Here is a 57671-nt window from a genome sequence, read left to right on the forward strand (position 1 = left end):
CTGCCGAATTATCTGGGTTGGCGCTGGATACTCGACGCCGGACGCATCCGCTCCCCAGAAACATTGTTGAAGGCAACCATGGGAGAGTTCCCACACCTTACGGTGACATAGCCTTTTTTTACGTCCACAGATTATTGCGCTGGCGCCGGCTTGCGGTGATGCTTGCTCAAATGCCTGTCGAGGCTGTTGGCAAACTGCTGCCGGTCGGACTGGCTGAAAGCGGCCGGGCCGCCCGTGTCCACACCGCCGCTGCGCAATTCTTCCATGAAGGCGCGCATCGTCAGTTGCTGGGCGATATTGTCCTTCGTGTAAAACTCGCCGCGCGGATTCAAGGCATAGCCGCCCTTGGTCAGCACGTCGGCAGCCAGCGGAATATCGCCCGTGATGACGAGGTCGCCGGGATTGAGCAGCCGCACGATTTCCTGGTCGGCCACGTCGGCGCCGGACGGCACTTGCACGGTGCGGATGAAGCGCGACGGCGGCACGCGCAAGCCCTGGTTGGCCACCAAAGTGAGCGGCAACTCCAGGCGGTCGGCCACGCGGTACAGGATTTCCTTGATGACCACGGGACAGGCATCGGCGTCGATCCAGATTTGCATACCGGGCATGGCCTGCTGAATACCATCCGCCATCACAGTTCCCACGCTTCGCCACCGGGACCCATGCGCGGCGCGCTGACGCCGAAGTGCAGATAGGCGGCCGGCGTGGCAACGCGGCCACGCGGCGTGCGCTGCAAGAAGCCTTGCTGGATCAGGTATGGCTCCAGCACATCTTCGATAGTATCGGCCGCCTCGCCGATGGCGGCGGCCAAATTCCCTATGCCGACGGGACCGCCGCCAAACTTGAACAGCACCGCTTCGAGCAATTTACGGTCCATCACGTCGAAGCCCACAGAATCGACGTCGAGCATGGCCAGCGCGCGGTCGGCCACCACCTTGGTGATCTCGCCATTGCTTTTGACTTCAGCGAAATCGCGCACGCGGCGCAGCAAGCGGTTGGCGATGCGCGGCGTGCCACGGGCGCGCTGGGCGATTTCATGCGCGCCTTCCGGGTCGATGGGCGCTTTCAGCAAGGCGGCACTGCGCGTGACGATCTTCGTCAATTCGCTCGTGTTATAAAACTCCAGGCGCGCGACGATGCCGAAGCGGTCGCGCAGCGGGTTGGTCAGCATGCCGGCGCGCGTGGTGGCGCCAACCAATGTAAACGGTTGCAGATCGAGTTTCACGGAACGGGCGGCAGGGCCTTCGCCGATCATGATATCGATTTGATAATCCTCAAGCGCCGGATATAGAATTTCTTCCACGACAGGTGACAGCCGGTGGATTTCATCGATGAACAGGACGTCGTTCGCTTCCAGGTTCGTCAAAATCGCGGCCAGGTCGCCCGGGCGCTCCAGCACGGGGCCCGAGGTCTGGCGCAAATTGACGCCCATTTCGCGCGCGATGATGTGCGCCAGCGTGGTCTTGCCCAGGCCCGGCGGACCGAACAGCAAGGTATGATCGAGCGCTTCCTTGCGCTGGCGCGCAGCCGTGATGAAGATTTCCAGCTGGTCACGGATCTTTTCCTGCCCCACATACTCATCGAGCTGCTTCGGGCGCAAGGCCCGTTCGATCGCCTCTTCGTTATGCGAGATGGGCGCCGCATCGATGATGCGCTGCTCCGTGAAGATATCGGTCTGGATGCTCATGCCGTGTTCCCGTTAGCCTTTCGACAGCGCTTTGAGCGCCAGTTTGATGCCGTCCGAGACGCCACTGCTGGCCGGCACGTTTTTCACGGCCGCCATTGCCTCCTTGTCCGAGTAGCCCAGCGCCAGCAGGGCATTGAGGATATCGGACTGCGCATCGGGCGCAGCGTGTGCGCCAAGCGGGCCGAGATCCGCACCGATCTTGCCCTTCAATTCCAGCAGCAGACGTTCGGCCGTCTTCTTGCCGATGCCGGGCACTCTGACCAGGCGGCCTGAATCCTGCAAGGTGATCGCTTGCGCCAGATCGGCAATCGTCATGCCGGACAGGATGGACAAGGCCATGCGCGCGCCCACGCCCGTGATCTTGATCAACTGGCGGAACACGGCCCGCTCGGCCGCGTTACCGAAACCAAACAGCAGATGCGCATCTTCGCGGATGGCCTGGTGCGTGAACAGCACGACTTTTTCACCCACGTGTGGCAAGTTGTAAAACGTGCTCATCGGCACGTCGACTTCGTAGCCGACGCCTTGGCAATCGACCAGCAATTGTGGCGGATTCTTTTCAAGCAAAATACCGGAGAGACGACCTATCATCGCGTGTTCCTAATGTTGTATCGTTGTTTATATTGATATATGAGGGTCAAGCAGCTATCCCACCAACCGGCCGCGCTTCATGCGCAAGCCCTGCAATTGCGGTGCCAGCGCGCCGATCATGGCCAGCGCATCGATGCTGTTGGCGTGGCAAATGGCCACGCCCAGGGCATCGGCCGCATCCGTGCCGGGCAAGCCGGGCAAGGACAACAGCCGCGATACCATTTCCTGCACCTGCTCCTTGGCAGCCTTGCCGTGGCCCGTAACGGCCTGTTTCACTTGCAGCGCCGTATATTCGGCCACCGACAGGTCGGCATGCACGAGCGCGCAAATGGCCGCGCCGCGCGCCTGCCCCAGCAGCAGGGTCGATTGGGGGTTGACGTTGACAAACACTTTTTCGATGGCCGCGCAATCGGGCTGGTAAGTGCCGACGATTTCGCTCACGCCCTGCAGGATGATCTTCAGGCGCGGCGGCAATTCCCCTTCGGAGCTCGTCTTGACGGTCCCCGACGCGATATAGCGCAGCTTGTTGCCGTGTTTTTCAATGACCCCAAAGCCGGTGGTGCGCAGGCCAGGATCGATGCCAAGAATAATCATCGCCAGATTCTATAATGAATACGGCAGGCACCGGTGAATAACCGATGCCTGCCGTTCTATACATCGTCACCCCACAAGCAACATCCGGGGTCTGACTCCAGCATTTGCCGTTGGGTTTAATTAATGACGGAAGTGACGCGTGCCCGTGTAGAGCATGACCACGCCGCGCTCGTCCGCCGCATCGATCACTTCCTGGTCGCGCATGGAGCCGCCCGGGTGGATGACGCAGGTCGCGCCCGCATCGACGACGACGTCGAGGCCGTCGCGGAACGGGAAGAAGGCGTCCGACGCCACCACGGAACCCGTCAGCGACAGGCCCGCGTTTTGCGCCTTGATGGAAGCGATGCGGGCCGAATCGATACGGCTCATCTGGCCAGCGCCCACGCCCAGGGTCATGTTATTGCCGCAGAAGACGATGGCGTTCGACTTGACGAATTTCGCCACTTTCCAGGCAAACATCAGGTCGGACAATTGCTGCGGCGTTGGCTGCAGCTTGCTCACCACGCGCAAGTCGCCGATGCCAACGTTTTTCGCATCCGGCGATTGCACCAGCAGACCGCCACCGACGCGCTTGAAGTCCATGGCGTTGACGCCATTGCCCAGCGGGATTTCCAGCATGCGCACGTTTTGCTTGCTCGACAGAATCTGTTTCGCTTCAGCGGAGAACGATGGGGCGATCAGCACTTCCACGAACAGCTTGGCGATTTCGCCGGCCGTAGCGCCATCGAGTTCCGTGTTGAAGGCGATGATGCCGCCAAATGCGGAGGTCGGGTCCGTCTGCAGGGCACGCGCATACGCTTCGGCCGCATTCTTGCCCAGTGCTACGCCGCATGGGTTCGCGTGCTTTACGATCACGCAGGCGGCGCTTTGCTCGAAGCCGCCCAGGCTCTTCACACATTCCCAGGCTGCATCGGCATCGGCGATGTTGTTATACGACAATTCCTTGCCTTGCAGCTGGCGATAGTTGGCCAGCGCGCCATCGATGGTGACCAGGTCGCGGTAGAAGGCGGCGCTCTGGTGCGGATTCTCACCGTAGCGCATGTCTTGTACTTTTTCAAAGGCAACGTTCAGGATTTGCGGATAAGCGCCGCGCTCGGCGTGCACCTTCGTCGGGCCCAGGCTGGTCAGGTAATTGGTGATGGCGCCATCGTATTGCGCCGTGTGCGCAAAGACTTTTTTCGCCAGCATGAACTTGGTGTCATAGCTGACCGTGCCGGCCGTGCCATCGGCCGAACGCAGCTCCGCCAGCACGGCGTCGTAGTCGGTCGGATCGCAGATGACGACCACGTCCTTGTGGTTCTTGGCCGCCGAACGCAACATGGTCGGGCCACCGATATCGATGTTTTCGATCGCGTCTTCCAGCGTGCAATCGGCCTTGGCAACCGTGCCCTGGAACGGATACAGGTTGACCACCACCATGTCGATGGTCGGCATGTCGTGCTCGATCAGTTTCGCCATGTGCTCAGGGAAATCGCGGCGCGCCAGGATACCGCCATGCACTTTCGGGTGCAGGGTTTTCACACGGCCATCGAGCATCTCCGGGAAACCCGTGTAATCGGCAACTTCCGTGACAGGAACACCGTTGTCTGCCAGCAATTTGGCGGTACCGCCAGTGGACAGGAGGTTGACGCCCAGGGCAGACAGGGCACGGGCGAATTCGAGAACGCCGGTCTTGTCGGAAACGGAGAGGAGAGCTTGTTTGATCATGGCTGTGGCTAGGTGGTTAAGTGTTCTTGGCGAATGGCGCAGGCCCGGTGCCGGGCTGCGGCGGATTCAAATCTTGGCGTCACTTGCATGCCGGCATTACAGCAAACCGTGCTCCTGCAATTTCTTGCGCAGGGTATTGCGGTTGATGCCCAGCATCTGCGCGGCGTGCGACTGGTTGCCATCGGCGCGTGTCATCACGACTTCCAGGATGGGCTTTTCCACGGTCAGCACGACCATGTCATAGATATTCGATGCTTGCTGTTCGCCCAGGTCATTGAAGTAATCTTCTAGACTTTTCTGTACGACTTCCTGAATGCTTTCTTTGCTCATTTGTATGCTTCAACCGGCTGAACACCTGGCAATCCGCTGCCGCGCCGCTCGTGCGGTCCGCCTGCAGTCCTCTTGCCTTGGTGTTGTAATTAATATTGCATGACGCTCTGTATAGGCGCTCGCCCTTGTACTACTGGTAACTTATTTACCTGCTCGTTGCTATCTGCTCATGCTGCCGTGGCCGTAGGTTTGATCACATCGAGCAGGCCACTTTCACTCGATTCGGAGAGGCGGTATTGTAACCGCTCGCCAAATTTCCATTGCGACTCAAAAAATTGATCGACGGCCAGCAATTGCGCGTCCGTCGACTCCAGCAAGTTCATTTGCTGGCGGAACGCTTCGCCGCCTTCCAGGTCTTTCACATACCAGCCGATGTGCTTGCGCGCCGTGCGCACACCGAGAAATTCTCCGTAAAACGCGTAATGGGCGCGCAAATGCTCATCCATCAGGGTACGCACTTCATCCACGTAGGGTGCCGGCAACAAGGTGCCGGTGCGCAGGAAATGATCGATTTCGCGGCAAATCCACGGCCGTCCCTGCGCCGCGCGGCCGATCATGACGGCATCGGCGCCAGTTTGATCGAGCACAAAGCGGGCCTTCTGCGGACTGGTAATGTCGCCATTGGCCACCACGGGAATGCCCACCGATGCCTTCACGGCGGCAATCGTTTCATATTCGGCATCGCCCTTGTAGCCATCGGCGCGCGTGCGGCCGTGCAAGGTCAGCATCTGGATGCCAGCCTGCTCGGCGATGCGGGCGATTTTCAGGGCATTCTTGTTTTCGCGGTTCCAGCCCGTGCGAAATTTCAGGGTGACGGGCACGTCGACGGCATTGACGACGGCGTGCAAGATCTTTTCGACCAGGCTTTCGTTTTGCAGCAGGGCCGAACCGCACCAGCTGTTGCACACCTTCTTCACGGGGCAACCCATGTTGATGTCGATGATCTGCGCGCCCCGGTCCACGTTGAACTTGGCGCAATCGGCCAGGTCTTGCGGATCGGCACCGGCGATCTGCACGGCTTTCGGTTCCATTTCGCCCTCATGGTCCGTGCGGCGCGCACTTTTTTCCGTCGCCCACAGGCGCGGATTCGACGCCGCCATCTCCGACACGGCATAGCCTGCCCCCAGCTGCTTGCACAACTGGCGGAAAGGCCGATCCGTCACGCCCGCCATGGGAGCGACGAAAACGTTGTTGCGCAGAATGTGAGGGCCGATTTGCACTGAAGAACCTGGAATGGACGGAGGAACCTGCTATTTTAACCGATTCCCTGCCTATTTAATAAGCACTATTTTTTTGTTTCAGTGCGCCAGAGTGGGCGCCACGCTTGTGCAGCACAGCAAAATGGACCGCTGGCGGCCCGGTCCGGCGCTCGCCCCAACTGTTAGCTCAGCTCGTCCATTGCGGGCACGCTCAGGTGGTCGATGTCTCCCCAGTGCTTTAATTGCAGCTTGCCATCCGCATACAAGAAGCGGTTGACGCTGGCATTTTGGACCTGGAAGTCGCGCGGACTGTCGAGCGCCATGCCGACCGCCTCGCGGTAGGCGCATTCGAGCACACCGCCGTGGGCGACGATGGCGATCGTCTGGCCGTCATAGCGTTCGGCCCAGCGGGCGATGGCGCCGTTCGCGCGTGCGTAAAACTGGCGGAAGCTCTCCGCTACGCGCTCGCCGGAGGGCATCACCGCATCGATCTGCCGCGATTGCCACTGCGCATACTCGTGCGGATAGCGTGCGGCGATGTCCGCATACAGCAAGCCTTCGAACGCGCCATAGCAGCGCTCGCGCAGCAAGGGGTCCGTCTGCACGGGCAAGTCTTTCACGTCGGCCACGGCTTGCGCCGTTTGCTGCGCGCGTTGCAAGTCGCTGGCAAGGATGGCGGCCAGCGGCTCATCCGCCAGCGCCTGCCCCAGCGCGCAAGCTTGCGCCAGGCCCGCCTCGTTCAGGGCGATGTCGATATGGCCCTGCAGGCGGCGACCCGCGTTCCAGGCCGTTTCGCCATGGCGTATCAATAAAATCGTGGTGCTCATGCTTTATTTCTTCAGAGTAAGTGCCAGCTCGGGCTTGAGCGAGTAGGCAACGACGAGCTGGGCTTCGTCGAGGATGTGGCCGTAAAGAGCGGCATGGGCTTGCTGCCCCGTAAAACGCTCGTCTAGGGCCAGGCGCGGTACATCGAGCGCATACAGGCGGAAGATGTAGTGGTGGATGCGCTCGTCATTCCACGGCGGGCACGGGCCATCATAACCGTAATAATCGCCTGCCATGTCAGGATCGCCGGCGAACCAGCCTGTGTAGTCGTTGATGCCCTGGCGCGGCCCAGTACCAGTGCCGGCAGCCTTGCCGCGCGGCGTGATGCCGCTGGAAAATTCACCGGCGGCAATCGCCCGCATGGCGGGCGGCAAGTCGAGCAAGCTCCAGTGATAAAAGTCGCCGCGCGGCGCCGTCAGTGGCAAGGATTGGTCGTCGCGGTTGGCCAGGCTGGCGTCTTGCGGCGCATCGGGGTCGATGCAGAACAGGGCCAGCGACTCGGTGCCATTCGGCACCTCATCCCAGGCCAGATGGGGATTGCGGTTGCCGGCGAGGCGCACGCGGCTGGCCGGATCGATCTCGGCAAACGCATAGTCGGCCGGCATCAGGCCGCCACCACGAAACGTCTCGCTCCACAATTTCATCGCTTGCTCCCTTTTATCTTTTTAGTTATTGCTTTGCATTCACTTGCAGCCAGAACGTGACGGGCCCGTCATTCGTCAGCGACACTTGCATGTCGGCGCCGAACTGCCCCGTTTGCACGCTCGCATGGCGGTGGCGCGCCTGTTCCACGAAATGCGTGAACAGGCGCAAGCCATCCTGCGGCGCGGCTGCCGGGGTAAATGACGGGCGCGTGCCGGACTTGGTGTCGGCCGCCAGCGTGAACTGCGGTACCAGCAGCAAGCCGCCGGCCACGTCCGTCACACTGCGGTTCATCTTGCCCGCCTCGTCGGCAAACACGCGGTAGCCGAGCAATTTGGTCAGCAGGGCGTCCGCTTCCTTCTCCGTATCGCCCCGCTCCGCACACACCAGCACCATCAGGCCGGCGTCGATGGCGCCGATGGTGGCGCCGGCAACGTCGACTTTCGCCTGCGTGACTCTTTGCAACAGCGCGATCATGCCGTCAAGGTGACGCGCGCGAAACTGCGCTTGCCAACTTGCAATACGAATTCGCCGGCCGCCACTTGCAAGCCCTTGTCGCTGATGACGGTGCCGTCGATGCGCACGCCGCCCTGGTCGATCTTGCGCATGGCTTCCGAGGTCGATGGGCACAGACCTGCTTGCTTGAGCAATTGCGGGATGCCCAGCGGTGCGCCAGCCAGCGTCACTGCCGGGATATCGTCGGGAATGCCGCCCTTCGAGCGGTTAACGAAGTCAGCCAGTGCATCTTCGGCCGCCTGCTGCGAATGGAAACGGGCGACGATTTCTTGCGCCAGCGCAACCTTGGCATCGCGCGGATTGCGGCCTTCTTCGACTTCGCGCTTCAGTTGCGCCAGTTCGGCGATCGAGCGCCACGACAGCAGCTCGTAGTAGCGCCACATCATGACGTCGGAAATACTCATCAGCTTGGCGAACATGGTGTTACCCGGTTCCGTGATGCCGATGTAGTTATTCTTCGACTTGGACATTTTTTCCACGCCGTCCAAACCTTCCAGCAGCGGCATGGTCAAAATACATTGCTGCTCCTGTCCATACTGCTTTTGCAGTTCGCGGCCCACCAGCAGGTTGAACTTCTGGTCCGTGCCGCCCAGTTCCAGGTCCGACTTCAGGGCTACCGAGTCGTAGCCTTGCATCAGCGGGTACAGGAATTCGTGTACGGAAATAGGAATGCCGCCCTGGAAGCGCTTGGTGAAGTCGTCGCGCTCGATCATGCGCGCCACCGTGTAGTGGGAAGCGAGCTGGATGATGCCGCGCGCGCCCAGCGGATCGCACCACTCGGAGTTATAGCGGATTTCGGTCTTGCTGGCGTCCAGCACTAAAGATGCTTGCGCGAAATACGTCATCGCGTTAATCTCGATCTGTTCCTTGGTCAAAGGCGGGCGCGTGACGTTGCGGCCCGAAGGGTCGCCGATCATCGAAGTGAAGTCGCCAATGAGGAAAATGACTTGATGGCCCAGGTTTTGCAACTGGCGCATCTTGTTCAGCACGACAGTGTGGCCCAGATGCAAGTCGGGTGCAGTCGGGTCCAGGCCCAGTTTGATGCGCAGTGGAACACCGGTTTTCTCGGAGCGTGCTAATTTTTGCGCAAATTCGCTTTCGATCAAGAGTTCGTCGACGCCACGCTTGGTAATCGCGAGGGCTTCTTGTACTCTGTCCGACAGCACAAGCGCGGTCTGAGCGGCGTTAGCCTTTGTAGGCGATGCGGTGGTGTTGATTTCCATAAAATTTGACTGTAGATCTCAAAATGGTAGTAGGTTTGCGGAGTTTGCTATAATGCTCGATCCCATCAATCTTGCCGTATGAAAACGAACCAAAATAACAATAACAAAGAGCACTAGTTCACGAATCGTTCAAGGGCAAATTTTAACTGATTGCATGAACCCTATACATAAAATCACAAGCTCACGCTTGTACACACAGCTGACGACGACACGCAAGGCACGCATTATCGGCGCGTCTGCAGTGCTGCTCGCCGTGGCCGCCTTCGGCGCTGTCGCTGTGTCGCCCATGGCGCCCGACGCATCCGACTTGCCGGTCACGTCCATCGCCCAGAACCTGGAAATGCCTGATCTCACCTCGCAAATTTCCGCGATGGAACAGGTAGACCAGAATTTCACCCACGAAGAAAAAGTCCGCGCTGGCGATACCCTCGCCACCCTGCTGACCCGTCTCGGCGTGAATGATCCGGCGGCCGCCAATTTCATCAAGACCGACAAGATTGCGCGCGGCGTGATGTTGCTCAAATCGGGCAAGCGCGTGCAAGCGCAAACGTCCGAAAACGGCGACCTCAACTGGATGCGCGCCACTCTCGTCGATGGCACGGACAAATCGGTCAAGAACATCCTGATCACCCGCAAGGGCGACAAGTTCGTGGCCACGGAAGTGGCAGCCCAGCTGGAACGCCGCGTTGAAATGCACGCGCGCAAGATTACCTCCACCCTGTTCGCCGCCACCGATTCCAGCCTGGACGGCACCCGCCTGCCAGACTCGATTTCCGCGCAAATCGTGGAAATGTTCTCCACCAATATCGACTTCCGCTCCGACCTGAAACGCGGCGACTCGTTCAATGTTGTCTACGAAACATTCTGGCAAGATGGCGAATTTGTCCGGGCGGGCCGCATCCTGGCCGGTGAATTCACCAACCGCGGCACGACTTACCAGTCCGTTTGGTTCGAAGACCCAGCCAGCAAACAAGGCGGCGGTTACTACAGTTTCGACGGCAAGTCCCTCAAAAAAGCCTTCCTGAAATCTCCCCTCGAATTTTCCCGCATCTCGTCCGGCTTCTCCATGCGCGTTCACCCGATTTCCGGCAACTGGAAAGCGCACAAGGGCATCGATTTCGCCGCAGCAACAGGCACACCTATCCGCGCCTCGGGCGACGGCGTGGTCGATTCCGTTGGCAGCCAAAATGGCTACGGCAATGTTGTTGTCCTGAAACACTGGGCCAACTACAGCACCGCCTACGCCCACATGAGCCGCTTCGCTTCGGGCTTGAAAAAAGGTCAAAAAGTCAGCCAGGGCGATGTAATTGGCTATGTCGGCACCACCGGCTGGTCCACGGGCGCCCATTTGCACTATGAATTCCGCGTCGGCGGCGTGGCACAAGATCCAAGCAAACTGAACGTTCAAGCCCAGGCGCCGCTGACGGCCGCCGAGCTCAGCCGCTTCCGCATGGTATCGGCCGACATGATGCACCGCTTCACCCTGCTGCGTCCGAACGACACGGCACTGGCGTCGCGCTAAACGACACCGCGACACTGCCTTAGGGCAATACACAAAGGCACCGCCCATGCAGATGGCCGGTGCCTTTGTTTTATGTGCACAGGAAAATGCGGCACAATGCATCCTTCACTGACGCATTCAAGGAAACCCCCATGCTGTATATCGGTTTGATGTCGGGCACCAGCCTCGATGGCGTCGACGGCGCCTTGGTCGATTTTTCCGACGATGGCAGCGTGCGCAGCCTGGGCGACGCCTATATTGCCTTTCCCGCCAGCCTGCGCGCCGACCTGATGGCACTGCAAAGTGCTGGCCAGAATGAAATCGAACGCGAAGCACTGGCGGCCAATCAACTCGTGCGCCATTACGCCGACTGCGTCGCCATGCTCTTGAGCAACGCAGGCATCGGCCCGGACGCCATCGCCGCCATCGGCGCACATGGCCAGACCATCCGCCACCGCCCCGAACTGGGCTTTACGCGCCAGTTGAACAACCCGGCCCTGCTGGCCGAACTGACGGGCATCGATGTCATCGCCGACTTGCGCAGTCGCGACGTGGCGGCCGGCGGCCAGGGCGCGCCGCTGGTGCCGGCCTTCCATCAAGCCATTTTCAATCTGCCCGGCCACACGCGTGTGCTGGCCAATATCGGCGGCATCAGCAATATCAGCGTGCTGCATGCGGACGGCACGGTAACGGGTTACGACACGGGCCCCGGCAATGCGCTGATGGATGGCTGGGTCTTGCAGCACCAGGGCCAGCCATACGACGCCAACGGCGCCTGGGCCGCCACGGGCAAGGTCATCCCTGCCTTGCTGGCAGAATTACTCAATGAACCGTATTTTGACTTGCCGGCGCCGAAAAGCACGGGACGCGACCTATTCCATGCCGACTGGCTGCAAGGCAAGCTGGCCAGGCATCCCGCCGCCCGGCCGGCCGACGTACAGGCGACCCTGACCCAACTGACGGCCGTCAGCCTGGCGCAAGCCATCGCGCGCGACGGGGCGCAGGCGGAAAACGTGTATGTCTGTGGCGGCGGCGCGCAGAACGCCAGCCTGATGGCGGCGCTGGGGCGCGAATTGCCGGGCATGGCGGTGGCATCGACGGAAGTACTGGGCGTGGCGCCCAGCCAGGTCGAGGCGCTGGCGTTTGCCTGGCTGGCCTGGCGCTTCACGCAGCGCAAGCCGGGCAACTTGCCGGCCGTGACGGGCGCGGCGGGTTTACGAGTGCTGGGTGCGCTGTATCCGCGTTGAGCAGATGTAGAAACACAAATAGCGGATCATCGATCCGCTATTTTCTGACTTGCTCCGTTTAATACTTAAACGGAGAAGGACGAGCCGCAACCGCAGGTCGAGGTGGCTGTCGGATTCTTGATCACGAACTGCGCGCCTTCCAGGTCATCCTTGTAATCGATTTCCGCGCCGACCAGATACTGGTAGCTCATGGAATCGATCAACAGCTGGACGCCGTTCTTGACCATGGTGGTGTCATCTTCATTGACGATTTCGTCGAAGGTGAAGCCATACTGGAAGCCGGAACAGCCGCCACCCTGCACGAAAACGCGCAATTTCAGGTCGGGATTACCTTCTTCTTCGATCAGCTGCGCGACTTTTTCGGCGGCGCTATCGGTAAAGATAATGGGTGAAGGGATCACATCTTGCATTTCAGCGACGGCATTCATATCGGACACTCCTACTAGAAAACATTAACTCATTATAGACTGTTGCCGCAACTCGCGCTGCGGCCGCCGCTGATGCGGCTGGGCGGTGTTGTTCCTGCTCACATTTCCGACACGGCCAGGTGCAGCACGGGGTCGGCGCTGTCGTGTCGACTCAGCTTGCCTTGCACCAAGGCGCCGCTGTGCATTTCCAGTACCTTGTAATAGACCTCTCCTACAATGCGGGCTTTCGGCTGGATTTCAAGCATTTCGGACACATACACGGGGCCATTGATCTCGCCGCTGACGACCAGGCTCGTGCAGCGCACCTCGCCATCGATGCGACCTGCCTCGCCCAGCACCACATACGTAGGCTCGCCTGCTTCGCCCGTGACATTGCCGCGCACATGACCATCGATGCGCAAGCCGCCGCAAAACAGCAAGTCGCCCTCGATCCGCGTGGAGGCGCCGATCAGGGTGTCGATGGGGGTTTTTGCGCTGCGCTCGAACATGAACGTCATCCTGTCGGGATAGGTGGCAATCCAATTTATCACAGGTCCGGCAAAAAGGCGCCGGACCTGCGCAAGCACCGGTGCCTAAATTTACGGCATCACGGCGATGTGGTGCAATCCAGCTGTTTCTTTCAAGCCAAACATCAAGTTCATGCATTGCACGGCCTGGCCCGAGGCGCCCTTGACCAGATTGTCCTGCACCACCAGCACGATGACGGTATTGCCGCCTTCAGGGCGGTGCAGGGCCAGGCGCAGCATATTCGAGCCACGCGTGGAGCGCGTTTCCGGGTGCGAGCCGAATGGCATCACGTCGACGAATGGCTCATCCTTGTATTGCTCTTCGAACAAGGCTTGCAATGCTTCATTGCTGACATCCTTGTTCAGCTGCGCGTACAGAGTCGAGTGCATGCCGCGGATCATCGGCACCAGGTGCGGCGTGAAGGTCAACGCCACTTTCTCATCCGTGAAACGCTGCAACTGCGCCGTCGTTTCCGGCAAGTGGCGGTGACCGGCCACGCCGTAGGCTTTGAAGCTGTCGCTGCTTTCCGAGAACAGGATGCCGATTTCCGCCTTGCGGCCGGCGCCGGACACGCCCGACTTGCAGTCGGCGATCAAGCCGCCCGCGTTGACCAGGCCTGCCTTGAGCAGCGGGTAAAAGCCCAGTTGCATGGTGGTCGGGTAGCAACCGGGGTTGGCGATCAGGCTGGCTTTTTTAATATCTTCGCGGTTCAGTTCCGGCAAGCCGTACACGGCTTGCTCGATCAGCTCGGGCGCCGTGTGGGCAATCTTGTACCACTGCTCGAACTTGGCCTGGTCTTTCAGGCGGAAGTCGGCGGCCAGGTCGATGACTTTCACGCCGGCGGCCAGCAGCGCTGGCGCTTGCGCCATCGCAACGCCGTGTGGCGTGGCAAAGAAGACCACGTCGCACTGCTCCAGATTGGCCCTGTCCGGCGAGGAAAACGCCAGTTTTACGTGGCCACGCAGGGAAGGATACATGTCAGCAACGGGCAAGCCATCTTCCTTGCGCGAGGTAATCGCCGTCAACTCGACATCTGGATGGGTAGCGAGCAAGCGCAGCAATTCCACGCCCGTGTATCCAGTGCCGCCGACGATGCCAACTTTGATCATGTTCTTTCCTTGTGTATAGATTGCATAAGATTGCATAAAGATGAGGGGGAACGCTACCCCCGCGGGTTTTCCGCGTATTTTACAGCGCAACGGCGCATCCCGCTGAAATGCAAAAAAGCCGCAGGACCGAAGTCCAGCGGCTTTTCGACCAGCACCCCGGAAGGTGCTGTAGCGTAGAAATTAACGCTTCGAGAATTGCTTTGCGCGACGTGCTTTGCGCAGACCAACTTTTTTACGCTCGACTTCACGTGCATCGCGGGTCACGAAGCCGGCTTTCGCCAGTTCCGGTTTCAACGCTGCATCGTAGTCGATCAGAGCGCGGGTGATGCCGTGACGAACTGCACCAGCCTGGCCCGACTCACCGCCGCCATGGACGTTGACTTTGATGTCGAAACGCTCGACATTGCCGGTCAGTTCCAGAGGTTGACGGATGACCATCAGACCCGTTTCGCGCGAAAAGTATTCGTTTGCTGGTTTGCCGTTAACAACGATCAAGCCTGTGCCAACTTTGATAAAAACCCGAGCCACTGCACTTTTGCGACGGCCGGTTCCATAATTGTAATTACCGATCATGTCAGTTCCTTAGAGAACAAGTGCTTTAGGTTGCTGAGCAGCGTGCGGATGGGAACCTTCCGCGTACACTTTCAGCTTCTTGATCATTGCGTAGCCGAGTGGGCCTTTAGGCAGCATGCCCTTGACCGCTTTCTCAAGCGCGCGACCTGGAAAACGCTGTTGCATTTTCTGGAAGTTGGTTTCGTAGATGCCGCCTGGATAGCCAGAGTGACGGTAGTAAATTTTCTCAGTAGCTTTGGTACCGGTCACACGCAGTTTGCCTGCGTTGATGACGACGATAAAGTCGCCGGTATCGACGTGAGGAGTAAATTCTGGTTTGTGTTTGCCGCGCAGTCGGAGTGCCACTTCGCTGGCAACACGTCCGAGGACTTTGTCCGTCGCGTCAACCACGAACCAATCGCGCTGGACTTCATGTCCTTTAGCGGAAAATGTTTTCATGTTGACTTCCTAATAGATTACACGCTCAAATGGTGGTTCCGCCGATGCTGCTGTGCGGACTCTGCCTTATTTACTTTTCCTGAGCGAACGGAAAGCCGACAAGTATAAGCGGCTTTGCTCCGCCAAGTCAAGCCAGAACGCACATCTGTGCGACCCAGGCACCCAGAAAAGTGTAAAAAATACAACCAAATGCACCGATAAATTGCTTAATTAACTCTTTTTCTTTTTTAACACGAGAATTGGATGAGCTCGCGACCTTGGGTTTCCGGGAAAACTTGAAAAACATATCCTATTATTTTCACCGGAATCGGGTGCAGTAACACCATACGTACTCTGCATGCTAAAAAAAACAGTGCCGTCATTGCCAGTAGCAAAGCCACTATATCCATTCTGAATAAAGCGATCAATAATCGCTTCTTTACGATCAACAGCCAAATAACATAATTCTTGACATCTTATTGATAACTGCTCTGCACTAGGTCTTCGAATTGGATCGTAATTTAAACAAGAATCTACCAGAGTTTGCAATTCCTTCGCCAGCGGCGAAAATTGAGCTTTATTTGTCATGAATTTAGGCCAAGGCTTTCTATTCATGTTTTTAACATTTACTGCCGCTTCTAAATAGACCCCGAATGGGTACTCACCCGTAAGTAACCGAAACATCATTGCACCAAGCGACCAAATATCCACCGAAAAACCTGGGTTCTCCCCTGGACGCCGAAACATCATTTCTGGCGCCATAAATGGAAGCGCCCCTTTTATCGTCCCGGAATTTGAACGAGTTATATCGCCACTTTTAGCCGCCTCGTCAAAAAATTCTTCCGTTAAAGTTGCAATCCCAAAGTCAGTAATTTTCAAATCATGTACATTGACTCCCCTTGAAACCATAACGTTACTTGGCTTCAAATCACGATGAATCACCCCCGCCCTATGGGAACTTAAGAGTCCTTTTGCAAGGTGATGCAAAACCCTGGCCCCCAAATGAGGATCTAAAATCCCAAATAAATCAAGTTTTTGCTCTAAAGTTTCACCGTCAACAAACTCTTCAATAAGATAATCAACCCCACTTACACATAAATAATCTAGTGTTTTTGCCACATTATGATGATTGACCTTAGCAGCAATTTGCGCACTAGCCTTAAATCTCTTTGATTGCTGACCAATTTGTGGCGTTTTTAAAGCAACATCCATGTCCAAAAGCATATCTTCTGCACGATATACTTCCTGCATACCACCGCGCCCAATATGTTCGACAATTTTATATCTCCCAGCAATTATATTATTTATCATAATTATGGCATTACTTCAGGGTTAGAAACATCAAAAGTCACAAACTCTCGATCGCTTTGATTTGCACCAAAAGTTATTACGCAACAAGCTGGCAATTCGCATCCAACCAAAGCCATGTCATTATTAACAAGAACATGTCCAGCAATATGATTTATTGAAAATTTCAGCCCGTCGTACTCTATTCCTATAACTCCCCTACCTGCACTAGTTATTAGAGCACTAGTCGATACGGAATTAATCTCATGAATTTCCGAGTTTAGTACCAACAACGCTCGATGACGTGTTTTTAAAAGATGCCGCCTAAGCATAAACTCAATATCACCAATTAAAGGTCGCTCTATTGGACTATAACTTAAACATTTCTCCAAAATATCTACCACATCATTTGGCAAAAGCTCCAATTTCCCACTTAGCGAGTTGCGCTCTACTCTCTTTGGAGGCCTATCAAACATCCCCTGAGGAATCTCGGCGTCAACAAGAGCTAAAGCCAACAAGCCAAAAGCATACACATCGATTGATTTATCAAAACTAACTTCCGTTCTTTTCCATAGCTCTGGCGCCATAAAACCGGGAGTACCAACTGCACTTATTGTTTTAGCGTCAAGTCCTTCTTCACGAGCAAGTCCAAAGTCCAGAATTTTAACCACTCCGGATGAGTCTCTCCGAATATTACTCGGCTTAATGTCTCTGTGTATTATTCCTGCATTATGTATTTCAGAAAGACCACGAGATATCTGCCATAACACATTCAGATGCTCCAGTCCTGGACTAATCATACCAACGCGCAAATCCTCGCCATCTATATATTCTAAAATCAATGCCATTCTCTCAAAGGAATCGCCACCGACATTTACAATATCAAAAAGCTGAACTACATGTTTAGACCTCAATTTTATTAAGGCTTTACGCTCATCAATCAGTCGCCTATCCTCTTCACCATTCTTCAGAACCTTCAGCACCACTTTTCTATTTAAATTTCTGTCTAAACAAACATATATATCCCCCATGCCACCGCCAATTTTAATCCCGGTAGCCTCATATCTACTTGGAAGAATCATCGCCACCCTCCATTCTCTTCTCAATATTTTCCACAATACCAATCTCTATACTTAACTGATTACTGTCTGGCTTAGTTGTTTTTTTTCTCGGAGCTCTAGGCTTTCTAACCACAGTACTTTTTGGAAAATTTTTCTTAATCACATCAAAGGCTTTATTTTCATCAATTTTCATCGACTCATTATCATTAATTTTATAAAGTCCTTCATCAATAACTTCAGGAGGCCGGATCCACATAATATGTAATGCACTATAAGGATCCCATAACTCCACACCTACATCTGGAGATTTTAGAAAATCGGAGCCAAAGTCTTCTAAATCCACTACTGCCAATGATGCATTATCAGGAGCGCCACGCCATCTTGCGATAGTTCGCAACTGCATTGCGACTTCGGCCGTTGATGCTGCATGCATTAATACATCATTAATACATTCATCGCCAATGAAATGAATTCCGTCAGATGTCAATAGAATTCGATTGGTAAACTTAGGCGCTATATTTAAATGCGCCGAGAGTCCTTCTCCCATCCCAATATATTGCAACAACTCTGTCCCAGTCCCACCTACAGCTTCTTTTAATGAGTCATCCACAGTTAAGCGTGCTATTTTTTTTTCTGACCGTGACAATCTTGCATAAATTCTACTATCACCAACATTTAACGTAAAAACATCACCGCCTGTAAGTAAAATTGCAGATAAAGTAGCACCGCCTCTACCTTTTGCGAAATCATGGACATTTGAATTAGCCTCATTAGCAGCAAATTCCATCCGCAAACCCGGAGATAAATTCCGATGCCGAATTAGAGAATTAAAAAATGAAGATAAAGTAATTGCAGCGCATTGATTTCCATCTCTCATCCCTCCCATTCCATCGACCAATGCGACAACCAAAAATGCAGGCCCGCTATTAGAGCTAATAGAATTTACGCGCATCGCAGAAACGCGATCTTGATTCTCCTTCCGAACCAATCCTATATCACTAGAAATTGAAATAGGTATCCCAGCAGTTACATTAGTACCATTTGCTGGAACAGACCTAAGAAACCATTTAACCAATTTATCATTTAACATTTTTTGGCTATTCAATAGAAATGCAAGTATATAAAAACATCACTTAATTTTTTTCTTAAAATTTTAATTTAACAATACTAACAGTAATGAGCTTGTAAAGTACACTACCGCAACAAACCTTTTTGATAATTTTACACCCACAAAACTGCCATAAAATCGCATACAATAACTTTAATTTTTCTTATGATGGAGAATTTTTCATGGAATGCAAAGTCAGCTGGAATGGCCCGTCGGGCATGAGTTTTCGGGCAGAAACCGGTTCCGGCCACCTGGTGACCATGGATGGCGCGCCCGATGGCGGCGGCCACAACCTGGCGCCACGCCCGATGGAAATGGTCTTGCTGGGCACGGGCGGCTGCACCGCCTATGACGTGGTGCTGATCCTGAAACGGGGGCGCGAAGCCGTCAGTGGCTGCGAAGTGACCCTGAAAGCCGAGCGTGCCGACACCGATCCGAAAGTATTTACCAAGATCCACTTCCATTTCACCGTGCGGGGCAAGGCCCTGAAACCGACAGCCGTGGAACGGGCCGTTTCATTGTCACACGACAAATATTGCTCGGCATCGATCATGCTGGCGAAGACGGCGGACATCACGCACTCGTTCGAAATCATCGAGGAATAATCGGCGCAATTTGCTTGGATGCAGCAGAAAACTGGGGTCAGACCCGACGGGTCTGACCCCGGCTATTTTCTGCGCTTAAATATAGTAAGCCGTTTTTGTCATCACTTTCCCCATCAGCCCCATCAGCGCCTTCACTGGCGCCGGGGTGTCGATGGCGCCCAATCGCTGAGCGGCGGCGCCGTGTTCCACTTCATCGGTGGCCATCTGCTTGACGATGGCGCGCGACTTGGCGTCCTGCGGCGGCAATTCCTGCAAGTGGCTGGCCAGGTGCGCTTCCACCTGGCGCTCCGTTTCCACCACAAAACCCAGGCTGCGGCCATCGCCCATGCGCGCGGCAATGGTGCCGAGCGCAAAGGAACCCGCGTACCACAGGGGATTGAGCAGGCTCAAGCGCGAGCCCAGCTCCGTCAGGCGCTGCGCCGTCCAGGCCAGGTGGTCTTCCTCTTCCCGCCCCGCTTCATCGAACTGGGCGCGGATAGCCGGGCTGTGCGCATAGCGCGCCTGCGAGTTGTACAGAGCCTGGGCGCAGACTTCGCCCACGTGGTTGACGCGCATCAAGCCGGCGCTGTGGCGCTGCTCGGCCGGACTCAGCTCCGCATCGGGCGCGTGCGCAGCCGGCGAGGGGCGCGAAGCCGAGGCCACGCCCGCCATGACGCGCAGGGCCTTGTCGGCGCCAACAATCAAACGATCCAGGGGGTCAAAGTAACGGTTCGCGCTCATCGTGGCTATTCATGTAAGGGAAAACATGAATTATAGGACGATCAGGGCCAGCCGTCCCCACGCCGCACGCAGGGTGAACGGGGCTTTATTGACTTGTGCGCGCTTTTTCCTGCTCGATCCAGTCGACCACGGGACCGACGGCGTCCAGGCCAGACAGGCTTTTCGCCACGCCCAGGTTCAGTGAAACCAGGAAGGAAATGCTGTCGATGGGAATGTCCGGGCAATGCTCGGCAAACGCGGCGAGAAAGCGCTCCGATTGCAGCACGCGCAAGACTTTCTCGCCGCTCATGAATTGCAGTACGCTGGCGATGCTGTGCCCACCACCGAGCGAGTGGTAAATAAAACGGTTGTACCTGGCGTCGATCTGCTTGAAATCGAGGGCTTCTTCCGTCATCAGGCCCGCCAGATAGTACAAGCCCAGGCTGACGCGGAAGAAACCGATGGCTTCGGCACTGGTCATGCCGGCGCGCGCCACGGCCAGTACCTTGTCCTGCATTGACTGATCGATCGTTTGCATTGCGCTCTCCCGCGCCGTCCGCCGGCGCCCACCGGGCCAGCTTGCATGAAGATGCTGTTTTTTTCAATAGACCAAACGATATTTCCACCTTGCAAGTTACATTTTTTGCATGCTACTCTCGTTGTTCACCGTTGAATGGATGAAACACATGATTGAGGTCAAGCACCTGGCAAAACGTTTTCGCATGCCGCCCCACAAGGGCAAGGGCGTGCACGTCAGCGATCCGCGCGAACATGAGGGCTGGTTTCACGCCGTGCGCGACGTCAGTTTCAGCTGCGCCCCGGGCGAAGTGCTGGGCCTGCTGGGTCCGAATGGCGCCGGCAAGACCACCACCTTGCGCCTGCTGTCGACGGCCTTGCAAGCGGACGCGGGCAGCGCGCTGGTGAACGGCGTCGATGTGCTGCAGCAACCGCTGGTGGCGCGCCAGAGCATCGGTTTCCTGTCCGGTTCGACGGGGCTGTATGGCCGCCTGACGGCGCGCGAAAACGTCGAGTACTTTGGCCGCCTGCATGGCATGCCGGCCGACAAGCTGAAACGCCGCTGCGACGAGCTGTTTGCCCTGCTGCACATGGAGGAATACGGCGGCAAGCGGGCCGATCAGTTGTCGACGGGCATGAAACAGAAGTGCGCGATCGCCCGCACCGTCGTGCATGAGCCGCAAGTGGTGATCCTCGACGAGCCGACGACGGGCCTGGACGTGATGTCGGCCAAGATCCTGCTCGACTTCATCGCCAGCTACAAGGCGCTGCGCGTGCCGCTGATCTTTTCCACGCACCATCTGCACGAAGTGGAAAAGCTGTGCGATCGCGTCTGCATCATCAACCGCGGCACCACCGCCTTCCATGGCACGGTCAGCGAACTGCGCCACCTGGGCGGCAGTGCCGATCTGTACGACGCCTTTGTCAGCGTCATCAACCAGGGAGCCTGAGCCATGTGGACCATTTATCTGAAAGAGTTGCTGGAACTCACGCGCGACCGCAAGACGCTGATCTTTACCATCCTCATCCCCATCTTTGCCATGCCGCTGATCTTTGGCGGCTTCGCTTATGTTTCAAGCAATATGTTCAAGAGCGCCAAGACGGCAGAAATGCGCTACGCGCTGTTCGGCAAGGACCATTCGCCGGGCTTGAGCGCGCGTTTTACCCAGCAGCACAACTTGCGCGAAGTGCCACTGGCCAGCGAGGGCGACATCCGGCGCGCCATCGGCGACGACAGCATCAAGTTCGCCGTGGTCATTCCGCCCCATTTTGAAGAGACGCTGCAGCAACATCAGCAAGCCAAGGTCACCTTGCATTACAACAGCGCCAGCACGGTCGACGTGACCCAGCAGCGGGTGCGCGACATTGTCGAGACCTACAACGCCAGCCTGCGCGAAGGGGCGCTGTCGGCCCTGAACCTGAGTCCGGCCCAACTGGCCTTTGCCCTGCACCCCATCGTGCTCGACAAGCAGTCGACGGCCAACGAGCGCGAGCAGATGGGTGCCATCGTCGGCGGCATGCTGCCCTATTTGCTGCTGATGGTGTGCCTGACGGCGGCCATGTACCCGGCCATCGACCTGGGCGCCGGCGAAAAGGAGCGGGGCACGCTGGAAACCCTGCTGCTGGCGCCCGTGCCGCGTAGCGCCATCGTGCTGGCCAAATTCTTCGTGCTGTTTACCGTCGGCATGACGTCCGCCGTGCTGATGGTCGGCAGCATGGGCGCCCTGCTGGCCATCTTCGGCAGTTCGCTGGAAGGCAACATGGCCGTCATGGTGCGCAGCATCGGCTTGCCCGACCTGGCCATGGTGACCCTGATGCTGGTGCCGACGGCCGCCATCTTCGCCTCGCTGCTGCTGTCGATCTCGATCTACGCGAAAAGCTACAAGGAAGCGGCCGGCATGATCACGCCATTGATGCTGTTTGTCATCCTGCCCACGGTAGCGGCCATGCTGCCCGGTGTCGAACTGAACTGGATGTGGGCGATGGTGCCGCTGACCAACGTGTCGCTGGCCATGAAGGAACTGGTGAAAGGCACCATGGATTACCGCATGTTCGGCGTGATCCTGGCTTCGACCACGGTGATCGCAGGCGCCCTCTTGATGCTGTGCCGCTGGTGGTTTAACCGCGAATCGGTCCTCTTCCGCAACTAGACACGCCAGCAAGGGTAAAACGGGGTGCCATCCACCCCGCCCATCTGCACTCTGGACACACGAAAATGCCGTGTATCGCATGCAACTGCCCAGTACGTCTTAAATTCAATACAATGCCAGCATAGAGAAGCCCTGCACCATCGGGCTGCAACGCATGAGTTAGGAGTTGTATGGAATTGCAGATCCGTAAATTGTCGAAGACCTACGCGAATGGCGTGGTGGCGCTGGATAACGTGTCGCTGACGATACCGCCCGGGATGTTTGGCTTGCTGGGCCCGAATGGCGCTGGCAAGTCGACCCTGATGCGCACCCTGGCCACCTTGCAGGAATGCGATTCCGGCTCCATCTTCTTCGGCGACTATGACGTGCTCGACGACAAGGACGAGATCCGCCGCATGCTGGGCTACCTGCCGCAAGACTTCGGCCTGTACCCGAAAGTGACGGCCTACGAACTGCTCGACCACTTCGCCACATTGAAAGGGCTGTCGCAGCGGGCGCGCCGGCGCGAAGTCGTCGATGGCCTGTTGCAGCAAACCAATCTGTTCGACGTGCGCCACCAGCGCCTGGGCAGCTTTTCCGGCGGCATGCGCCAGCGCTTCGGCATCGCGCAAGCCCTGCTGGGCGACCCGAAACTGATCATCGTCGACGAGCCGACGGCCGGCCTCGACCCGCAGGAGCGCGTGCGCTTCCACAACTTGCTATCCGACATAGGCGAAGACAAGACGGTGATCCTGTCGACCCACATCGTCTCCGACGTGGCCGACCTGTGCGCCAACATGGCCATCATCAACAAGGGCCATTTGCTGCTGTGCGGCAAGACCCTGGAACTCATCGACGAAGTCAGCTGCAAGATCTGGGCGCGCTTTGTCGAAAAGAAGGAGCTGGCCAGCTTCCAGCAGCGCCACGCCGTCATTTCCACGCGCTTGCTGTCGGGCCGCACCCTGATCCACGTCTACAGCGACGATGATCCGGGCGACGGCTTCGAGGAAGCCATCGGCGACCTGGAAGACCTGTATTTCGCCACCATTGCCGGGCGCCACCGCGTCGCCCCGCAGTGCGACTGAGGCGGCGGCCATGTTTGCCATCGCCCGCTTTGAAGCGCGACAGCGGCTCAAGCTGCTATCCACCTGGGTGTATTTCGCCATGTTCCTGGCGCTGGCCATGCTGTGGATGGCCGCCGCCGGCGGCGTCTTCAAGGAAGCGAGCATCAGTTTTGGCGGCAAGTTCCTGATCAACGCACCGCGCTCGCTGGCGTTCACGTGCAGCCTGCTGGGCTGCTTCGGCGCCGTGGTGGTGGCCGCCATGATGGGCCGCTCGGTGCAGCAGGATTTCGAGTACGGCATGCAGCATTTCTTCTTCAGCGCGCCGATCAAGAAATATCAGTATGTATTCGGCCGCTTCCTCGGCGCCTGGCTGGTGCTGGCGGTGGTGTTTTCCAGCATCGTGATCGGTGCCTGGCTGGGTGCCTGGCTGCCCGGCATCGACCCGGAACGGCTGGGGCCGCAACGGGCGCTGGCCTACCTGATGCCGTACGTGTTTACCCTGCTGCCCAATCTGTTCATCTTCGGCGCCATCTTCTTCGTCATCGCCGCCCTCACGCGGCGCATGCTGCCCGTGTACATCAGCTCGGTGGTCATGCTGATCGGCTACCTGGTGGCGCCCTCGCTGGCGCGCGACCTCGACTACAAGACCCTGGCCGCCCTGATCGACCCCTTCGGCACCACGGCGCTGATACGCCTGACGGAATACTGGCCGAACGCGGAGCGCAACACGCGCCTGGTGACCCTGGAAGGCGTGTATTTGCTGAACCGCGCCATCTGGTCCGGCTTCGCCCTGGTGGCCTTGCTGCTCGGCTACTGGCGCTTCCAGTTCCACGCCACGACGGACGCGGGCGCCAGCAAGCGCCGCAGCGACGGTGACGTGCCGCTGCGCCTGTCGAACGCCTCACTGTCGACGCAGGAAGCGCCGGACTTCGCGCAGCGCAACCTGGCCGCCCTGCTCGTCAAGATGAGCTGGCTGAACCTGCGCGAAACCATCAAGAACATCTATTTTGTCGTCATCGTGCTGGCCGGCGTGCTGACCATGTATGGGGGCGCGCTCGACATGGGCTCGCTCTACGGCACGAATACCTATCCGACAACGGAAAAGGTGCTGCAAATGGTCAGCGCCTCGTTCGCCCTGTTCATGCTGATCATTACCACCTTCTACGCGGGCGAACTGGTATGGCGCGAGCGCGAGGCGGGCACGCACTTGATGCTCGATGCCCTGCCCGTGCCAAACTGGCTGCCCCTGCTGTCGAAACTGTTTGCGCTGATCGGCCTGCAGGCACTGCTGAGCCTGGTCATCATGCTGTGCGGCATGTCGATCCAGGTCTTCAAAGGCTATTACCGCCTCGACCCTGGCCTGTACGTGGAATCGCTGTTCCTGTCGCACCTGCCGTCTTACGCGCTGATCGCCGTGCTGGCCATCTTCCTGCAGGTGTTGATCAATCACAAATACCTGGCGTATTTCGCCATGATTCTGTACCACATCGCCAGCATCAGCTTTGCCTCGCTGGGCCTGGGCGACCCGCTGCTGCTGTACGGCAGCACGCCGGACTTCATGTATTCAGCCATGAACGGCGCCGGCCACTATGTGTTGCGCGAGCGCTGGTACTTGCTGTACTGGAGCGGCGCGGCCGTCATGCTGACGGTACTGTCGCTGCTGTTCTGGCCCCGCGGCGCGCAGGACAGCTGGCGCATCCGCCTGCGCCTGGCGCGTCACGGCCTGACGCACGGCGTGCTGGCCAGTTTTGCCGGCGGCGCCCTGATCTTCGTCGGTGCCGGCGCCGTGCTGTTCTACGTCTTCCACGTGGCCAACGATTACACGTCCGAATTCGCCCGCGATGCGGACCGCGCCAGTGTCGAGCGCCAGTACCGCAAGTTTGCCGTCACGCCGCAGCCGAGAATCACCGACGTGAAACTCGACGTGGCCATCTACCCGGCGCAGCGCACGCTGGCCGTCACGGGCCGCTATATGCTGCAAAACAAGACCAGCCTGCCGATCAGCCACATTTTTGTGCAGCAAGACCCCACGTCCACCATGCGCCTGCGTTTCGATGCGCGCGTGCATCCCGGCCTCGATGACGGCAAGCTGGGTTTTTACAGCTACCGCCTGGCCGCGCCGCTGGCGCCGGGCGCCAGTCTGGGCCTCGATTTCGACATTTCCTATGCACCGCGCGGCATCTTCGGCCTGGGCCAGGACACGCCCGTGGTCGCCAACGGCACCTTCTTCACGAATGCGGTGCTGCCGCACATCGGCTACCAGCCGCAGCTGGAATTGACGGACCCGCGCGACCGCAAGAAACACGGTTTGCCCGCGCGCGAACGGGCCTTGCCGCGCGACGATGCACGGGGGCTGGCCGACAATTACGTCAGCAATGACGCTGACCGCATCAACTTTGACGCCACCGTCAGCACCATCGACGGCCAGACGGCCATCGCGCCGGGCATGCTGGACAACGACTGGATCGCCAAGGGCCGCCATTACTTCCATTACACAATGGATCAGCCGATCCTGAATTTCTACGCGTTCCAGTCGGCACGCTACGCCGTCAGGCATGAGCGCTGGCAGGATGTGGCCATCGACGTGTATTACCATCCTGGCCATGAATACAACCTCGACCGTTTCGTGCATGGCAGCAAGGAAGCGCTTGAGTACTACACGAAAAACTTCGGCCCCTACCAGCACAAAGTCTTGCGCATTGTCGAATTTCCCCGCTACGCCACGTTTGCGCAATCGTTCCCGAACACGATTCCGTACTCGGAAGGCCTGGGCTTCATCGCCAAGGTGGACGACAAGAACCCGAAAGATATCGACTATCCGTTCTACATCACGGCGCATGAAGTGGCGCACCAGTGGTGGGCGCATCAATTGGTCGGCGGCAACACGCGCGGCGCCACCGTGCTCAGCGAAACCCTGGCCGAATATTCGGCCCTGATGGTGATGAAGAAAACCGTGGGGCCGGCCAAGATGCGCCGCTTCCTGCGCTATGACCTGAATCAATACCTGATGGGGCGCAGCGAAGAGCGCAAGAAGGAACTGCCGCTGGCCGAGAATGAAAACCAGGCGTACATCCATTACCACAAGGGCAGCCTGGCCATGTACTTGCTGCAAGACATCATCGGCGAAGACAAGGTCAACGGCGTGCTGCGCGAGCTGCTCAAGACCCATGGCCAGAAAGGCCCGCCATATGCCAGCGTGACGGCCCTGATAGCCGGCTTGCGCCAGGTCACGCCACCCGAGCAGGCTTACCTGATCGATGATCTGTTCGAGAAAATCGTACTGTTCGACAACCGCGCCCTGTCGGCCACGGCCACCAAACGCAGCGACGGCAAGTACGCCGTCACCCTCAAGGTGCAGGCGAGCAAATTGACAGCCGGCGAACAGGGAGAGGAACACGACGCCCCCCTGCACGACTGGATCGAGATCGGTGTCGACGATGCGAATGGCCATCCGCTGCTGCGCGAACGCCTGCGCATGACGGCGCGTGAAGCGAGCTACACCGTCATCGTCAACAGCCGGCCCGGCAAGGCGGGCATCGATCCCGACAACAAGCTGATCGACCGCAAGCCCGATGACAATATGGTCACCGTCGAACTCGAAGAACCGTGATGAAAAATGGCCGCCTGTTCAGGGCGGCCATTTTCGGTATTTTGGATGTCAGGCTGCGGCGCAGCGCGTCACCAGGCTCAGGCTGATGCCCATTTCCGTCAGGTGCTGCATGTCGGCCAGGGTCAGGTCCAGCGGCGCATCGACCGTGTCTTCGCCATTCAACGCCAGTTGCAGCTCGGCCACGATGCGCGGCATGGTGAACGTGACGCCGCGCGAACGGCATTCGGCCAGGTAGGTGCGTATGCGCGAAGGCAACACTTGCGCTTTGGACGCCTGCGCGATCAGCACGTCGAAGCCGGAATCGAGATGCACGCGGCCCGCACCCTTCGGCTCGCCCTTGCGCCATTGCCGTTCAGGATCGGTAGGCAAGACTTCCAGGATGGATTTGAGCGTGGGGTCGTCCCCATGCACCGACAGCTTCACCATATTCATAGTACAAGACTTTCTAGTCAGGGCGCCGCCAGGACGACGGCGCAATCATCAGACCGACAAGTCTACGCAGAGAAGACAAATATGTCCATACGGCAATATTTGATATCACTCTCCAATTTGTGCTATATCAACAACAAGCGGAACAGGACAGGTCCGCTTGCAACACATGATTACAGCGCCACGCCGCGTGCCTGCAGGGCCGCCCGCACGCCGGCGCCATAGGCCGGGTCGGCCTGGTCGAAGTGCGCCAGCTGACGCTGCAAGGTTTCCGCGCGCACCTGGCTCAAGGGACCGGCCAGGTTGTCGAACAGGTTCTGTTTCGCCTGGGCAGACATCAAACGGAACAGATTGCCGGCCTGCGTGTAATCGTCTTCCACGCCGCGCCCATCGTAGCGCGCCGCGCCACCATCGAGTGCCAGCGCCCCCTCGCCATGGCCCAGGCCTCGCGGCTGCGTGCCTGCCGCCGCCACGTTCGCGTAATTCTGCGCCGCGCCGCCATTGTTGCTCGCCATGCTGCCGTCGCGCTGCTGGTTATGGAAGGGGCAGCGGGCCGCATTCACGGGCAGGTGCTGGTGGTTCGTGCCGACGCGGTACAGCTGAGCGTCGTGGTAGGCGAACAGCCGGCCTTGCAGCATCTTGTCCGGCGAGTATCCCATGCCCGGCACGGCGTTGGCGGGCGAAAAGGCTGCCTGCTCGACTTCCGCGTGGTAATTGTCCGGGTTGCGGTTCAGCTCGAAAATACCTACGGGTAACAGCGGGAAGTCCGCATGCGGCCACACTTTCGTCAGGTCGAACGGGTTCCAGCCCGTGCGCTGCTCCCATGCATCGAGTTGCTCTTGCGTCGCCACCTGCAGCTTGACTTCCCACCGCGGGAAATCACCGCGTTCGATGGCGCCGAACAGGTCGCGCTGGGCGTAGTCGGGGTCGGCACCGGCCAGGCGGCCCGCTTCCGCGGCAGGCAGATTCCTGATGCCCTGGCGCGTCTTGAAGTGCCATTTCACGTACACGCGCTGGCCATCGGCATTGATCAGGCTATACGTGTGGCTGCCGAAGCCATCCATGTGCCGGTAGCCGTCCGGCGTGCCCCGGTCCGAGAACAGCATGGTGACCTGGTGCAGGCTTTCCGGTGCATGACTCCAGAAGTCGAACATCATTTCGGCCGATTTCAAATTGCTTTGCGGATCGCGCTTTTGCGTGTGGACAAAGTCGGGGAACTTGATCGGGTCCTTGATGAAGAACATGGGCGTGTTGTTGCCAACCAGGTCCCAGTTACCCTCTTCCGTATAAAAACGCACGGCGAAGCCGCGCGGGTCGCGTTCCGTATCGGCACTGCCGCGTTCGCCACCGACGGTGGAAAAGCGCGCGAAGGTGGCCGTCTGCTTGCCCACTTCGGCAAACAATTTGGCCTTGGTATAGCGCGAGATATCGTGCGTGACGGTAAAGGTGCCGTAGGCGCCCGAGCCTTTTGCATGCACCACGCGTTCGGGAATGCGCTCGCGGTTGAAATGCTGGAGTTTTTCGATCAGGTGGAAGTCTTGCAGCAGCAGCGGGCCGCGGGGGCCGGCGCTGATGGAATTCTGGTTGTCGGCGACGGGGATGCCCGAGGCGGTACTGAATGGCGGCTGTTGGCGCATGGCTGCTTTTCCTTCGTTGTTGACTAATGCAATCAGTGTAACGAGGCCAACAACAAAGGAAAAGCTAATTGATTTTATCAAAACGATAGATATTTACAATGGGCAACCGTGAGCGTCGCATACACCGCCCAGCTGCGCCTGCAACTTCGCCGGCTGGCCCAAAAAGTCCCCGATGTCGATCACGGACAGCTTGCCGCTGCCGTCGTCGAGCACGAATGTGGGAAAGCCCTGCCCGCCCACCTGTGCCAGCAAGGCGCGGCTGGCATCGATGTGCTGCTGCGTGGCGGCGCCCGCCTGCTGCGCATATTCGGCCTGGAATGGCGTCCCATCCATGCCCAGTTCTTGCGCCAGCGCCACCAGCACGGGCAGGTCGGCGATGCGCAAGCCGTCCACGTAATGGGCGCGCTGCACGCGCTGCAGCATGTCCAGGCCCTTGCCGGCCAATACTTCAGCCGCCAGGATGGCCGTGATCGGCGGTTCGGAATCCATCATGGCCGTGCTGTCGTTCAGCAAGCCGTTGACGTAGGCGGCGCCGAATGGCTGGCCAGACAATTGCTCGATGCGCCGGTCATGCGGCAACACATAGCCGCGCCACTCGGGCGTGATCTGGCGGCGATTGCTGCCCGTCATCATGCCGCCGCCGTGGAAGGCCACCGTCAGGCCGGGCACGGCACGCGCCGCCTCGACCAGCGGCGCGGCGCCATAGCACCAGCCGCACAGGGGATCGAAAATGTAATGCAGTGTGGGCATGACTCTATCCTTTATAAAACTGAAACAGATGACTTGCAAAAACCGTAGCGAGCGGCGCTAGTTCTGCCAGAGAAGCGCAACTGTGCTAGGCACGGGGCCGCCGAGGCAGTGAGCATCGCAGGCCGGAAATCGCGTCGCGCAGTAGGTTTTTACCATTTCATTTCGCCCTTGGCCACTTTGGCGCTAGTTTCCAGCGCGCCATCGAGACCCACGCTTGGGTAGTGCTGTTTCATGGCCTCGATCAGGGCGGCGGAATTGGCGGCCTTGGCCGTTTCAGCTTCAAACGTCACCAGGTAGTCGCGCGTAAAGCCGATGCTGTCGGGCGTCAGGCTGGAACCGACCTTGAAGTGGCCCGGCACGACGGTGACCGGTTTCAGCGCGGCGATGCCATCGAGCGTCTTGAGCCATTGCTGACGCGATTGCAGGCTTTGCGTATCGGCCGTCCACAGGTGCAAGTTGCCAAACAGCGCCACGCCGCCGACGACGGCCTTGATCGATGGAATCCACACATAGGTGCGCGCTGGCGTCGGGCCGGCGATGTCCAGCGACTGGCCTTCCAGGGCGATGTGCTTGCCTTTCAACGCTTCGGGAATGACGATGCTGTGCGGCGCGTTGTCTTTCAAAATCGGGCCCCAGTAGGCGACCTTGGCATCGGCCTTGCGGCGGATTTCCGCGACCGTCTCCGGCGTGGCGACGATTTTTGCCTGCGGGAAAGCGGCCTTGATCACATCGAGGCCAAAGTAAAAATCGGGATCGCTGTGGCTGATGTACACCGTCGTCAGTTTCTTGCCGCTGGCGCGGATCTTTTCCACCAGCTTTTGCGCTTCGGCGCGCGAAAACTGCGCATCGATCAGCACGGCATCATGCTTGCCCGCGACCAGCACGGATGCGACGGGGAAGATGGCTGCTTCACCCGGGTTGAAGACGTCCAGGGTCAGGGGGGCGCTGGCGGCGGCCGAGGCGGCGCCGGCGGCAAACAGGGTGGAAACAAGAACGCTGCTGATAGATTTGGAGAACATGATGTGCCTTCACAAGATAATGGGGATGCATGCATCTTACGTTGCTTGATTCGGCAGAAAAACCCGAAAAACCGCAATAGTTTGTTGCATATTTCGGCGAAATAAACGATGCAACAGACAAATGGCAGGCAAAGCCGGGCAGGACCGCTTGCGCGATACGCTGTATTTTTCCAGCGACAACGTGCGCAAAAACAACGTCACAGGCGTCGGCGAAGCGCCGTTGCAAAACGTGTCACAAAGTCATGAGGGTGTCACATTGGATTGTTATCTTGCTAGCTCTTTCAAACCTAGCCGGATGAACCACATGACACGCAGAAAAATTTCCGTCGCTGGCTGCAGCGTCGCCCTTACCCTGATGCTGGCCGCCTGCGGCAGCGACGCCAAAAAAGAAGACGTGGCGCCCGAAGCACCACCGAAAAACGTCATCTTTTTCCTTGGCGATGGCATGGGCCTGACCACCATGACGGCCGCGCGCATCTATTCGGTGGGCGAAGAGGGTGAGCTGACCATGGACACGCTGCCGGAAACGGCCTTCGTCAAGACCTTCTCGAACGATGCGCAAGTCACCGATAGCGCGCCATCGATGGCCGCCTACATGACGGGCGTCAAGATGAACAATGAAGTCATTTCCATGTCGGCCGACACGCTCGCCATCGATCCGGGCAAAGATGCCAACGGCAACAAGCTGGTCAACAAATGCGGCACCGGCAACGGCACACCCGCCACCACCTTGCTGGAACTGGCCAAGGCCAAGGGCTTCGCAGCCGGCGTCGTCAGCACGGCGCGCGTGACGCACGCCACGCCAGCTGCCACCTACTCGCACATCTGCCACCGCGACCTGGAAAACGATATCGCTGCGGCCCTCGTGCCAGGCGGCACGGGCTACAACAGCGCCTTGGGCACTACCGGTCTGGAAGTGGTCCTCGGCGGCGGCGCGCAATTCTTTACGCCATTCAAGAACGGCGGCAAGCGTTCCGACGACCGCGATCTGGTCGCCGAGCTGAAAGCGAAGAGCTACACCATCGCCAACAACGCCACCGACTTCAAGGCCGTCGATGCTGCCAAGACGGACCGCCTGTTCGGCGTGTTCACCTCCAGCCACATGAGCTACGACCTGGACCGTGATGCGGCCAAGGAACCTAGCCTGGCGGAAATGACCACCAAGGCCATGGACGTCCTGGCCAAGAACAAGAAGGGTTATTTCCTGATGGTCGAAGGCGGCCGCATCGACCATGCGCTGCACGAAACCACGGCCAAGAAGGCCCTGCAAGACACCGTCGCGTTTGACAACGCTATCAAGGCCGCCATCGAAAAAGCCAAGCTTACCGATCCGACCCTGGCCAATACCCTGATCGTCGTCACGGCCGACCATGACCACACCCTGGTGCTGAACGGCTACGCCAAGCGTACGGGCAAGACGGCTGCCGGCAACGCTGGCGTGCTGGGCGTGGTGAAGAACTACGTCACCGGCGCGGTCGAGAAAGACCTGGACGGCGCACCGTACTCGATCATCGGCTTCGGCAATGGCGAAAAACGCACGCAATCGAGCCGCGCCGCCATGGCCAGCCTCGATGAAACCGTCACCAGCGCCAATACTTACCACCAGGAAGCAGTGATCCGCACCGCGGTCGGCAATGAAACCCACGGCGGCACCGACGTCTTCCTGGGCGCCATCGGCAAGGGTTCGGAAACCTTCCTGGGCACCATCGACAACACCACAGTATTCGGCCTGGTCAAGACCGCCGGCGGTCTGTAATCCCCAAGAGACAAGAATTGGACAAGCACATGAAACCCGCATTGAAAACCGCCGCACTGAAATCTGCCCTGAAATTCTCCTTGCTGACCACGCTTGTGGCCGCCAGCGTCGCCAGCGCCTACGCCGCCGACGCCAAGAACGTCATCTTCTTCCTCGGCGACGGCATGGGCCCTTCCGTCGTGACGGCAGCGCGCATCTTCAAGTACAAGGAAGAGGGCAGCCTGAACATGGACAAGCTGGAACGCACGGCGCGCATCAAGACGTTCTCGAACGATGCGCAAACGACGGACAGCGCCCCATCGATGGCCGCCTACATGACCGGCGTCAAGATGAACAATGAAGTCATCTCGATGGCGCAGGACACCATCGCCAAGGAACCGGGCCGCGACGCCAACGGCAACCTGGGCGTGGACAACTGCCCGGCCGGCGGCAAGAGCGTGCCCACCATCCTGGAACTGGCGAAAGCCAAGGGCAAGGCTGTGGGCGCCATCACCACCACGGAATTGACGCATGCCACGCCGGCGACGACCTTCTCGCACATCTGCAACCGCAATGCGCAATACGCGATCGCTGCGCAAACGGCGCCGGGCGGGGTCGGCTACAACGCGGCCCTGGGTGACGGCGTCGACGTGCTGATGGGTGGCGGACGCAACCACTTCACGCCTTGGTCGGCCAGCAACAAGGGCGGCCGCGCCGACGGCCGCGACCTGCTGGCCGAATTTGCGGCCAAGGGCTACACCGTGGCCGCGACGAAAGCGGAAATGGCAGCCGCGCCAAGTGGCAAGAAGTTCATCGGCCTGTACAGCGCGAAGAGCCACCTCGACTATGAACTGGACCGCACGACCAAGCCATCGGCCGACGGTGCCAACCAGCCTAGCCTGTCGGAAATGACGCTGAAAGCCATCGACCTGCTATCGAAAAATAACGCTGGCTACTTCCTGATGGTCGAAGGCGGCCGCATCGACCACGCCTTGCACGGCATCAATGCCAAGCGTGCGCTGGTCGACACCATCGCCTTCGACGACGCCATCAAGGCGGCCATCGACAAGGTCAGGGAAACCGATCCGAAGCTGGAAAATACCCTGATCGTCGTCACGGCCGACCACGACCACACGCTGGCGTTCAACGGCTACGGCAAGCGCGGCAACCCTATCCTCGACATCAACCGCGGCTACAAAGATAACCAGCCAAGCAAGGATGAAGACGGCAATACCTACACCACCCTGGTGTTCGGCAACGGCCCGAACCGCCCTGACCTGCGCACCAACGTCGACAGCGCCACGGCCCTGGCCGACAACTACCAGCAAGAAACAGGCGTGCGTCTGGCCAGCGAAACCCACGGCGGCGGCGACGTCAAGCTGCTGGCCACGGGCGCCGGCGCCAAGGCCTTCAAGGGCACGATTGACAACACCAAGGTATTTGCCTTGCTGAAGGCGGCATTCGGCTTCTGATCCACATCAACACGGTAACCCCACCGGGGCGGATGGCAGTTTTGCCCTCCGCCCCCTTTGCACGATAAAGGCAACACCATGAAATCGACCCTGATCGCCGTCCTCCTGGCCGCCGGCTTTGCCGCCAGCGCGCAAGCCGCTCCTGCAACCCCTTCCGCTCCCGCCGACCTGGATCTGGGCATCACCTATTACAGCCGCGTGCTGACGCCGGAAGGCGTGACGCGCGAAAGCCGCTACGAAGAAAAAATGCTGCGCCGCCCCGGCCACGTATGGGTCGAGCGCGTGCTGGCGCCGTCGACCGACGCGCACGCGGGCCACAGCCATGGCGAGCACAAGAAGGTGACGTTGAAAACGTCGACTGCGGCCACGCAACATGAGCACAAGCATTTCAATCCCGTGCTGATACCGCGCCATGTGATGCTGGAAAAGAACACCGTACGCGTGGAATACATCGATGCGCACGACAAGATCGTCGTCTCCGTCCCCAAGGCCGAGTACGAAAACGTGAATTTCGACGGTTCCTGGGAAAACAGTTTTTATCTGCTGGACCCGAAACTGGTGGCCGCCATGCCGCTGTCGAAACAGGCATCGAACGTGACGGGCGCGCGCTGGCGCGAAGTGGAAAAAAATGGCGTGTTCCAGCGCATCCTGTGGGATGAGCAAAAACAGATTCCCCTGGTCATCGAAAGCGGCGACCGCGCGAACACCTTCTATCGCCGGGTCGACGTCAAGCTGCAGCCGAGCGTCAGCAAGACACAGCCGTGGGCCAATCTGCAGAACTACGCGCAGCGCGAGTATTCGGACTATCTCGACTAAGAACCAGGCTGGCACCAGGCAGCATCGGGACGTAAAAAAGCCAGGGAGCGATCCCTGGCTTTTGTCTGGCTGGCACCGGATTACTCCGCTGCCGCTGCCTTCTTCGCCGGCGCCTTCCTGGCCGCCGGCTTTTTCACAGCCGCAGCCTTCTTCGCCGGCGCTTTCTTCACGGCCGCTTTCTTGACCGCCGTTTTCTTCACTGGCGCCGCGCCCTCTTCGCCTTCCACCTCGGTCGCTGCCGCCTTTGGCTTGGCACCCGGCTTGGCCTTGCGTTCTTCAAACTCGAAGCTCACCTTGCCATCCTTGCCGCGCACGAGGAAAGCCTTGAACGGGCGACGCGTACGCTGGGAAACAAAGCCCGGCAGCAAGTCCGTCTTGCCATCGTTGAGCAGTTTCGCCATTTGTTCCGGCAAGATTTCCTGCTGCAAGATGATGCGGCCGCTGCGGAAGTCGCATGTCTTCGGCTTGGCCATGCTGTGTTCGCACACATAGGCCAGGCCCATTTCATACACGCCGGCGTTGCACTTGGGGCAAGATCCCACGGGCGTCTGGCCCGTGAAATCGACGCCTTCGCCATCTTCGCTTTCGTCGTTCTGGCCGAAATCGAATTCCAGCTTGGAATTCTTGATCTCTTCATCGCGCACGATGCGCAGGATGGCGGCGAACGGACGGCCCATCTTCGAGCGGAAACCTTGCAGCGGGCCGATGGTGCGGTCCTTCAGCAATTGTTCCACTTCGGCGATTTCGAACTGGCGCGAACCCGGCGTCTTGCTCATCGAGAATTCGCACTTGGTGCAGGCGAAACGACGGTAGTTTTCCTTCACTACGCCGCTGCAATTCGGGCAGGGCGTTACCAAAGTCGCGTAATCGCCGGGAATCGTGTCGTTGTCGTATTCCTTGGCGCGCTTGACGATGATTTGCGTCATCTGCGCGATTTCACGCATGAATTCCTCGCGCGAAATCTTGCCTTTTTCCATCTGCGACAGCTTGTATTCCCACTCGCCCGTCAACTCTGGCGCCGTCAATTCATTGACGCCCAGGCCTTTGAGCAACGTCATCAGCTGCGACGCCTTGGCCGTCGGGATCAGTTCGCGGCCTTCGCGGATCAGGTAGCGTTCCGTCAGCAAGCCCTCGATGGTGGCCGCGCGCGTCGCTGGCGTGCCAAGACCCTTGCCAGCCATCGCATCGCGCAGCTCGTCGTCGTCGATCAGCTTGCCGGCGCCTTCCATGGCCGACAGCAAGGTCGCCTCCGTGAAGCGCGCTGGCGGTTTGGTTACCAGGCCGTTGGCACTGACGCTTTCCGTCTGTACTTTCTCGCCCTTGGCCACAGGCACCAGGTTGCCGTTGCCATTGCTTTCCTTGTCGGCATCCGTCGACGCTTCCTTGCCGTAGATAGCCAGCCAGCCCGGATTGGTCATGACCTTGCCTTCAGTCTTGAACTGATGGCCCGACACTTCCGTGTAGCGCGTGGTGACCTGGAATTCCGCAGGCGGGAAGAACACGGCCATGAAGCGGCGCGTGACCAGGTCGTACAATTTTTGTTCCGGCTCGGACAGGTTCTTCGGCGCGATCGTCGTCGGGATGATCGCGAAGTGATCCGAGATCTTGGTGTTGTCGAAGATGCGCTTGTTCGGCTTGACCCAGCCCTTGTCGATGATCTGCTTGGCGAACTGGTGGTAGTTGCTGTTTTCCTTGACCGTTTCCAGCGCCTGCAGCACGGTCGGCATGTAGTCTTCCGGCAGGTGGCGCGAATCGGTACGCGGATACGTCAGCACCTTGTGCTTTTCATACAGCGCCTGGGCCAGGCCCAGGGTGTTCTTGGCCGAGAAGCCGAAACGCGAGTTCGCTTCGCGCTGCAAGCTGGTCAGGTCGAACAGGCCCGGCGCCATCGAGGTGGTCGGTTTCGATTCTTCCGTGACGATGCCTTGGCGGCCACGGCAGGCGGTGGCGATCGAATCGGCAGCCGTCTTGCTCCACAGGCGCTCGGCGCGCTTCTCTGGATCGTTCTCGTCCTTCTTGAACTTCGTGTCGAGCCAGCGGCCTTCATAGATGCCGGCCGCACAGACGAATTCGGCGCGCACTTCCCAGAAGTCGCGCGGCACGAATTTCTTGATCTTGTCTTCACGTTCAACGACGATCGACAGCGTTGGCGTCTGCACGCGGCCCACGGTGGTCAGGTAGAAGCCGCCTTCTTTCGAATTAAACGCCGTCATGGCGCGCGTGCCATTGATACCGATCAACCAATCAGCTTCCGAACGGCAGCGGGCCGCGTCCGCCAGCGGCAGCATTTCTTCGTCGCTGCGCAGATGCGAAAAACCGTCGCGGATGGCGCCCGGCGTCATCGACTGCAGCCACAGGCGCTTGACCGGTTGCTTGGCCTTGGCGTTTTGCGCGATCAGGCGGAAAATCAGCTCGCCTTCACGCCCCGCATCGCATGCGTTGATGAGGGTGGTGACGTCTTTACGTTTGATCAGCTTGTTTAATACTTTGAGGCGCGCTTCCGTCTTGGCGATCGGGTTCAGCGCGAAATACGGTGGAATCATCGGCAAGTGCGCGAAACTCCATTTACCGCGCTTCACGTCGAATTCTTCCGGTACGGCGATCTCCAGCAAGTGGCCAACCGCCGACGACAGGACGTATTCATCCGATTCAAAGTACTCATCGTGCTTGGTGAAGCCGCCAAGCGTCTTCGCGATATCGTTCGCGACAGAAGGCTTCTCGGCGATGATGAGGGTTTTTGTCATATTTTTTAGTCTCGAAAAATGCTCTAGGATAGTTTCAGCATGCGCATCATACAGTGCATTGCCAGGCGCCGACGCTTTTGTCTGCGCAAGGCCCTGTGACTTATGGTCTTGTCAAGCGGCCAATGATAAGCGCCTATTGAAGAATTCGGCAAGTTATCTGCAAGCAAGAATGCGCAGGCGCAAACACAATGGGCTAGCGGGCGCGGTGCCGCAGCATATGGCAAGGAAGATGGCGCAGCAGCAGCGCCAGGTGCGCCCAGGGGCGGTTATATATACTAGTGGAGCAGGCGCGGCGGTAGATCTTCGTCGTCGACAAATAAGTCGTCGAACATCAGTGCATCCGGTTCCTTGCCCTGGCTCCACAGCAGCATCAGCACGATGACTTTCAGCTTGCCCAGTGACACGGGCGCCTCGTCGAGGGCCAGCGCCCGTTCGATGACGATTTCGCGCTGCAGCGGCGAGAGCACTTTGGCGCTTTCCAGAAACTGGATGAAACCGACGGCGGGCGTACCCAGCACGTCGCTTTCCTGCTTGACATAGAAGCGCGTGCCCGTGGAACTGGCCGTCAAAGTTTGCTCGACACCGGCCATGGCGTTCAAGTCCGTCAGCCAGACCAGCGCTTCGGAAATCTCCACGTCGTCGAAACCGACGGCCGACAGTTTGCGCGCCAGGACTGCCGGCTCGGGGCAGGCGTCGGGGCGATAGTAAGTCTCGTAGAGGTACACCAGGATATCGAACATGGCTCTACTCTATCAGCTAAGTTCGCTGCGACACAAGGGTGTGCGCCGACAAAGCGCGCCCGTGCGGCAAGGCTGCCACACAAGTGACAAGCTGTCATTTGCAGCGTTGAAACAGTCCTCCCGGCAAGCGCTCGACCAGGCCCGCCAGCTCCAGCGCCAGCAACTCCCCCATCAGCACGCCCATGGCCAGGCCGCTGCGCGCAGCCAGGGTATCGGCATCGAGGGGATCGTGGCCCAGTGCGGCCAGCAGCGGCGTGTCCACGGGCGCCGCATCCTGCGCCGCCGGAATGTCCGCCGGCTTCCCCAGCCAGGACAATTCCTGCAACACGTCATCGGCCGACTCGACCAGCTTGGCGCCCTGCTTGATGAGCGCATGACACCCCTTGGCCAGGGTGGCATGGATAGAGCCAGGCAAGGCATACACATCGCGCCCCTGCTCGCCGGCCAGGCGCGCCGTGATCAGGGAACCCGATTGCGCCGCCGCCTCGATCACCAGCACGCCGCGCGCCAGGCCGCTGATCAGCCGATTGCGGCGCGGAAAGTTCCCCGGCATGGCCGGCAAGCCCAGCGCGTATTCACTGACGATGCAACCCCGCTCGGCAATTCTTTGCGCCAGATCAAAGTTGCGTCGCGGATACACCAGATCGGCACCCGTGCCGATCACGGCCACGGTGGCCCCCGTGCCGCGCAAGCCGCCCTCGTGCGCGTGCGTGTCGATGCCCAGCGCCAGCCCGGAAATAATGGTCAAGCCCGCCGTGCTGAGGGCGTGGGCAAAGGCGGCCGCATTCTGCATGCCCTGCGCGCTGGCATTGCGGCTGCCGATAATGGCCACGCCGGAACGCGACAGCAGTTCCACCCGCCCCCTCACATATAACAGCAGCGGCGGATCGGCGATTTCCAGCAGCAGGGGCGGGTAAGCGGCATCGGCCAGGGTCAGCACGGCATTGCCGGGCCGCTGCAACCACTGCAGGGTGAGTGCCAGCTGGCTGTTGGCCACCGGCTTGGGCGGTTGCACGATGGCGTGCGCCACGCTGGCCGGCACCACCTCGCGCAAGGCCTCGAACGGAGCAGCGAAGATTTGCGGCGGCAAGCCGAAGCGGGCCAGCAAGGCGCGCGCCGCCACCGGCCCCACGCCGGGCAGATGCTGCAGGCGCAGCCAGCCCGCCAATTCCGTGGCCGTGTCTGCCGTCGTTGCAAGTGCATGCATGACAACCTCACTGTGTACTGTGCCATCCCATGCTAGCGCCATGGCGCGCACGCGATACCGACGCGCGCAAGGATGCGTGCAATGGCGGTGCCAAACGGCCCGCCGTCAACAGGGCCATGGGCGTCTGTGATAAAATTTCTCTTTGCAGCAAACGAATAGCGCACTGGCAAACGCATCTGCCGCGTCGTTGCGCCTTACGCGCCCAACCGTAGCGTACTCAAATAAAATAGCCCTGCCATCGTCCGCATGGCCCAGGCATGAATAATCCGGCGCATCGGCGCCCACCTTAACCAGTCGAATCCGTATGTCCATATTAAATATCCTGCGTTACCCCGATCCTCGCCTGCACACGATCGCCAAGCCCGTCACCGAATTTGGCGAGCCCCTGCAAACCCTGATCGACGACATGGCCGAAACCATGTACGACGCCCCTGGCGTCGGCCTTGCCGCGTCACAAGTGGACGCGCATATCCAGATGATGGTGATCGACACCACCGAAGAGAAAAACCAGCTGCAAGTGTTCATCAACCCGGAAATCACCTGGGCCAGCGAAGAAAAGCAGGTCTACGACGAAGGCTGTTTGTCCGTGCCTGGCGTCTACGATGGCGTCGAGCGCCCGGCCCGCATCAAGGTGCGCTCCCTGGACCGTCACGGCAAGCAGTTCGAGCTGGAAGCCGATGGCTTGCTGGCCGTCTGTATCCAGCATGAGATGGATCATCTGCTGGGCAAGGTATTCGTCGAATACCTGTCGCCGCTCAAGCGCAACCGCATCAAGACCAAGATGGTCAAGGAAATCCGTGGTCTCGAGCGCGAAGCGAGCTTGCGCGCACAGAATCGCCGTTTCTAAGCCAGTATTTCAGTACTGCTGATAGACTAAGCAACAACAGTAGTCGCTACACCACGCCAGCCTGGCGCCTCCGGCGCGGGCCTGCGCACCTCACGTCAAGGAACCATATGAAAGTGATCTTCGCAGGCACGCCTGAATTCGCCGCCACGGCCCTGAAAGACTTGCACGAAGCGGGTTTTGAGATTCCGCTGGTACTGACCCAGCCCGACCGCCCTGCCGGACGCGGCATGCAACTGCATGCCTCGGCCGTCAAACAGTACGCGCAGCAGCATGGCATCGACGTGCTGCAGCCATTGTCCTTGCGCATGGACAGCAAGGACCCGCAGCGCGCCGCCGAGGCAAAGGCAACCCACGAGCGCCTGCTGGCCACCGATTACGACGTGATGGTGGTGGCGGCCTACGGCTTGATCTTGCCGCGTAGCACGCTCGACATCAAACCTTGCATCAATATCCATGGTTCATTGCTGCCGCGCTGGCGCGGTGCGGCGCCGATTCACCGCGCCATCGAGGCCGGTGACGATGAAACGGGCGTGACCATCATGCAAATGGAAGAAGGCCTCGATACGGGCCCCATGCTGGCCATCGAGCGCACGCCCATCGAAGCGGGCGATTCCACCGCCAGCCTGCACGACAAGCTGGCCACGCTGGGCGGCAAGATGATCGTCGAGACCCTGCGCAAGATGCAACAGCAGCCGCTCGAAGCCGTGCCGCAACCGGAAGCGGGCGTCACCTACGCGGCAAAGATCGCCAAGGAAGAAGCCGCGCTCGATTTCAGCCAGCCTGCGCTGGAACTGGGCCTGAAAATCCGCGCCTTCAATCCGTTCCCCGGTGCCTGCGGCCAGGTCGATGGCGTGACCATCAAGATCTGGTCCGCCGAGGTCATTGAAGCGGACAGCAAGGAAGCGCCAGGCCAGGTGCTGGCGGCCGACGCCCAGCACGGCATCGTCGTGGCCTGCGGCAATGGTTCCCTGCGCCTGACGGAGCTGCAAAAACCGGGCGGCAAGCGCCTGCCCGCTTCGGAGTTCATCAAGGGCTTCCCGCTGGAAGGCAAACGTTTCGTTTAATTCACGCCCCAACTAGCCCGGCGGCAAGCGCCCCATGGACCAGCTGACCGCCCTGCGCGCCCTGCGCCGCGTCGTGGAACTTGGCAGTTTCACGGCCGCTGGCGCCGCGCTGGGCATTTCCCACTCCATCGTTTCGCGCCAGATCCGCCAGCTGGAAAGCCAGCTGGGCGCCCAGTTGCTCAATCGCACGACGCGCCGCTTCGCCCTGACGGCTGCGGGCCAGGAATACTATCTGGCCAGCCGCGACATTCTCGACGCGCTCGATGCGGCCGACAGCGCCGTCGCCATGCACCAGGCACAGCCGTCTGGCAGCCTGCGCATCAATGCGCCGATGGCTTTCGGCACCCTGGAACTGGCCGCCTGGCTGCCCGGCTTCAGCCGCCAATACCCGCACATCCGCATCGACCTCGTCTGTAATGACCGCATCGTCGACCTGATCGACGATGGCTTTGACGTGGCGCTGCGACTGGCGCGCGACTTGCCCGATTCCACCCTGGTGGTGCGCCAGCTGGCCAGCAGCCGCACACTGGCCATCGCTTCGCCCGCCTACCTGGCCCGCCATGGCCATCCGGCCACGCCACAAGACCTGACGCAGCACAATTGCTTGATGTACACATCGGGCGACAAGCCGGCGGAGTGGTCGTTCACGGATAGTGACGGCGCCACGCACAAGGTGGCCGTGCGCGGCAGCCTGCAAGCCAATACCAGTGTCGCCCTGCGCGAGGCCGCCGTGGGCGGCATGGGGATTGCCGGCGCGCCCGCCTTCATCGTGCGCGACGCGCTGCACAGCGGCCAGCTGGTCGAGATATTACCCGGCTACACCTTGCGCCGACGCACCTTGTACGCACTATATCCCCACAGCCGCCAGCTGTCGCCGAAGGTCAGGGTCTTCGTCGACTTTGCCGTGCAACACTATCAAGATCACCACTGGGATTGATCACGACTGCTGCAGCACCTTGCGCACGGCGCGAAACTGCTGCGTCAAGCCGCCATAGCCCCAGGCCGCCTGACGCGCATCATGCACGTGGATGTAGCTGACGTCATGCAAGGCGCCGAGACACTCCTGCATGGCGGCGAACACGGCGGCGATATAGGCGGCTTTTTCCGCTGCCGTGTTCGTTTCATCGCTGATCAGGATATCGAGAAAAAAACTGGCCTTGCCCTGGGCTTGCAGCGAGGGCCCGCCGACAAACCAGTGCGCCGCATCGACATGGCTGATCGCCACCGACGTCAATTCGGGCGCCTTGTGCAGCAGCCGCGCCGTCAGGGCGCTCAGGGTGGCGGCGATGGCGGCCGACTGGCGCGCATCGGGCGCGGTGGACAAACGCAGGTTCAGGATGGGCATGGGACGCTCCGCAAGTGGATGAAGACCCATTCTAGGCAGGCGGGATGAAAAATGGCAGCCTCCGCCAGGCACAGGATCTGTGCAGTTTGTGCACCAATGCCTGCGTACATAAAAAAAGGGCTTGCCGCGGCAAGCCCTTTTTGCATCCGCCCCCCGTGCTTAGCGGCGCGCCACTTTCATCAGGCGTGCGCCCAGGGAAGACGACAGGCTGACCTCGAAGCGGCCACCGGCCGGCAAGGCGCTCACGTCAACGCTGGCATTTCCGCCAGTCAAGTCACTGGCGACGACTGTCTTGCGGCCATCTGCGGCTACGTGCAGCACGGCGGCGTATGGTTCCGCCTGGGCATTCCAGGTCAGCACCAGCTTGCCGCCGCTTTGCTTTACCTCAAAGCTGCCATCGTTGGCGGCCTTGCTGCGGCGCACCGGGCGCTCCAGCTTGGCCAAGGCCTTGCCATTTGCCAGCACCTGCACGTCGCTGATTTCTCCCGGGTTGGCGAAGCTGACGCGGAAGTGGCTCATGGCGCTGCCGCCATGGTCAGCCACGGTGACGGCATCAAAGGGCAAGTCGATAGTCGCTCCAGACGCCGTAAGGACCCGCAGGGTGTACGCCTGGCCGCTGCCGCTGGCCGCTGCGCCCACACGCGTGGACGAGGCAACGGCTGGGCGCAAGGCCACGCCGGTCGGCGTGATGCGACCGGAAATGGTCAGATAACCATTCTCGGCCACGGACATGCTGGCGGCCAGCACATTGCTGCCCGTCACCTGCGTGCCGCGTTTTTCCAGGAATTGCTGCACCCGCGCATAGCTGTAATCGGAGAACCAGGCGCCGCTGCAATAGCTCATCACATCCTTCATCGGCGTGCCGCCATAAGCAGCCTTGCTCAGCTGGCCAATGCTGCCCGCATAGTCACTGTTATACAGCGGTTGCGGGCCCAGATCGCCATTCGCATACGGGTAATCGGCAGCGGCGCCGGCCGGGCCGCCGCAGGCAACGTGCTGCAGCGAGTGATTGTGGCCCAGCTCATGCACGAGCGTGGTCAGCCATTCAGGCCATTTATTGCCGAATGGATCGACCGAGGCGATGCTATTGAACCTGGCGTCCAGGCCGATGGCCGAGGTGAAGTCGTTGCCGCTGCTGCGCTGGTTGATGTAGGCCAGGCCGGCGGCGCGCGTGGAAGACATTTTCGGCACGAAACCATAATAATAGGCGCCGCTGTCTTCCTGCACCCGCTTGCCGTCCAGCGTTGCCAGGGCGTTGTTCCACCAGCTGTCGGCTGTGCTGCTGCCAGGCATGCTCAGCGAAGCACGCGTGGTGATGCTGATGTTTTCCGTCGCATATGGATACACGCGCAGCAGCGCGGCACGGATCACCTCGGCGTCAGGCAATTGCGCCACGCCATCATCGGTACTCAAGGGCACGAGTACCAGGCGAATCTTGGCCAGGCTGGCCACCGCCGGTGCCGCTTCCTGGCTTACTTGCACGCCGTCATTGCCCACCGCCGTCACGCGCACGCGCACGCCGGGCAAGATCCAGCCTGCAGGCAGGACGGCACTGAAATTGCCATTGAAACTGTCATCGCTTTTCGTCGTCGGCAAGACCGATGGGCCGCTCATGCTGATGCTGCCCAGGTTGCTGCCATTGGCGGCGGTCGCGTTCAAGGTCACGGCGGGGCTGGCCTGGCCAGCTTGCGATGCCAGCACGGACACGCGTACGGCGGCCGGCTTGCCGTACGTCAGACGCAAGGCAGTATTGCTGGCGTTCAAATTCAGCACTTGCGCAAAATCAATGCTGCCCAGGGTAAAAGCCGACACCGTGCCCGCGTTCACGGCAATGCGCGCAGCGGCCGACAGCATTACATTGCCCGTTGCCGAGCCTGGTGCAGACAATACCAGTTGGCTGGCACTGGCGCTGACGATGGCGGCTGGCGTATTGCCCACCGCAGCCGCGCTGACCTGGTCAAGATTGCTGCCCTGCACCTTCACCGACAAGGTCGCGCCGTTGACGACCGATGTGATCGACGTCACTTCCACGCTGGGCAAGACCTTGTAAGTATCATTGCTGATGACTTCGTTATACCGACCGCGCACCGTCAGCGCTCCCGTAACCGCGCCCTGGGGCACCAGCACGGTCACGCTGCCGGCCGTCTGGCTTTGCGGCGTCGCTGTCTTGTCATTGCCAAACTGCACCGCCGTCACGGCACCCATGCCACTGCCCGCGATCGTCACGCTGGAACCTGCGCCGCCCGTCAATGGCGCGACACTGGCCACGCTCAATGGCAGGTACACATTGACGTTATAACTGCTGGCTGCCGTGCCGCTGGCGCCGACCAGGCTCAAGGCGCCCGATACGGGCACGCCCGGCATGCCCAGGGTCACACTGGTATCGCTGGCGGCGCTGGTGGCCAGCGTCACGCCGCCCACCTGGAAAGCCTTCACGCGGCTCAGATTCGTGCCCGTGACCACCAGAGTGCCCCCCACGGCGACATTCTCCGCCGAGACGGCCGCCACGGCAGGCGTCAGGTTGGGCGCACCCGAGCTGGTCGCCACGACAGTGTCGCCCCCGCCCCCGCCACCGCCGCCGCAGGCGGACAGGCCCAGCACCACAAACAATGCTGCAAGCAGATGGTTTTTCATGGCTGGCGCCCATGTTGGTGTAGCGCGATGCCGGAAAGGACAGGGGGAAAATGTGACATATTGGTGGCTTTTGGTGAGAATTTAATTTCCAAGAACCAATATTATGGGTCAGTTCAATTCCGCAAGACAACTATTGATGCTTTTGATTTAATTGATTTTTACAATAATTAAAATAGCTTTTTGCCAAATTTTATTTTGAGCATTACACCTCTCACTCTGCATCAACTGAAATCAGATTTATTTTCCTTTGCAGCTATTGCCATTCAATTCATAAAAAAATGACTGATCCGTGACAAATAATGTGGAAATTTTTCCACAAGCCAGACAAAGTATTTTCCAGGCAACTTTGGCGGAAAATTTAACGTTTTGAGTAAGATTTTCAGGAGTGTAATTTTTCGAAATGGGAGCGGAGGAAGCCGATGTGTTGCAAGTAGGCCTGCCGTGAGGAGGACGGCCGCTTTTGCTTAAAACCAAAGCAGCCTGATGCCGTATAATTTTAGACCCGGTGAAATCAGGCGATTGCCACCTTCTGCTTGGCCCTACCCGGCCGGCAATCTCCGTCCGCCGATCAGGCTGACCCGCAACCGCCTCGTCACTGTCTTGTCGCCGCGCCGCCGCCCGTTTGCCTATTGAAAGCATGAAATGAACGATACCGTGATCCCCGCCATGTCCCCGACCGAAGCCACCTTGCGCGCCATTCTGGCGCAGCGGATCATGATCCTCGACGGCGCGATGGGCACGATCATCCAGCAATACAAGCTCGACGAAGAGGCATACCGGGGCGGGCCAACTGGCCGCTTCATCGATTTCGCCGCGCCGGCCGATAGTGGCGCGCGTGAACTGTTCGTCAAGGGCAATAACGAGCTGCTGACCCTGACGCAGCCGCACATCATCCAGGAAATCCACGAGCGCTACCTGGCGGCGGGCGCCGACCTGATCGAAACGAATACCTTCGGCGCCACGACGATCGCGCAAGATGATTACCACATGGCCCATCTGGCCTATGAAATGAACGTCCAGGCGGCCAGGCTGGCGCGTGCCGCCTGCGACAAGTATTCCACCCCGGACAAGCCGCGCTTCGTCGCCGGCGCCCTGGGCCCCACGCCGAAGACGGCATCGATCTCGCCCGACGTCAACGACCCGGCCGCGCGCAACGTCAGTTTCGACCAGCTGGTGGCGGCCTATCTGCAGCAGACGCAGGGTCTGGTGGAAGGCGGGGCCGACGTGCTGCTGGTGGAAACCATTTTCGACACCTTGAACTGCAAGGCGGCCCTGTTCGCCATCGACTTGTTCTACGAGCAGAATCCGACCGTCGTGCGTCTGCCGCTGATGATTTCCGGCACCGTCACGGATGCGTCGGGACGCATCCTGTCGGGCCAGACCGTGCCCGCCTTCTGGAATTCCGTGCGCCACGCGAAACCGCTGACCATCGGCCTGAACTGCGCGCTGGGCGCCGCCCTGATGCGCCCGTACGCGGAAGAGCTGGCCAAGATCGCCGACACCTTCGTGTGCATCTACCCGAACGCGGGCTTGCCCAATCCCATGAGCGACACGGGCTTTGACGAGTTGCCAGCCGACACGTCCGCCCTGCTGCGCGAATTCGCCGACGCGGGCTTTTTGAACATGGCGGGCGGCTGCTGCGGCACCACGCCCGAGCACATCGCCGCCATCGGAGAGCTGCTGTCGAAAAACACGCCGCGCACCGTGCCTGCACCGTCGCATGACTTGCGCCTGGCCGGCCTCGAACCGTTCGTCGTCAACGAAGAATCGCTGTTCGTCAACGTGGGCGAGCGCACCAACGTCACGGGCTCGAAGGCGTTCGCGCGCATGATTCTTAACGAGCAATACGACGAAGCCCTGTCCGTGGCACGCCAGCAAGTGGAAAATGGCGCGCAAGTGATCGACATCAACATGGACGAGGCCATGCTCGATTCGCTGGCCGCCATGACGCGCTTTTTGAACCTGATCGCCTCGGAACCCGATATTTCGCGCGTGCCCATCATGGTCGACTCATCGAAATGGTCGGTCATCGAAGCGGGCCTGAAATGCGTGCAGGGCAAGGCCATTGTCAACTCGATTTCCATGAAGGAAGGCGAGGAAGAATTCCTGCGCCAGGCCAAGCTGTGCCGCCGCTATGGCGCGGCCGTGATCGTCATGGCTTTCGATGAAAAAGGCCAGGCCGACACCTTCGAGCGCAAGATCGAGATTTGCGCGCGCGCCTACCATTTATTGATCGATGCGCTGGACTTCCCGCCGGAAGACATCATTTTCGACCCGAACATCTTTGCCGTCGCCACCGGCATCGAAGAGCACAATAATTACGCCGTCGACTTCATCAACGCCACGCGCTGGATCAAGGAAAACTTGCCGTATGCGAAGATCTCGGGCGGCGTATCGAACGTCTCGTTCAGTTTCCGTGGCAACGATCCGGCCCGCGAAGCCATCCATACCGTGTTCCTGTACCACGCCATCAAGGCCGGCATGACCATGGGTATCGTCAACGCCGGCATGGTGGGCGTGTACGACAATCTGGACCCGGAATTGCGCGAGCGCGTGGAAGACGTGGTGCTGAACCGCCGCGAAGACTCGACCGAGCGCATGATCGAATTTGCCGGCACCCTGAAGGCGGGCGGCAAGGCCGAAGCGCAAACCCTGGCCTGGCGCGAAGGCACGGTGCAGGCGCGTCTGTCGCACGCGCTGGTGCATGGCATCACGCAATTCATCGTCGAAGACACGGAAGAGGCGCGCCAGGAGCTATTGCACAATGGCGGCCGTCCCATCCACGTGATCGAGGGGCCGCTCATGGCCGGCATGGACGTGGTCGGCGATCTGTTTGGCCAGGGCAAGATGTTCCTGCCGCAAGTGGTGAAATCGGCGCGCGTGATGAAGCAAGCCGTGGCCCATTTGATTCCGTACATCGAGGAAGAAAAGCTGCTGGAAGAAAAGCGCACGGGTATTGTCGCCAAGCCGAAGGGCAAGATCATCATGGCCACCGTCAAGGGCGACGTGCATGACATTGGCAAGAACATCGTCACCGTCGTTCTGCAATGCAACAACTTCGAAGTGGTGAACATGGGCGTGATGGTGCCGTGCTCGGAAATCCTCGCGCGCGCCAAGGTGGAAAATGCCGACATCATCGGCCTGTCGGGCCTTATCACGCCGTCGCTGGAAGAAATGGCGTATGTCGCCAAGGAAATGCAGCGCGATGAACATTTCCGCATGCTGAAAATCCCCCTCCTGATCGGCGGCGCCACCACCAGCCGCGCCCACACGGCGGTGAAAATCGCGCACAACTACGACGGCCCCGTGATCTACGTGCCGGACGCCTCGCGTTCCGTTTCGGTGGCGCAATCCTTGCTGACGCCGGAACAGCGCGACAAGTACGTGGAAGACATCGAACTCGACTACGCGCGCATCCGCGAGCAGCATGCCAACAAGAAGGCGCTGCCCATCCTGCCTCTGGCGCAAGCGCGCGCCAACAGGATGATCGTGCCCTTCGATGGCCCGTGCACCCCCGTGAAACCGAAGTTCATCGGCCGCCGCGTGTTCAAGAATGTCGACCTGGCCGCCCTGGCCAACTATATCGACTGGGGCCCGTTCTTCCAGACCTGGGACCTGGCCGGCCCCTTCCCCGCCATCTTGACCGATGAAGTGGTGGGTGACGCGGCCACCAAGGTATACGCGGAAGGCCAGGCCTTGCTGAAAAAACTCATCGACGGGCGCTGGCTGACGGCCAATGGCGTCGTATCCTTGCTGCCGGCAAACAGCATCAATGACGACGATATCGAGGTGTACACGGACGATACGCGCAGTACGGTGGCGTTCACCTATTACGGCATGCGCCAGCAGGGCGTCAAACCCGTGGTCGACGGCGTGCAGCGGCCGAACCAGTGCCTGGCCGACTTTATTGCGCCGAAGGCATCGGGTGTGAAGGATTACATCGGCATGTTCGCCGTCACTTCCGGCCTGGGCATCGAGAAATACGAAAAGCGCTTCGAAGATGCGCACGACGATTACTCGTCCATCATGTTAAAATCCCTGGCCGACCGCCTGGCCGAAGCGTTTGCCGAATACCTGCATGAGCGCGTGCGCAAGGATTTATGGGGCTATGTGCCGGACGAGCACTTGAGCAACGACGACATGATCGGCGAAAAATATGTCGGCATCCGCCCCGCGCCCGGCTACCCCGCCTGCCCCGAGCATACCGTCAAGAAAGAGATGTTCGAGGTCATGCAGGCCGAGGAAATCGGCATGCAACTGACGGAATCGTATGCCATGTTCCCCGGCGCAGCCGTCTCCGGCTTCTATTTTGCCCACCCGGAGTCGAAATACTTCGTTGTCGGCAAGATCGGCATGGACCAGGTGGAAGACATGGCCAAGCGCCGTGGCGCCAACATCGAGGACGTGGAACGCTGGCTGGCGCCCAATCTGTCATGATCAGCACAAGGTAGGCACAGGGCGCGCGGAACTTATCGCGCGCCGCAACCCACTAACCGAACAGCGCATCGTCATGTGGAACGCGTTGCTCGTCGGTACCGCCGTCGTCGTGCTGACCCTGTGGAGATTGCGTACCGACCGCGAGCTGCACAAGCACTGGCCCGGCGCCGCAGCATAGCGCAGCTACTGGCGTTAAAAAGCCCCGCCGGGCAATGCCGGGCGGGGCTCTTGATATGGTTAGCTATGCCAATTACAGGGCATAACGCACTACGTTATCGCTCCATTCATAGGCCGCCATTTCCAGCTCCACCAGGTCGTCCGGCGACATGGCCAGGTCGCGCAAGGTCGGCACGATCTCGCCTTCCATGTCTTCAATGCGCTCGATGCATTCGGCCAGGCGCAGCAGGTCGCCGTAGAAACCTTCGCGCGACAGCAGCGCTTCGGCCACTTCATCGATCACTTCGATCTGGCTGAGGATTACCGACATCGGCACCCCGAACAGGGTATCCATCAGGGACATGATGCCGACCGTAAACGCGATATCGGCCGAGTGGGCGTGGTTCGGACGCAGTTTATGCGCGAGCAATTCGAGCAAACGACCGCGCGTGGTGGCCAGCATCAGCAGCGGAGTCATGCTATGGCCGCGCTTGCTTGGCTCCGCGTACAGCATGATTTGCAGCCAGCGCTGCAATTGGCGGCGGCCCAGCACGGTCACCGCCTGGCTCAGCGAATCGATGCGCTGACGCGCGCCCACGGCGGGCGTATTGACCAGACGCAGCAGGTTCAGGGCCAGCGACACGTCGCGCTTGATGGCGCGCTCGATATCCATGTTGTCGGCGTCGGACGTGACCAGGGTCATCAGTTCCATGACGGCCAGTTGCGACGGCGACAGTTTTTTGCCCGTCATGATGGCGGGCTTGGCAAAATAATAACCCTGGAAATAATCGAAGCCCAGGTCCAGACCAGACTTGAATTCTTCGCGCGTCTCGACCTTCTCCGCCACCAGTTTCTTCTGCTCCTGCTTGAAACGGGGGGCCAGCGCTGCCAGCACCTTCGGGTCGACCGTGCTCATATCCATTTTTACATATTGCACAAGAGGCAACAGCTGCTGCACTTGCGACGTATCGGCCACCACGTTTTCCAGCGCGAAGGTGAAACCATGGCTCGCCAGTTCGCTGATGCGCGTGCGCACTTCCGGCGTAACGGGCATCGATTCTACGATTTCCAGCACGACTTTTTCACGCGGCAGGAAAACAAAGATGTCGCTCATGATCACGTCGGCATCGACGTTGACGAAACCGAGTCCGTCGCCGATGACCTTTTCCATGCCCAGCTGGGAAGCGTGGGCGATCACGGATGCCGTGGCGGACAGGTCGCTGGTGATGTTGGCGGGACCGACCGGGGCGTTGCGGAATAGCAACTCATAGCCAAACAGGGCTTGATTGCGGTCAAGGATAGGTTGTCGCCCCAGATAGAACTCGCGCACACGCAAGGGTTTCGGGGTGATGTCGTTGCTGGAAATATCGATCATTAAGTCTTCATCAATCAGGTCGAGTGACACCGGCCGCGCCGCGCCCGCATCAAGGTTCACTATTGACAATACTTTAGCTGAATTTCACCCGCGCTGTGGGTATTTTGGCAGCAATCAAGCGTATTGTCGTCAACAAATTAGGCCGCTCGCGTGTCTTGCACCATCCCGTCGACAAATAATTTCAATTCGCCCGGCGCAAACGCCGTCCATTGCTCATTCGTCGTCAGCGGCTGGGTAACGATCACTGCCACGCGGTCCTGGGGCGTCGTTACCTGGGAAAAGTCCACGCTCAGGTCTTCATCGGAGAGTTTAGCAGTTGGAAACGGATGTTGTCGCACCAGATAGTGCAAGCTGGTCGAGCAATGGGCAAACAGCGCCTCGCCGCTCGACAGCATCATGTTGAAGGTACCGTGGGCCGCGATGCTGGGCAACAACTGCGCCAGGGCGGCATGCAGTTGCGGCAACGCCGGCGGTGCGTCGCCAAAGCGCGCATGCAGCTCCTGCAGCAGATAGCAGAAGGCCAGCTCGCTGTCCGTGCAGCCGACGGGGCGGTAACTGCCCGTCAGCACGGGATGGAATTGCTTCAAGTCGCCATTGTGGGCGAACACCCAGTAGCGGCCCCACAGTTCGCGCACGAAGGGGTGGCAGTTTTCCAGCGCCACCTGGCCTTGCGTGGCCTTGCGGATATGCGCAATGACATTGCGGGATTTGATCGGATAGCGTTTGATCAGTTCGGCCACCGGCGAGGCAATGGCCGCCTGGTGATCGACGAAATGGCGCACGCCGGCGCCCTCGAAAAAAGCGATGCCCCAGCCGTCATGGTGGGTATCGGTCTGGCCGCCGCGCATGGCGAAGCCGGTAAAACTAAAGACAATGTCCGTGGGGACATTGCAATTCATTCCGAGAAGTTGGCACATGGTCTGTTTGCAGCAGGGTAACACAGCCACCATACCATGCCGTCAGACGGATTGGTATGGTGGCGATAGCCATCCAGTCAGTGCAACAGCACGGGCTGGCTCATGAGGGAATCATAGCTGCCCAAAAATTCATCGATCTCTTCCATGCTGGGTTCGCTGGCGATCAATTCCGTGACGTCGCGGCGGAAGTTTTGCGCAAGGATGCCGGCGATGAAGGTTTCACGCTTGCCGCCCTTGTCGACGATTTCATAACCACCAAAGCGCAGGGCTTCGAGGTCGATGTCGGCGCCGAATTCCACGACGCTGTATTGTTCGCTGTTATAGATCAAGTTCATTTTGCATCCTTCGCTCAGGCAGGAGAAGCTCCTGCGGTTTCAGAACAGAGGTGGGGCTATACGGCGCCATTTCAAGCGCCATGCCACCCGGCGGGCTGCAGAGTTGTAACGAGATGCAAAGGCAACTGCGGTAATTCCATCAGGAGATCGTCAGGCAACTACTATGTCAGCTTGCAGCGCCAGCAGGGCATCGTAGGGACTGGCAGTGAGCCAGGTGCGCAACTGTTCGATGTGCGTGGCGTCGGCCAGGCTGATGAACAAGCGCGCGGGAGGATGGCGCAGCAGACGATTCAATGTTACACGCAATACGAGATTGCCGCTGCAGCACAGGCAACCAGGCGCAATGCGCAAAAGTTGCAGTGGAAACGATGGAGAAGGAGAAATTTGTTCGGCCAGGTCGGCCAGAATGGCGCCGCCATCAGCCAGTCCTTCGAGGATCACGGCGGCCGGCTGGTCCGGCGCCAAGGCTTGCGCGATGGCTGCCTCGCGCTCGGCGGCGCGTCCACCGCTGACCAGGGTCAGCGGCGTCGGACGCCGCACGGCTGTCGTCACAGGCTTTTCTTGGCCAGCTTGCCCGGTTCGACGCCCAGCTGTTTCAGCTTGCGGTACAAATGGGTGCGTTCCAGGCCCGTTTTTTCCGCCACGCGGGTCATGCTGCCTCCTTCGCGGCCCAGATGGTGTTCAAAGTACATGCGCTCGAACGCGTCGCGCGCCTCGCGCAGCGGCAAGTCGAACGACAGGTTGTAGCCATGGCCTTCGGCCACCGCCGGTACGGGGATGCCTGGGCGCACCATCAGTTGTTGCGGCGCGCTGCCGCCAAAGTTGGGCACAGGATGGCTGCTTTCCTCGGCCACCACGGGTGCCACGGGACGCGGCGCCACGCTCGGCGCGCGCACGGTTTCCTGTGCCCGCGTCAAGCCTTGCTGGACCGCTTTCAGCAGTTTTTGCAGGGCAATCGGTTTTTCCAGGAAGTTCATGGCACCGATGCGCGTCGCCTCGACCGCCGTATCGATGGTGGCGTGGCCCGACATCATGATCACCGGCATGGTCAGCAAGCCGTCGCGCTGCCATTCCTTGAGCAGGGTCACGCCATCGGTGTCGGGCATCCAGATATCGAGCAGTACCAGATCCGGCGCACCGGCGGCACGCGCTTCACGCGCCTGCTGCGCATTTTCGGCCAGCTGGATAGCATGTCCTTCGTCGCCCAATATTTCCGAGAGCAACTCACGGATACCCATTTCATCATCCACTACGAGTATGTTTGCCATTCGTGTCTTGCCTTCCTCATTTCGCCGGCCCTCGTGCACAAGATGCACACGGCGGACAGCTATGATTTTATTAGTGTTTTAAATACTAAACCAGACCCTCACGCCAGGAATTCTTGGGCAGGAGTGTCGGGAGCTAACTTTAACAGCAAAATGACCACCGAAGCGCCATTGCCGTCGACCCGGTTCTCGATATCGATGCGTCCGCCATGTTCATCGATAATTTTCTTTACCATCGCCAGGCCCAATCCCGTGCCGCGCGCCTTCGACGTCACATAGGGCTCGAAGGCGCGCGCCAGGATTTTTGGCGCGAAACCAGGGCCATTGTCGGTGATGGCCAGCCGCACGGCGATATTCACGCCACCGTCCGCACTGCGATAATGAATTGCTTCCGTCCTTACGTCAATCCGCGGATGCGGCGAGTCCGGCGGCAGGTCGGCCATGGCGTCCTGTGCGTTCTGCAACAAGTTATGAATCACCTGCCGCAACTGGGTCGGATCGCCCATCACCATCGGCAGATTCGGCGCCAGTTGCGGGTGGATGATGTCGCCATCATCGCCGCGCAGGTACAGGTTCAGGATTTCCTCAATCAGTTCATTCAGGCGCAACGGCGTGAGCACGGCCGGCGGCGTGCGCGCATAGTCGCGGAAGTCATCGACCATGCGCTTCATCGCATCGACCTGCTTGACGATGGTGGTGGTGGCGCGGTTGAGCAGGTCGGCATCCGGCTGCTCCAGCTTGCCTTCAAGCTTCATCTGCAGTCGCTCGGCCGACAGCTGGATGGGCGTGAGCGGATTCTTGATTTCATGCGCCAGGCGGCGCGCCACCTCGCCCCAGGCGATCGAGCGCTGCGCAGAAATGACGTCGGAAATATCATCGAAGACGACGATGTAGCCGCTGCCGGACTCCAGCGGCAGGCGCGAACCGCGCGCCAGCAGGGTGATATCATGCTCGTCGGCACTACTGCCCAAGCGGCGCGGAATCTCGATCTGGCGCTGCCAGTGCAGCCGCTGCTGGTTGCGGCCCGACGCCGATTGCGCACTTTGCGCCGTGAAGGCACTGATGATGGCCGAGCCAAACTCTTCCATTCCAGCAATATGCACCAGCGGCTGGCCCACCATGCTCATGCCCGCATGCTGCAAGATGCGCTCGACCGATTCATTGCACGTCACCAGCTTGAAATCGCCGTCGAGCACCATCACGCCGGCCGACATATTCGCCAGCACGGATTCCAGGTGGGCCTTGGCGTTTTGCAGCGCGGCGCGGTTGCTTTCCACGGCCGTGCGCGCATCGAGCAGCTGGCGCGTCATGATGTTGAACGACTGCGTCAGGGTACCCAGTTCATCCTTGGTGGCGACAATGGGACGCGGCGACAGGTCGCCCTCGGCCACGGCGCGCGTGCCTTCGGCCAGCAGCAACAACGGCTGGGCCAGGTTCCCTGCGATCAGGAAAGCGCTGCCGATGGCGCCAAAAATGGCCAGCAGCAAGGTCAGGGTGAGGATTTCCATGTACATCTTGCGCAAGCCCACGCGCGCGACGAAACGTTCCTTGTATTCACTGTAAGCGGCGCGCAGCACCTCGCCATTCGTCGCCAGCTTGGGCGGCACCGCTTGCAACAGTTGCAGGTAGCGGGGCGACACGGAGGGACCCGGCACAGCCACCAGCACCCGCAGGCGCAGGCTGGCCGCCGTTTCCAGCGATGCCGGCGTGCCCGCGCGGAAACCGCCGCCACCGGACTCCGTGCCATCGTCGTGCAATTCCAGGCCCCCTTCGGCGGAGGCATAGCCGGCCGGCAAAGCGGCTTGCACCAGCATGGCCGGCGTGGGCAAGTCAGCCGCGCTGTGCGGCCCGGCGCTGGCCAGCAGCACGCCGTCGCCGCTGACGATCATGACATTTTGCATGCCCTCTTCGCGCAGCAGGCTGGTCAGCACGGCCGGACCGGCCACCGGGTCGGCGCCCAGTTCCTCGACCGCCTTGTGGCCCCGGTGGTCGAGCTCGACCAGGGCCGCATCGAGGCCGGCACGGCCCAGCTCAATCCCCGATTCCAGCGCCGCTTCAATCTTGACGTTGAACCAGGATTCGATGGAGTGGGAAACGAATTGCACGGAGACAAGGAAAATCACCAGGCCCGGCAGGATGCCGACGGCAGCGAACAGCATCACCAGGCGCGTCATCAGCTTGGAGCCGAACTTGCCGCTCTTGTAGCGCGCGTACAGGCGCGCCAGGGAAATGCCCACCAGCGCCAGCAGGGACACTGCCACGGCGGCGTTCAGGCCCAGCAGCCAGGTGTAATAGCGGTCGAAGAAGCCGGAATTGTCGGAAGCCGACGCCAGCAGGAACAGCAGGATACTGACAATGCCGCCGCCCACCACCAGCAGATAGCGCAATGCTTGACTCACTACTCCGCCGTGTACAAGAAGGTTTTTTTATTCGAAGCCAGGCGCCAGTCGCTGTTATTGAAGGCATTGACCTGTATCGGCTTGGGCAGGTAATCGCGGTCCATGCCCATGCGCAAGGTGACGTTATACGTCTGCCCCACTTTCAGCTCGCCGCGCCGCGCCACCAGCCAGCGGCTGGGACGGCGGATCAGGAACAGCGCGTCATCGAGGGTGGGGAAGCTTTGCTGCAAGGCACCGCCCGACACGTGGTACTGGCGCGTGAGCACGTTGTAGGACAGCTTGCTGGTCTGGCGCGCCACGATGGCTTTTTCATCGAACCAGTACCAGCGGGGCCGGCTCAGTTCGATTTCCGTCGTGAAATACAGCGGCACGCCATGCTGTACCGCATCATCGAGGTCGTGATTGAGCTCGAAGGAATACGTGGCGGCCAGCTTGTAGCCCTCTTCGCCCGACTCGATGTAGGCACGGGTGATCTCGACCATATCGGCGGCATGCGCGCGTGGCATGGTACATGCCAGCATCAGCAGCAGGGCCAGGAGTCGGAAGAGTCGTGTTGTCACAAGTGTGCCGGTGGTGTCCGTAGGAAAAGGTTCGACGAATCGCTCAAGCCGCATTTTTTTGGAATAGCGCATAGAACAAGCCGTCATGGTCCTGCTCCGCGCTGCCAGTCGGCAACAGCTGGCCAGGCGCTGTCAATCGGGTCGCATTATTGCGCACCGCAAATGCCGCCGCCTGGGCCTCGGACTCTTGCGGCCACAATGAACATGTCACGAACAGCAATTTACCATCGGGGCGCAGCATCTGCCACAGGTTGTCCAGAATTTTGGAGGAAAGTGTTGCAAGTTGGAACGCATCGCCCTTGCGGCGCAACCAGCGAATGTCGGGATGGCGACGCACGATGCCCGAGGCCGTGCACGGCACGTCGGCCAGGATGCGGTCGTACTGCTGGCCGTCCCACCACGCGCTCGATTGCGCATCCTGCGCCTTCAAGGTGGCGTCCAGGCCCAGGCGCTCGAGGTTTTCAGCGATGCGCGGCAGGCGCTTGGCATCCGCATCGATGGCGGTGACCTGCACGTCGGCCAGTTCCAGGATGTGGCAGGTCTTGCCGCCGGGCGCCGCGCAGGCGTCCAGCACGCGCATGCCATCTTGCAAGTCCAGCAGCGGTGCGGCCAG

The 57671-nt window shown here is 59.7% G+C and carries 52 protein-coding genes and 1 pseudogene (1 of these 53 running past the window's edge); 15 read left to right on the forward strand and 38 right to left on the reverse strand.

The window, feature by feature from the left end; translation table 11 throughout:
* Positions 1-111, forward strand: a pseudogene (locus tag ACQ4WN_RS18975) (IS1595 family transposase); the annotation flags it as partial.
* A 20-nt stretch (positions 112-131) separates the two neighbouring features.
* Here the strand turns inward: ACQ4WN_RS18975 and ACQ4WN_RS18980 are convergent.
* From ACQ4WN_RS18980 to tyrS, 11 genes are all read right to left on the reverse strand, one after another.
* Positions 132-599, reverse strand: a complete 468-nt coding sequence (locus ACQ4WN_RS18980; protein ID WP_102123182.1) for a YaiI/YqxD family protein — start codon at positions 597-599, stop codon at positions 132-134.
* Positions 600-631: 32 nt separating this feature from the next.
* Positions 632-1687 carry a Holliday junction branch migration DNA helicase RuvB gene (gene ruvB, locus ACQ4WN_RS18985; RefSeq protein WP_436552920.1) on the reverse strand — a complete coding sequence of 352 codons (1056 nt, stop codon included), beginning with the start codon at positions 1685-1687 and terminating at the stop codon, positions 632-634.
* Positions 1688-1699: 12 nt separating this feature from the next.
* Positions 1700-2278 (reverse strand): Holliday junction branch migration protein RuvA, encoded by a 579-nt coding sequence (gene ruvA / locus ACQ4WN_RS18990; RefSeq protein WP_071079482.1) that lies wholly within the window; start codon positions 2276-2278, stop codon positions 1700-1702.
* A gap of 54 nt (positions 2279-2332) precedes the next feature.
* Complete coding sequence (gene ruvC, locus ACQ4WN_RS18995) at positions 2333-2872, reverse strand: crossover junction endodeoxyribonuclease RuvC (RefSeq protein ID WP_436552921.1); 540 nt, start codon at positions 2870-2872, stop codon at positions 2333-2335.
* A 120-nt stretch (positions 2873-2992) separates the two neighbouring features.
* Entirely contained in the window at positions 2993-4579 is a 1587-nt protein-coding gene (purH, locus tag ACQ4WN_RS19000; RefSeq protein WP_436552922.1) for a bifunctional phosphoribosylaminoimidazolecarboxamide formyltransferase/IMP cyclohydrolase, read from the reverse strand.
* A gap of 96 nt (positions 4580-4675) precedes the next feature.
* On the reverse strand, positions 4676-4909 hold the full coding sequence (locus ACQ4WN_RS19005; protein ID WP_008445162.1) for a helix-turn-helix domain-containing protein: 234 nt from the start codon (positions 4907-4909) through the stop codon (positions 4676-4678).
* A 167-nt stretch (positions 4910-5076) separates the two neighbouring features.
* Positions 5077-6129 carry a tRNA dihydrouridine synthase DusB gene (gene dusB, locus ACQ4WN_RS19010; protein ID WP_436552923.1) on the reverse strand — a complete coding sequence of 351 codons (1053 nt, stop codon included), beginning with the start codon at positions 6127-6129 and terminating at the stop codon, positions 5077-5079.
* Between the two features lie 161 nt (positions 6130-6290).
* Positions 6291-6935: a histidine phosphatase family protein gene (locus tag ACQ4WN_RS19015; RefSeq protein ID WP_436552924.1), complete on the reverse strand. Its 645-nt coding sequence runs from the start codon at positions 6933-6935 to the stop codon at positions 6291-6293.
* Positions 6936-6938: 3 nt separating this feature from the next.
* Positions 6939-7577: a YbhB/YbcL family Raf kinase inhibitor-like protein gene (locus ACQ4WN_RS19020; protein ID WP_436552925.1), complete on the reverse strand. Its 639-nt coding sequence runs from the start codon at positions 7575-7577 to the stop codon at positions 6939-6941.
* 25 nt (positions 7578-7602) lie between these two features.
* Positions 7603-8052 (reverse strand): D-aminoacyl-tRNA deacylase, encoded by a 450-nt coding sequence (gene dtd / locus ACQ4WN_RS19025; protein WP_141171706.1) that lies wholly within the window; start codon positions 8050-8052, stop codon positions 7603-7605.
* A complete protein-coding gene (gene tyrS, locus ACQ4WN_RS19030) occupies positions 8049-9314 on the reverse strand; it encodes a tyrosine--tRNA ligase (RefSeq protein WP_076568307.1) in 1266 nt (421 codons plus the stop codon). The genes dtd and tyrS overlap by 4 nt, the downstream gene beginning before the upstream one ends.
* Before the next feature lie 154 nt (positions 9315-9468).
* On the opposite strand from tyrS, the gene ACQ4WN_RS19035 reads away from it, so the two are divergent.
* Together ACQ4WN_RS19035 and ACQ4WN_RS19040 are read left to right on the forward strand one after the other, a co-directional pair.
* Complete coding sequence (locus ACQ4WN_RS19035) at positions 9469-10836, forward strand: M23 family metallopeptidase (RefSeq protein WP_436552926.1); 1368 nt, start codon at positions 9469-9471, stop codon at positions 10834-10836.
* Between the two features lie 131 nt (positions 10837-10967).
* Positions 10968-12062 carry an anhydro-N-acetylmuramic acid kinase gene (locus ACQ4WN_RS19040; RefSeq protein WP_436552927.1) on the forward strand — a complete coding sequence of 365 codons (1095 nt, stop codon included), beginning with the start codon at positions 10968-10970 and terminating at the stop codon, positions 12060-12062.
* A 65-nt stretch (positions 12063-12127) separates the two neighbouring features.
* Here ACQ4WN_RS19040 and erpA read toward each other — a convergent pair whose 3' ends face one another.
* From erpA to ACQ4WN_RS19080, 8 genes are all read right to left on the reverse strand, one after another.
* Complete coding sequence (gene erpA / locus ACQ4WN_RS19045) at positions 12128-12490, reverse strand: iron-sulfur cluster insertion protein ErpA (RefSeq protein ID WP_029496047.1); 363 nt, start codon at positions 12488-12490, stop codon at positions 12128-12130.
* A gap of 98 nt (positions 12491-12588) precedes the next feature.
* Positions 12589-12978: a bactofilin family protein gene (locus ACQ4WN_RS19050; protein WP_436552928.1), complete on the reverse strand. Its 390-nt coding sequence runs from the start codon at positions 12976-12978 to the stop codon at positions 12589-12591.
* Positions 12979-13068: 90 nt separating this feature from the next.
* Positions 13069-14106 carry an N-acetyl-gamma-glutamyl-phosphate reductase gene (argC, locus tag ACQ4WN_RS19055; protein WP_436552929.1) on the reverse strand — a complete coding sequence of 346 codons (1038 nt, stop codon included), beginning with the start codon at positions 14104-14106 and terminating at the stop codon, positions 13069-13071.
* 180 nt (positions 14107-14286) lie between these two features.
* Positions 14287-14679 (reverse strand): 30S ribosomal protein S9, encoded by a 393-nt coding sequence (gene rpsI / locus ACQ4WN_RS19060; RefSeq protein ID WP_010393285.1) that lies wholly within the window; start codon positions 14677-14679, stop codon positions 14287-14289.
* A 9-nt stretch (positions 14680-14688) separates the two neighbouring features.
* Complete coding sequence (gene rplM, locus ACQ4WN_RS19065; RefSeq protein WP_010393282.1) at positions 14689-15117, reverse strand: 50S ribosomal protein L13; 429 nt, start codon at positions 15115-15117, stop codon at positions 14689-14691.
* Positions 15118-15327: 210 nt separating this feature from the next.
* Positions 15328-16407, reverse strand: a complete 1080-nt coding sequence (locus ACQ4WN_RS19070) for a serine/threonine-protein kinase (protein WP_436552930.1) — start codon at positions 16405-16407, stop codon at positions 15328-15330.
* Between the two features lie 2 nt (positions 16408-16409).
* Positions 16410-17465 carry a serine/threonine-protein kinase gene (locus ACQ4WN_RS19075; RefSeq protein ID WP_436552931.1) on the reverse strand — a complete coding sequence of 352 codons (1056 nt, stop codon included), beginning with the start codon at positions 17463-17465 and terminating at the stop codon, positions 16410-16412.
* Complete coding sequence (locus tag ACQ4WN_RS19080; protein WP_436552932.1) at positions 17449-18534, reverse strand: PP2C family protein-serine/threonine phosphatase; 1086 nt, start codon at positions 18532-18534, stop codon at positions 17449-17451. The genes ACQ4WN_RS19075 and ACQ4WN_RS19080 overlap by 17 nt, the downstream gene beginning before the upstream one ends.
* Before the next feature lie 200 nt (positions 18535-18734).
* On the opposite strand from ACQ4WN_RS19080, the gene ACQ4WN_RS19085 reads away from it, so the two are divergent.
* Positions 18735-19157, forward strand: coding sequence for an OsmC family protein (locus ACQ4WN_RS19085; RefSeq protein WP_436552933.1), 423 nt, complete (start codon positions 18735-18737; stop codon positions 19155-19157).
* A 75-nt stretch (positions 19158-19232) separates the two neighbouring features.
* Here the strand turns inward: ACQ4WN_RS19085 and coq7 are convergent, their stop codons facing one another.
* Together coq7 and ACQ4WN_RS19095 are read right to left on the reverse strand one after the other, a co-directional pair.
* A complete protein-coding gene (gene coq7 / locus ACQ4WN_RS19090; RefSeq protein WP_436552934.1) occupies positions 19233-19877 on the reverse strand; it encodes a 2-polyprenyl-3-methyl-6-methoxy-1,4-benzoquinone monooxygenase in 645 nt (214 codons plus the stop codon).
* An 85-nt stretch (positions 19878-19962) separates the two neighbouring features.
* Positions 19963-20394 (reverse strand): hypothetical protein, encoded by a 432-nt coding sequence (locus ACQ4WN_RS19095; protein WP_436552935.1) that lies wholly within the window; start codon positions 20392-20394, stop codon positions 19963-19965.
* A 148-nt stretch (positions 20395-20542) separates the two neighbouring features.
* Here ACQ4WN_RS19095 and ACQ4WN_RS19100 point away from each other — a divergent pair, with 148 nt between their 5' ends.
* The 4 genes from ACQ4WN_RS19100 (at position 20543) to ACQ4WN_RS19115 (ending at position 27175) form a co-directional block, all read left to right on the forward strand.
* Positions 20543-21322: an ABC transporter ATP-binding protein gene (locus tag ACQ4WN_RS19100; RefSeq protein WP_436552936.1), complete on the forward strand. Its 780-nt coding sequence runs from the start codon at positions 20543-20545 to the stop codon at positions 21320-21322.
* Between the two features lie 3 nt (positions 21323-21325).
* The gene (locus tag ACQ4WN_RS19105; protein WP_436552937.1) at positions 21326-22522 is read left to right on the forward strand and encodes an ABC transporter permease; all 1197 of its coding nucleotides are present in this window, start codon (positions 21326-21328) and stop codon (positions 22520-22522) included.
* A gap of 170 nt (positions 22523-22692) precedes the next feature.
* Positions 22693-23586, forward strand: a complete 894-nt coding sequence (locus tag ACQ4WN_RS19110) for an ABC transporter ATP-binding protein (RefSeq protein ID WP_436552938.1) — start codon at positions 22693-22695, stop codon at positions 23584-23586.
* 10 nt (positions 23587-23596) lie between these two features.
* Entirely contained in the window at positions 23597-27175 is a 3579-nt protein-coding gene (locus ACQ4WN_RS19115; protein WP_436552939.1) for an ABC transporter permease/M1 family aminopeptidase, read from the forward strand.
* 48 nt (positions 27176-27223) lie between these two features.
* Here ACQ4WN_RS19115 and ACQ4WN_RS19120 read toward each other — a convergent pair whose 3' ends face one another.
* From ACQ4WN_RS19120 to ACQ4WN_RS19135, 4 genes are all read right to left on the reverse strand, one after another.
* Entirely contained in the window at positions 27224-27607 is a 384-nt protein-coding gene (locus tag ACQ4WN_RS19120) for a hypothetical protein (protein WP_436552940.1), read from the reverse strand.
* Between the two features lie 170 nt (positions 27608-27777).
* Positions 27778-29241, reverse strand: coding sequence for a catalase (locus ACQ4WN_RS19125; protein WP_436552941.1), 1464 nt, complete (start codon positions 29239-29241; stop codon positions 27778-27780).
* Between the two features lie 93 nt (positions 29242-29334).
* A complete protein-coding gene (locus ACQ4WN_RS19130) occupies positions 29335-29991 on the reverse strand; it encodes a DsbA family protein (RefSeq protein ID WP_436552942.1) in 657 nt (218 codons plus the stop codon).
* 149 nt (positions 29992-30140) lie between these two features.
* Complete coding sequence (locus ACQ4WN_RS19135) at positions 30141-31010, reverse strand: MBL fold metallo-hydrolase (RefSeq protein WP_436552943.1); 870 nt, start codon at positions 31008-31010, stop codon at positions 30141-30143.
* 304 nt (positions 31011-31314) lie between these two features.
* Here ACQ4WN_RS19135 and ACQ4WN_RS19140 point away from each other — a divergent pair, with 304 nt between their 5' ends.
* From ACQ4WN_RS19140 to ACQ4WN_RS19150, 3 genes are all read left to right on the forward strand, one after another.
* Complete coding sequence (locus tag ACQ4WN_RS19140) at positions 31315-32766, forward strand: alkaline phosphatase (protein WP_436552944.1); 1452 nt, start codon at positions 31315-31317, stop codon at positions 32764-32766.
* Positions 32767-32795: 29 nt separating this feature from the next.
* Complete coding sequence (locus ACQ4WN_RS19145; protein WP_436552945.1) at positions 32796-34217, forward strand: alkaline phosphatase; 1422 nt, start codon at positions 32796-32798, stop codon at positions 34215-34217.
* Between the two features lie 78 nt (positions 34218-34295).
* Positions 34296-35033, forward strand: coding sequence for a hypothetical protein (locus ACQ4WN_RS19150; protein ID WP_436552946.1), 738 nt, complete (start codon positions 34296-34298; stop codon positions 35031-35033).
* Between the two features lie 80 nt (positions 35034-35113).
* Here ACQ4WN_RS19150 and ACQ4WN_RS19155 read toward each other — a convergent pair whose 3' ends face one another.
* The 3 genes from ACQ4WN_RS19155 to dprA all read right to left on the reverse strand — a co-directional run bounded on the left by ACQ4WN_RS19155 (position 35114) and on the right by dprA (position 39724).
* A complete protein-coding gene (locus ACQ4WN_RS19155) occupies positions 35114-37777 on the reverse strand; it encodes a DNA topoisomerase III (protein WP_436552947.1) in 2664 nt (887 codons plus the stop codon).
* 275 nt (positions 37778-38052) lie between these two features.
* The gene (locus tag ACQ4WN_RS19160) at positions 38053-38517 is read right to left on the reverse strand and encodes a Smg family protein (protein WP_436552948.1); all 465 of its coding nucleotides are present in this window, start codon (positions 38515-38517) and stop codon (positions 38053-38055) included.
* Positions 38518-38611: 94 nt separating this feature from the next.
* Entirely contained in the window at positions 38612-39724 is a 1113-nt protein-coding gene (gene dprA / locus ACQ4WN_RS19165; RefSeq protein ID WP_436552949.1) for a DNA-processing protein DprA, read from the reverse strand.
* Positions 39725-40028: 304 nt separating this feature from the next.
* Here dprA and def point away from each other — a divergent pair, with 304 nt between their 5' ends.
* The 3 genes from def (at position 40029) to ACQ4WN_RS19180 (ending at position 42572) form a co-directional block, all read left to right on the forward strand.
* A complete protein-coding gene (gene def, locus ACQ4WN_RS19170) occupies positions 40029-40571 on the forward strand; it encodes a peptide deformylase (protein ID WP_436552950.1) in 543 nt (180 codons plus the stop codon).
* 107 nt (positions 40572-40678) lie between these two features.
* The gene (gene fmt / locus ACQ4WN_RS19175; RefSeq protein ID WP_436552951.1) at positions 40679-41635 is read left to right on the forward strand and encodes a methionyl-tRNA formyltransferase; all 957 of its coding nucleotides are present in this window, start codon (positions 40679-40681) and stop codon (positions 41633-41635) included.
* Between the two features lie 34 nt (positions 41636-41669).
* Complete coding sequence (locus ACQ4WN_RS19180; RefSeq protein ID WP_436552952.1) at positions 41670-42572, forward strand: LysR family transcriptional regulator; 903 nt, start codon at positions 41670-41672, stop codon at positions 42570-42572.
* Here ACQ4WN_RS19180 and ACQ4WN_RS19185 read toward each other — a convergent pair whose 3' ends face one another.
* A complete protein-coding gene (locus ACQ4WN_RS19185; protein WP_436552953.1) occupies positions 42573-42980 on the reverse strand; it encodes a tautomerase family protein in 408 nt (135 codons plus the stop codon).
* Positions 42981-43139: 159 nt separating this feature from the next.
* A complete protein-coding gene (locus ACQ4WN_RS19190; RefSeq protein WP_436552954.1) occupies positions 43140-45614 on the reverse strand; it encodes an autotransporter outer membrane beta-barrel domain-containing protein in 2475 nt (824 codons plus the stop codon).
* A gap of 642 nt (positions 45615-46256) precedes the next feature.
* On the opposite strand from ACQ4WN_RS19190, the gene metH reads away from it, so the two are divergent.
* Positions 46257-50051, forward strand: coding sequence for a methionine synthase (gene metH, locus ACQ4WN_RS19195; protein ID WP_436552955.1), 3795 nt, complete (start codon positions 46257-46259; stop codon positions 50049-50051).
* Positions 50052-50301: 250 nt separating this feature from the next.
* On the opposite strand, the gene ACQ4WN_RS19200 is transcribed toward metH, so the two are convergent.
* From ACQ4WN_RS19200 to rsmB, 8 genes are all read right to left on the reverse strand, one after another.
* A complete protein-coding gene (locus ACQ4WN_RS19200; protein WP_436552956.1) occupies positions 50302-51582 on the reverse strand; it encodes an EAL and HDOD domain-containing protein in 1281 nt (426 codons plus the stop codon).
* 137 nt (positions 51583-51719) lie between these two features.
* The gene (locus ACQ4WN_RS19205) at positions 51720-52499 is read right to left on the reverse strand and encodes a class II glutamine amidotransferase (RefSeq protein WP_436552957.1); all 780 of its coding nucleotides are present in this window, start codon (positions 52497-52499) and stop codon (positions 51720-51722) included.
* Positions 52500-52576: 77 nt separating this feature from the next.
* Positions 52577-52834: a BTH_I0359 family protein gene (locus ACQ4WN_RS19210; protein WP_436552958.1), complete on the reverse strand. Its 258-nt coding sequence runs from the start codon at positions 52832-52834 to the stop codon at positions 52577-52579.
* Between the two features lie 150 nt (positions 52835-52984).
* The gene (locus tag ACQ4WN_RS19215) at positions 52985-53386 is read right to left on the reverse strand and encodes a GTPase (protein WP_436552959.1); all 402 of its coding nucleotides are present in this window, start codon (positions 53384-53386) and stop codon (positions 52985-52987) included.
* Positions 53383-54102, reverse strand: coding sequence for a response regulator (locus ACQ4WN_RS19220; RefSeq protein WP_436552960.1), 720 nt, complete (start codon positions 54100-54102; stop codon positions 53383-53385). Before ACQ4WN_RS19220 ends, ACQ4WN_RS19215 begins: the two co-directional genes overlap by 4 nt.
* A gap of 98 nt (positions 54103-54200) precedes the next feature.
* Complete coding sequence (locus tag ACQ4WN_RS19225; RefSeq protein WP_436552961.1) at positions 54201-56498, reverse strand: sensor histidine kinase; 2298 nt, start codon at positions 56496-56498, stop codon at positions 54201-54203.
* Positions 56498-57130 carry a DUF4390 domain-containing protein gene (locus ACQ4WN_RS19230; protein WP_436552962.1) on the reverse strand — a complete coding sequence of 211 codons (633 nt, stop codon included), beginning with the start codon at positions 57128-57130 and terminating at the stop codon, positions 56498-56500. The genes ACQ4WN_RS19225 and ACQ4WN_RS19230 overlap by 1 nt, the downstream gene beginning before the upstream one ends.
* Positions 57102-57671, reverse strand: the end of a protein-coding gene (gene rsmB / locus ACQ4WN_RS19235) for a 16S rRNA (cytosine(967)-C(5))-methyltransferase RsmB (protein ID WP_436552963.1). 858 nt of this gene lie beyond the right edge of the window; 570 of the gene's 1428 nt are visible here — the last part of the coding sequence; its start codon lies beyond the right edge, outside the window; it ends in the stop codon at positions 57102-57104. Before rsmB ends, ACQ4WN_RS19230 begins: the two co-directional genes overlap by 29 nt.

It is taken from the genome of Janthinobacterium pasteuri, assembly GCF_051380775.1.
GTDB lineage: Bacteria > Pseudomonadota > Gammaproteobacteria > Burkholderiales > Burkholderiaceae_D > Janthinobacterium.

Excerpts from the sequence above, each read along its gene's own strand:
- ACQ4WN_RS18980 (WP_102123182.1), bottom strand. The coding sequence starts at position 599 with ATGCAAATCTGGATCGACGCCGATGCCTGTCCCGTGGTCATCAAGGAA.
- ruvB (WP_436552920.1), bottom strand. The coding sequence starts at position 1,687 with ATGAGCATCCAGACCGATATCTTCACGGAGCAGCGCATCATCGATGCG.
- ruvA (WP_071079482.1), bottom strand. The coding sequence starts at position 2,278 with ATGATAGGTCGTCTCTCCGGTATTTTGCTTGAAAAGAATCCGCCACAA.
- ruvC (WP_436552921.1), bottom strand. The coding sequence starts at position 2,872 with ATGATTATTCTTGGCATCGATCCTGGCCTGCGCACCACCGGCTTTGGG.
- purH (WP_436552922.1), bottom strand. The coding sequence starts at position 4,579 with ATGATCAAACAAGCTCTCCTCTCCGTTTCCGACAAGACCGGCGTTCTC.
- ACQ4WN_RS19005 (WP_008445162.1), bottom strand. The coding sequence starts at position 4,909 with ATGAGCAAAGAAAGCATTCAGGAAGTCGTACAGAAAAGTCTAGAAGAT.
- ACQ4WN_RS19015 (WP_436552924.1), bottom strand. The coding sequence starts at position 6,935 with ATGAGCACCACGATTTTATTGATACGCCATGGCGAAACGGCCTGGAAC.
- ACQ4WN_RS19020 (WP_436552925.1), bottom strand. The coding sequence starts at position 7,577 with ATGAAATTGTGGAGCGAGACGTTTCGTGGTGGCGGCCTGATGCCGGCC.
- dtd (WP_141171706.1), bottom strand. The coding sequence starts at position 8,052 with ATGATCGCGCTGTTGCAAAGAGTCACGCAGGCGAAAGTCGACGTTGCC.
- tyrS (WP_076568307.1), bottom strand. The coding sequence starts at position 9,314 with ATGGAAATCAACACCACCGCATCGCCTACAAAGGCTAACGCCGCTCAG.
- ACQ4WN_RS19035 (WP_436552926.1), top strand. The coding sequence starts at position 9,469 with ATGAACCCTATACATAAAATCACAAGCTCACGCTTGTACACACAGCTG.
- ACQ4WN_RS19040 (WP_436552927.1), top strand. The coding sequence starts at position 10,968 with ATGCTGTATATCGGTTTGATGTCGGGCACCAGCCTCGATGGCGTCGAC.
- erpA (WP_029496047.1), bottom strand. The coding sequence starts at position 12,490 with ATGAATGCCGTCGCTGAAATGCAAGATGTGATCCCTTCACCCATTATC.
- ACQ4WN_RS19050 (WP_436552928.1), bottom strand. The coding sequence starts at position 12,978 with ATGTTCGAGCGCAGCGCAAAAACCCCCATCGACACCCTGATCGGCGCC.
- argC (WP_436552929.1), bottom strand. The coding sequence starts at position 14,106 with ATGATCAAAGTTGGCATCGTCGGCGGCACTGGATACACGGGCGTGGAA.
- rpsI (WP_010393285.1), bottom strand. The coding sequence starts at position 14,679 with ATGATCGGTAATTACAATTATGGAACCGGCCGTCGCAAAAGTGCAGTG.
- rplM (WP_010393282.1), bottom strand. The coding sequence starts at position 15,117 with ATGAAAACATTTTCCGCTAAAGGACATGAAGTCCAGCGCGATTGGTTC.
- ACQ4WN_RS19070 (WP_436552930.1), bottom strand. The coding sequence starts at position 16,407 with ATGATAAATAATATAATTGCTGGGAGATATAAAATTGTCGAACATATT.
- ACQ4WN_RS19075 (WP_436552931.1), bottom strand. The coding sequence starts at position 17,465 with ATGATTCTTCCAAGTAGATATGAGGCTACCGGGATTAAAATTGGCGGT.
- ACQ4WN_RS19080 (WP_436552932.1), bottom strand. The coding sequence starts at position 18,534 with ATGTTAAATGATAAATTGGTTAAATGGTTTCTTAGGTCTGTTCCAGCA.
- ACQ4WN_RS19085 (WP_436552933.1), top strand. The coding sequence starts at position 18,735 with ATGGAATGCAAAGTCAGCTGGAATGGCCCGTCGGGCATGAGTTTTCGG.
- coq7 (WP_436552934.1), bottom strand. The coding sequence starts at position 19,877 with ATGAGCGCGAACCGTTACTTTGACCCCCTGGATCGTTTGATTGTTGGC.
- ACQ4WN_RS19095 (WP_436552935.1), bottom strand. The coding sequence starts at position 20,394 with ATGCAAACGATCGATCAGTCAATGCAGGACAAGGTACTGGCCGTGGCG.
- ACQ4WN_RS19100 (WP_436552936.1), top strand. The coding sequence starts at position 20,543 with ATGATTGAGGTCAAGCACCTGGCAAAACGTTTTCGCATGCCGCCCCAC.
- ACQ4WN_RS19105 (WP_436552937.1), top strand. The coding sequence starts at position 21,326 with ATGTGGACCATTTATCTGAAAGAGTTGCTGGAACTCACGCGCGACCGC.
- ACQ4WN_RS19110 (WP_436552938.1), top strand. The coding sequence starts at position 22,693 with ATGGAATTGCAGATCCGTAAATTGTCGAAGACCTACGCGAATGGCGTG.
- ACQ4WN_RS19115 (WP_436552939.1), top strand. The coding sequence starts at position 23,597 with ATGTTTGCCATCGCCCGCTTTGAAGCGCGACAGCGGCTCAAGCTGCTA.
- ACQ4WN_RS19120 (WP_436552940.1), bottom strand. The coding sequence starts at position 27,607 with ATGAATATGGTGAAGCTGTCGGTGCATGGGGACGACCCCACGCTCAAA.
- ACQ4WN_RS19125 (WP_436552941.1), bottom strand. The coding sequence starts at position 29,241 with ATGCGCCAACAGCCGCCATTCAGTACCGCCTCGGGCATCCCCGTCGCC.
- ACQ4WN_RS19130 (WP_436552942.1), bottom strand. The coding sequence starts at position 29,991 with ATGCCCACACTGCATTACATTTTCGATCCCCTGTGCGGCTGGTGCTAT.
- ACQ4WN_RS19135 (WP_436552943.1), bottom strand. The coding sequence starts at position 31,010 with ATGTTCTCCAAATCTATCAGCAGCGTTCTTGTTTCCACCCTGTTTGCC.
- ACQ4WN_RS19140 (WP_436552944.1), top strand. The coding sequence starts at position 31,315 with ATGACACGCAGAAAAATTTCCGTCGCTGGCTGCAGCGTCGCCCTTACC.
- ACQ4WN_RS19145 (WP_436552945.1), top strand. The coding sequence starts at position 32,796 with ATGAAACCCGCATTGAAAACCGCCGCACTGAAATCTGCCCTGAAATTC.
- ACQ4WN_RS19150 (WP_436552946.1), top strand. The coding sequence starts at position 34,296 with ATGAAATCGACCCTGATCGCCGTCCTCCTGGCCGCCGGCTTTGCCGCC.
- ACQ4WN_RS19155 (WP_436552947.1), bottom strand. The coding sequence starts at position 37,777 with ATGACAAAAACCCTCATCATCGCCGAGAAGCCTTCTGTCGCGAACGAT.
- ACQ4WN_RS19160 (WP_436552948.1), bottom strand. The coding sequence starts at position 38,517 with ATGTTCGATATCCTGGTGTACCTCTACGAGACTTACTATCGCCCCGAC.
- dprA (WP_436552949.1), bottom strand. The coding sequence starts at position 39,724 with ATGCATGCACTTGCAACGACGGCAGACACGGCCACGGAATTGGCGGGC.
- def (WP_436552950.1), top strand. The coding sequence starts at position 40,029 with ATGTCCATATTAAATATCCTGCGTTACCCCGATCCTCGCCTGCACACG.
- fmt (WP_436552951.1), top strand. The coding sequence starts at position 40,679 with ATGAAAGTGATCTTCGCAGGCACGCCTGAATTCGCCGCCACGGCCCTG.
- ACQ4WN_RS19180 (WP_436552952.1), top strand. The coding sequence starts at position 41,670 with ATGGACCAGCTGACCGCCCTGCGCGCCCTGCGCCGCGTCGTGGAACTT.
- ACQ4WN_RS19185 (WP_436552953.1), bottom strand. The coding sequence starts at position 42,980 with ATGCCCATCCTGAACCTGCGTTTGTCCACCGCGCCCGATGCGCGCCAG.
- ACQ4WN_RS19190 (WP_436552954.1), bottom strand. The coding sequence starts at position 45,614 with ATGAAAAACCATCTGCTTGCAGCATTGTTTGTGGTGCTGGGCCTGTCC.
- metH (WP_436552955.1), top strand. The coding sequence starts at position 46,257 with ATGAACGATACCGTGATCCCCGCCATGTCCCCGACCGAAGCCACCTTG.
- ACQ4WN_RS19200 (WP_436552956.1), bottom strand. The coding sequence starts at position 51,582 with ATGATCGATATTTCCAGCAACGACATCACCCCGAAACCCTTGCGTGTG.
- ACQ4WN_RS19205 (WP_436552957.1), bottom strand. The coding sequence starts at position 52,499 with ATGTGCCAACTTCTCGGAATGAATTGCAATGTCCCCACGGACATTGTC.
- ACQ4WN_RS19210 (WP_436552958.1), bottom strand. The coding sequence starts at position 52,834 with ATGAACTTGATCTATAACAGCGAACAATACAGCGTCGTGGAATTCGGC.
- ACQ4WN_RS19220 (WP_436552960.1), bottom strand. The coding sequence starts at position 54,102 with ATGGCAAACATACTCGTAGTGGATGATGAAATGGGTATCCGTGAGTTG.
- ACQ4WN_RS19230 (WP_436552962.1), bottom strand. The coding sequence starts at position 57,130 with ATGCGCTATTCCAAAAAAATGCGGCTTGAGCGATTCGTCGAACCTTTT.